We start from the raw sequence: 56374 nt of genomic DNA, 5'->3' as shown, positions 1-56374 counted from the left end.
CGATCGCCCGCTCCAGCAGTGCCACGCCGGCCTTGAGCGCCATTCTCGACTCGCCGTTCATATCGCCTCCTTGAAGGTGGAGACCCCGACGCGGGCGGAAAATCATCGGCTCGGGGGTGACTTCTTCGGCCCTCGTCGCGGGGAGGCGGCGCGTCGTACGCTCAGACGGCCCCGGGGCTCCGGCCCTCTGCCGGTGGCGGAACCTCCAGCGGTCGTGCGGAGTAAGTACGGGCGAGGAGGTGCGATGAGACGGATGGTGGCGCCACTGCTGGTGCTGGGTGCGGCGGTTGCCGGGTGTGGCGCCGGTGGCGAGCAGCCTGCGGCGCGGACGCCCTCGGCGGCCGACAAGGGCACGCTTGCGAGCCCCGGTTCGGTCACGAGTCCGCGCTCGTCCGCCGGCCCTGGTCGCGTCGTCGCCGGGGCCGGGTGCAACGGGACGCCGGTGTTCCTGGGGCAAGGGTTCCCCGAGGTGCGGGGCACGGCGAAGGGAGCTGAGTTGTGGGGACTGCTGTTCGCCAAGGGGCCGCCGCCGCTCCCCCGTGGCGCGGAAGTCAAGATCGTGTGGCGGATGACCGGCGAGGGCCCGCTGCAGGTCAAGGCCGAGCTGCCGGACGGCACGCGGGCCAGGCTCGCGTGGGGTCCTGAGCAGCATGACGGCTCGAGCTGGCGGCGGCCCGGCCAGGAGTGGGGCACGGGGTTCGTCTTCCCGAAGCCCGGCTGCTGGAAGATCGAGCTGACCCGCACACGCGGCTCAGGCCACGCCTGGCTGCTCGTCCGTTAGCGGCCTGCGAAGGGTACCGGCTGCTCGGCCGTCAGCGGCCCGCGACGGGCACCGGCTGCTCGGCCGTCAGCGGCCCGCGAGGGCGCGGTCCACGAAGGCGGTGACGTCGTCCAGGACCTCGTCCTTGTTGACCTCGTTGAACACCTCGTGCCTGGCACCCGGGTAGATCCGCTCGGTCAGGTCGGTCCCCCGCACGGCGTCGATCCCGCCCCTGCTGGGCCCGAGCGGCACGAGCTGGTCGTCCTCCCCGTGCACCCACAACGTGGGCAGCGCCCCGAACGTGCCGCCCTTGGCGATCGCCGTCAGCGTCGTGGCGAACGCCTCCAGCGTGGCGCGCTTGAACGGCCCGTGCCACACCAGCGGGTCAGCGGCGTACGCCGCTCCCACCGCCGGGTCGCGGGACAGGGTGGCCGGATCGATGGGGATGTCGGGGATCTCCTCCAGGGCAAGCAGCGCGGGGAGCACCTCCCACTCGCCGATCACCGGGCCGGACAACACGAGCGCGGCCAGGCCCGTGCCGTACCGCTGGGCGTAGCGGGCGGCGATCATGCCGCCCATCGAGTGGCCGATCGCCACGACGGGTACGCCGGGGTGGTCCGCCCTGGCGCGCTCCTCGACCGCGTGCACGTCGGTGACCACGTCCTCGAAGTCCTCGATCAGCACCCGGTCGCCCTCCGACCTGCCGTGGCCGACGTGGTCGAGCCCGTAGACGGCGGCGCCGTGCCGGACGAGCCGGTCGGCCACGTGCTCATAGCGGCCGATGTGCTCGCCGTAGCCGTGGATCAGGATGACCACATAGCGGGGCTCGTCGTTGGGCCATTCGCGGACCGTGTTGAGTCCTCGGACGCCGGTGAAGGTGTGCTCTCGCGACTCGGCCATACTCACTGATCACCTGCCGTGTGGATGCCCCGCTCTTCAGTGCAGGGAGGAAACGCGGAAGGGTGGGCCATTTTCGTCTCCCGTTTGTCGGTGGCGGTCGGTAATCTTCTGGTCATGTCCCGTTACCGGCTGCAGCCCACCCCTGCTCAGGAGGCGGCGCTGGCCGAGCATTGCGGGCACGCTCGATTCGTGTGGAATTTGGCGGTTGAGCAGCATGGGCATTGGCGGCCGGGCCGTCAGAGCGTGCCCGGGTTCGCCGAACAGTGCCGCCAACTGACCGAAGCACGGGCGGAGTTCGCCTGGTTGCGCGCGGGATCGATCATCGTCCAGCAACAGGCCCTGAAGGACTTCGCCCAGGCGATGGCGAACTTCTTCGCCGGCACCCACCGCAAGCCGACATGGCGCAAGCGAAGGCGGAGCGAAGGGTTTCGCATCGTTGGCAAGCGGGGCCGGCATTGGGATGTGCGCCGCCTCTCCCACAACGTCGGCGAGGTGAAGATTCCCAAGGTGGGATGGGTGCGGTTCCGTTGGTCCCGCGCTGTTCCCGACGGCGTGAAGTCGTTTCGCATCACCCGGGACGCCTCCGGCCGCTGGCACGTGGCATTCGCCGCCATCCCCAGCCCGATCCCAGCACCTGGCACGGGCGCGGCGGTGGGGGTGGACCGCGGCGTGGCCGTCAGCGCGGCACTGTCCACTGGTGAGATGCTGAACGCTCCAACGCTGCGGCAAACGGAGAAGAGACGTCTGTCGCGGCTGCTGCGCAAACTGGCCAGGGCCACACGCGGATCGAAACGTCGGGCCAGGATCAAGCGGGCCATCGCCCACCTGAGGGCGCGGGAGACGGACCGGTGCAAGGACTGGGTGGAGAAGACCTCCACCGATCTGGCCCGCCGTTTCGATCTGATCGCCGTGGAAGACTTGAAGATCAGAGACATGACGCGGTCGGCGAAGGGCACCCGTGCCGAGCCCGGGCGCAACGTCCGGCAAAAGGCCGGCCTCAACCGAGTCATTCTCGCTTCTGGCTGGGGCCGGCTCGTTGAACGCCTGGAGCACAAGGCCCCAGGCCGGGCGGTGAAAGTCAGCCCCGCGCACACGAGTCAGCGGTGCTCGGCGTGCGGGATCGTGGATCGGGAGGCGCGCGAGAGCCAAGCCGTCTTCCGCTGCCGGTCCTGCGGATACGCCGACAACGCCGATGTGAACGCGGCTCGCAACATCGAACACGCGGCAGGGCATGCCGTGTCTGCGCGGGAAGGGCCACGGGTTGCCGGGCCGGTGCACCGCGAACCTCAACCTGTCTTCCTCTCAGCTTGAGTGGGTGGGTTGGAATCCCCCTCATTTACGAGGGGGAGGATGTCAATCCTCGATCGAGATGTCGGCGAGCCTACGTCGACCGCTCGCCACCGACAACCGGCATACGCTGAAGGCTGTGATGATCCCGTTGCCGATGAGGGAGATCGCGCCCGGAGCGGTGCACCTGCCCGGCTGGCTCGCGCTGGAGGAGCAGCAACGCCTGGTCCGGGCCTGCCGCGCATGGGCCAGGGGCCCGGTGCCGATGCGGCACACGGTGCTGCCCGGAGGCGGTGTCATGTCCGTGCAGACGGTGTGCGTGGGCTGGCACTGGCAGCCGTACCGCTACACCCGCCTGGCCCACGACGTCAACGGACGCAAGGTGGCCGACTTCCCCGACTGGCTCGGCGAGCTCGGCCGGCGGGCCGTTGCCGACGCCTACGGCCGGCCCGGCGACGACTACGCGCCCGACACCGCGTTGATCAACTTCTACGACGGCCAGGCCAAGATGGGCATGCATCAGGACAAGGACGAGAAGTCCGACGAGCCGGTGGTGTCGCTCAGCATCGGCGACACCTGCCTGTTCCGCTTCGGCAACACCGAGACGCGCGGCAAGCCGTACACGGACGTGGAGCTGGCCTCAGGCGACCTGTTCGTGTTCGGCGGCCCGTCGCGCCTGGCCTACCACGGCGTGCCCAAGGTCTATCCGGGGACGGGCGACCCGGCCACCGGTCTCGCCTCCGGCCGGCTCAACATCACGATGCGGGTCACCGGCCTCCGGTGACAAAGTCGAAGTCGTCGTCGGAGAGCGTGCGCCGCAGGATCCGCAGCACCTTGGCGGCGTCGTCGTCCGGCCCCTCCATGTAGAAGGGCTTGCCGTCGCGCCCGAAGGTGATCGACGAGCCGCCCTCCCACTTGCCCAGCGCGTCGGACGCCGGCCCGAAGTCCTCGTGCGGCTCGAACCCGAGCGTGCGGGCGTAGTCCACGGACCCGTACACCAGGTGCCTGGCCAGCTCGATCGGCACCTCCTGCCAGCCGGCGTATTCGCCGAAGAAGAACTCGCGGAAGCGCCGCAGCTCGCGGTCGTCCATCACGTCGGGGCCCATGGCGCTCTTCACGCCCAGGCAGAAGACGTCGGCCAGGTAGCCGCAGACCGTCACCCGGTCCCAGGTGTGCCGCCGGGCCACCAGCACGCTCACCAGGCCTTCCGTGCCCGCCTCCGGCGCCTCGTCGGCCCACCCGCGTGCCGGGTCCACGCCGAGCCCGGCGCTCCAGCCGACGTTGATCCAGCAGCCGACCACCTCGGGCTCGCCGGTTTCCGTCGTCTCCGCGGCGATCTCCCGTACCAGCGGCGCCACGACGGACGGCGGCACCTTGAGGGCGCGGGCGATCTCCTTCGGGGAGCGGCCCTGGGCGCGCAGCTCGCGTACCTGCTTCTTCAATTCCGCTGTGTCCACCGGGGCAGCCTAACGGCGGCGGGCGGCGAGCCACCACCGGCCCTCATTCGGACAGGCGGCGGGCGAGCCAGGCCAGGGCGAGCGGGTACCGGTATTCGATGGCGCCGTGCCCGGCGTCGAAGAGCTCGAAATACACCCGCTCGTCCGGTACGCCGGCCGCCTCGAGTGCCCGGCGGAACGCGACCGCGCCGAAGTCCAGGAAGTACTCGTCCTTGTTGCCGGCATCCACCCAGATGGCCCGCATCGACCGCAGTGCCGCGGCGTACTTCGGCTCGCGGGCCATCACGACGGGATCGTGGTCCAGCCAGCGCCGCCACACCTCCGGCACGAGCGCGCCGATGTCGTCGAACGGCAGGTGCACGGCGCCGTCCTCGTCGGCCGAGTACGCGGCCGCGTAGGCGTACATCTCCAGCAGCTCCAGGTCGCCCTCCTTGGTGCCGGCGAGCCGGCTGCGGAAGTCGGCGAGGAACTTGACGTACGAGCCGTCGTACATGTCCCGCAGCCTGCGCGCCAGTTCGGGGAACGACCGCTGCGCGCTGACCTCGAACAACGCGTCTCCGGCATGCGTGGCGAGGGCGCCGAAGACGTCCGGCGCCAGCATGGCGGTCACCATGGCGCCGTACCCGCCGCTCGACTTGCCGGTGACCGCGCGATGATCGCGGTCGGCGATCGTGCGGTAGTGGGTGTCCACCCACGGCACGACCTCGTCGCGCAGGTAGGAGTGGTAGCGGCCGGTGGCGGGCGAGTCCAGGTATTGGCTGCCGCCGAGCGCGGTCCACGCGTCCACGTACACGACGATCACCGGCGGCGCCTCGCCGTTCGCGAACACGGCGTCGGCCAGCTCCGGGTACGGCTGGCGGAAGGGCGCCCGGTTCAGCCACATCGTGACGTGGCCGGTGTAGCCGAGCAGCACGTAGACGGTCGGGTAGCGGCGCTCGGGCGCGTCATCGTAGCCGGGCGGCACGTAAACGAGCAGCGGCCGCTCGTGCGGGTCGCCCAGAGGGTTGTCACGCAGCAGGGCGCTGTCGATCACGTGGTGGTCGAGACGGCCGGCCAGATCGGCGGACCAGGGCAGCATGGGATTTCCCTCCAGGGCTCAGCCGACGGACGAGGTCACCGTGTCCACCCCGGTCTGGGTGACGGCGCGTCCGGAAACCAGGACGAGTGCGAGGTTACGCAGGTCGGCGATGCGGTCGAGCGGGTCGCCGCGCACCGCGATGAGGTCGGCTCGTTTGCCTGCCTCCAGGGTGCCGGTCACCGCGCCGACCCCGCAGGCGTCGGCGGCCCGGACGGTGGCCATCTCGACGATCTCCGCGTTGCCGAACCCGGCGTGCGCGAACACCTCCAGGCCGGCGACGTACGCGTCGGTGGGGTTGGGCACGTCCGCCGCGGCGAACCCGGAGTCGGTGCCCGCGATGAGGCGCACCCCGGCCGCCCGCATGGCGACGACCCCGTCCAGCCAGGCGTCGAACATCTCGGAGCCGAAGGTGTCGCGTAATCGCCAGAACACGCCGTGCACGGTGGGGCAGACGTACGTGCCGCTGGCCGCGACAACGTCGGCCAGCTCGGCGTCGTAGCGGTGGCCGGCGGCGGTCAGGAACGTGCAGTGCTCGATGGTGGCGACGCCCGCCTCGACCGAGCTGCGGATCGCGGCGTGCGCGTGGGCGTGGGCGGCGACGCCCTTGCCGCGTGTGGCGGCCTCCTCCACGACGGCGCGGATCTGCTCGGTGCTGTATTGGCGCACCCAGCTCGGCGGCGCGCCAGGCGTCATCTGGCCGCCCGAGACCATCACCTTCAGGCAGTCGGCGCCGGCGCGGAGGTTCTCCCTGGCGACGCGGCGGATGGCGGGTTCGTCGTCGGCCTCGCCGCCCATGTACCAGCAGTGGCCGCCGGTGATCGTGATCGGCCTGGTCGCGGCCAGGAGGTGCGGGCCGACGGCCAGGCCCTCCTCGATCGCGTCACGCAACGCCAGGTCGAGGAAGCCGCGGCCGCCGAGGTCGCGGGCCGTGGTGACACCCGCGGAGACGAGCTTGCGCGCGTTCTCGGCCATGCGGAGCAGCAGGTGGTGGTCGCTCTCGGCGCTGCGCCGCGCCACCGGGTCGACCTTGGCGTCGAACCCGAGGTGCACGTGCGCGTCGATCAGGCCTGGCAGGACGGTGTGGCCGGGCAGGTCGAGCACCTCGCCGGCGTCGCCGGCACTGCCGCGCGGCCCCACGGAGACGATCTCGGTGCCGTCCACGGCGACCTCGCCGCCCTGGATCACCTCCCCGGGACGCCCCGTCAGCACCCTGTCGGCGCGAATGATCCGCATGCACCCCAGCCTGCCACACGGGCCCCTGTCCGCTATGGGGCTTAAGGGCGCGGGAAGGGGATCGTAAGGGCGGCCCGGCACTTTGGAAGCGTCGACATTCCAGTTCTACGAGGGACGGCAGCGATGAGCCAGACCGCCGACTATGCCTTCACCCGCGTGTTCGACGCGCCGCTCGGCCTGGTGTGGGCCGCGTGGACCGAGCCGGAGCGCTTCTCCCAATGGTTCGGGCCCCGGATGATGGCCACGCCGGTCGGCCGGCTGACCCTGGACGCGTGGCCCGGCGGGGTCTGGCGGGCCACGTTGATGGGCGACGAGGGGTTCGAGGTGACGGTGGACGGCACCTACCGCGAGGTGCGCAAGCCCGTGCGGCTGGTGTTCACGACCGGCGATCCGGACGAGCCGGGCGACGGGCCCGCGTCGGTGGTGACGATCGACTTCGCGGACGTGGACGGCAAGACCGAGATGCGCTTCCACCAGCACGGCGTGAACGTCGAGCTGACCGGCTGGATGGAGTTCTTCGACCGCCTGGCCGAGCACCTCACAGCAGCTTCGGAGCGTCCTCCAGCTTGAGGGCGGCGCCTTCGGCGTACGCGGCCGCGAACGCCTCCTCGCCGAGCGCGTCACGCGCCTGGGCAGCGATCCGCTCGATCTCCGACAGTTCCCAGGGCCCCGCGGGCGTCTGGTGGTGTTCCCTGGCCGCGGCCGCCAGCCCGAGCAGCCTGGCGGCCTTCTCGGTCGCCCCCGAGGCGGAGGCCGCGCCTTCGACAACGGACGTGGCCCCCCTTGGGTCGCCGAGCCGCTGCGCGGCCTCCAGCGCTTCCGCCTGCAGCGCCAGGGCCTTCGCGTTGTCACCGCGCATCTCCGCGATGTGGCCGAGTTCGGTGAGCGCGTCCGACAGGTACATGGCCGGGCCGCGCCGTGCGCCTTCCAGCAGGCGCAGCCAGATCGTCTCAGCCTCGTCCAGCCGGCCCGTCCGGCGCAGGGTGATGGCCAGGCCCATCTCCGCCTGGATCTCCCCGTCCTTGTAGCCCTGGTCGGCGGCCAGTTTCCTGGCCCGTTCGCAGAGCTCGACGGCGCGGTCGTACTCGCCGCTCTCCATCGCGACCCAGCCGAGCCAGGCGGTGTGCGTGGCGACCTGGGGCCACAGGCCGAGGTCCTCCGCCATCCGCAGTCCCTCGCCGAACAGCCGGTTGGCACGCTCGGCGTCGTAGGCCATCTCGGCCACCGACGCCAGCCACTCCGTCGCCCGCAGCAGGCCCCAATGGTCGCCGAGCTCGGTGAACAGCCGGGCGCTCTCCCCTGCGAGCCGCTCCAGCGCTTCGACGTCCCGCCGCGTGAACGCGTCCATCGCCTGCCTGGCCAGTGCGGCGGCCACGCCCCACGTGTCGCCGACGGCCCGGAACGTGGCCAGCGCCCGGCTGGTCAGCTCCTGTCCCGTCGGCATGTCGGGGACGTGCATGGCGAGGAACAGCCCGGCTCTGGCCCGCTGGCCGGGGTCGGCGACGGCTTCCAGCGCGGGCCCCCACTCGACGTGCTCGCCGAGCGTGAGCGCGAACCCGGCGTGCCAGGCCGCCGCCCTGGCCCTGGCCGGGGTGGGGTCGCCGGGGACGGACAGGGCCGCGGCCAGCGACCGTCTGCCCTCGGCCAGCCTGCCGCGCAGGAACCAGTACCAGGTCAGCGCGTTCGCCAGCCTGGCCGCGCCGTCGCCGTCCGCGTGGGCGATCGCCGTGTCGAGCGCGGTACGCATGTTGGCGGCCTCGGCGTCCAGGCGCAGCAGCCAGTCCCGCTGCTCATGCCCGTACAACTTCGGCTCGGCCTGTTCGGCGAGCGCCAGGTAGTGGCGCAGGTGCGCGAGGCGTACCCGGTCGAGCTCGCCCGCGTCGGCCAACCGGGCGAGACAGTACGCCGACACCGACTCCAGCAGCCGGTATCTGACCCCCGCCGGGGTGTCCACCACGACCACGAGCGAACGGTCGACGAGCCTGGCCAGCAGGTCGAGCACGTCGAGCCCCGGCTCCCCGCAGACGGACTCGGCCGCCTCCAGCGTGCACCCCTCGGCGTGCGCCGCCAGGCGGCGCAGGACGCGGCGCTCCTCGTCGGACAGCAGCTCCCAGCTCCAGTCGATCACCGCGGTCAGCGTCTGCTGGCGGGCCGGGGCGCCACGCTGTCCGGAGGCCAGCAGCCGGAACCTGTCGTCCAGCCTGGCCACCACGCCGTGCACGCCGAGCGCGCGCACCCGGGTCGCGGCCAGCTCCAGAGCCAGCGGGATGCCGTCCAGGCGCCGGCACAACTGGGCGACGGCCTGCGCGTTGCCGGCATCGAGCGCGAAGCCGCGGGCGGCGGCCGCGGCGCGGGTCACGAACAGCCTGACGGCCTCCGAACGCGCCATGACCGTCAGGTCGGCACTGGCGGGCACGTCGAGCGGCGGCACGCTCCACAACACCTCGCCGTCCACGGCGAGCGGCTCCCTGCTGGTGGCCAGGATCCGCAGGCCCGGGCAGGCCCGCAGGAGCGACTCGGCCAGCTCGGCGACCTGCTCGACCACGTGCTCGCAGTTGTCGAGGACGAGCAGCATGCGGCGCTGCCTGAGCGCGCCGACGAGCTGCCCCGCCACGTCGGCCGCGTCGGCGCCTTCCCTGATGTCCAGAGCCGTCATGACCGCCTCCGCCGGGGTGCGCGAGGCCTGCTCCAGCCCCGCCTGAACCCCCTGGTCGAGCTCGACCAGCCAGGCGCCGTCCGCGAACCCGTCCAGCAGCCGGTTCGCCGCCTCCAGCGCGAGCCGGGTCTTGCCGACCCCGCCGCTGCCGGTGAGCGTCACCAGCCGTTCGTCCCCGACCAGCGCGCACACCTCGGCCAGGGCATCGTCCCTGCCGATCAGCTTGCTGAGAGCGGCGGGCAGGTTCGTCAGCGGCCGGTCGGCAGGCACGCTCAGCGACGGGTCCTGCCCGAGTATCGCCTGGTGGAGGGCGACCACGTCGGGACCGGGGTCGAGGCCGAGCTCGTCGGCCAGCCGCTCGCGCAGCTCGCCGTAGCTGGCCAGCGCCTCGCTCTGGCGCCCCGCACGGTAGAGCGCCCGCATGTGCACGGCACGCAGCCGCTCCCTCAGCGGATGGCGGGCCACCAGGTCACCGAGCTCCCCCACGAGCAGCCCGTGCTCGCCGAGCTCCAGCCGTGCCTCGGCGTGCTGCTCCAGTGCCGACAGCCGCTGCTCCTCCAGCCGGACGATGGCCGACCTGGTGTATTCCTCGTCGGCGAAGTCGGCGTACGCCGGTCCCCGCCACAGGTCCAGCGCCTCACCCAGCAGCCTGGCCTTCGTCCGCGGGCTGTCGGCGGCCTCGGCCTGCGTCAGCAGATGCGCGAAGCGCTCGGCGTCCAGGGCGCCGGGGTCGGGGCGCAGCAGGTAGCCGGGGGCGCGGGAGACCACGAGGTTCTTGCCCCCGGGCTCGGCGTCCTCGAGCGCCTTGCGCAGCTGCGAGACGCGTACCTGCAGCGCGCCCGCCGGGTTGCCCGGCGGCTCCTCGCCCCACAGGTCTTCGACCAGCCGGTCCACGGACACCGGATGGCCTTCGTGGACGAGCAGGTCGACGAGCAGTGCCCGGACCTTGAGTCCGGGGATCGTGACGACCTCACCGGCGTCGGTCCACACACCCAGCGGGCCCAGCACCCCAAAACGCATGCTCGTCACCTTATGTGCGGCCGTAAGCCTGCGAAAAGAACATCGGAAGGCCCGTCGAGCACGGTGGAGGCAACTGAAAGGGGAACGAGATGACCATCGACGTCCGCGCCGGGCGCAAGGAATGGGCCGGCCTCGCGGTCCTGGCCTCCGTGGCTCTGCTGCTCTCCATCGACTTGAGCGTGCTCTACCTGGGGCTCCCGCACCTCAGCGCCGGCCTGGGCGCCACCGCCTCGCAACAACTCTGGATCCTGGACATCTATTCGTTCATGCTCGCCGGCTTCCTCGTCACCATGGGCACGCTGGGCGACAGGATCGGCCGGCGCAGGCTCCTGATGATCGGGGCGGTGGCGTTCGGGGCGTCCTCCGTGCCGGCCGCGTACTCGGTGAGCGCCGAGATGCTCATCGCCGCCCGGGCGCTGCTCGGCATCGCCGGGGCGACGCTGCTGCCGTCGTCGCTGGCGCTGATCAGGAACATGTTCAGGGACGGCAAGCAGATGGGGACCGCGATCGGGCTCTGGTACGGCTGCTTCACGCTGGGCATGACGGTCGGCCCGCTGGTGGGCGGGCTGCTGCTGGAGCACTTCTGGTGGGGCTCGGTGTTCCTGATGGGGGTGCCGTTCATGGTGCTGGTGCTGGTGGCGGGCCGGACGCTGCTGCCGGAGTACCGCGACCCGAACGCCGGCCGCATGGACCTGGCCAGCGTCGCCGTGTCGCTGGCGACGATCCTGCCGGTCGTGTACGGGCTCAAGGAGGTCGCCAGGAGCGGCTGGCAGCCGGCGGCCGCGGCGGCGATCGCCGCCGGAGCGGCGTTCGGCGTGATGTTCGTCCGCCGCCAGCGCCGTCTCGCGGACCCGCTGCTCGACCTGCGCCTGTTCGCCAACCGCCCGTTCGCCGCCACGCTCGGGATCATGTTGCTCGGCGGCGTCGTCATGGCCGGCACGACGTTGATGACCACCCAGTACCTGCAGACCGTGCAGGCGTTGTCCCCGCTGGAGGCAGGGTTGTGGCTGGTGCCGCAGAACATAGCCATGATCGCGGCACTGGCGCTCGCCCCGGCGATCGCGCGCCGCGTCGGCGCCGCGTACGTGATGGCGGCCGGGCTGGCGGTGGGCGCCGTGGGGTTGTTCCTGCACACGCAGGTGCCGAGCGTCAGGGGTGTCGGGCTGCTCGTGACCGGTCTCGTCCTGGCCTCCGCCGGCATCGCGCTGCCGATGGGCGTGGGCAGCGGCGTGATGATGACGGCCGCGCCCCCGGAGAAGGCCGGGTCGGCGGCGTCGTTGTCGGAGACGAGCGGCGAGTTCGGCGTCGCGGTGGGCGTGGCGGCCATGGGCAGCCTGGGCACTGCCGTCTACCGGGGCGAGCTCCCCGAACGGCTGCCGGTGGAGGCGGCCCGCGAGAGCATCACCGCCGCGGTGACCGCCGCGAGGGACCTGCCGGACGTGCTCGACCTGGCTCGTGCCGCCTTCACCACCGGGCTCAACACGGTGGCCGCGGTCGGCGCGATCATCTTCCTCGGCCTGGCCGCCGTCACGATCGCCGTCCTGCGACGGCACGACGCCGCGGCCTGACCCCTTGGCGCGAGGCGGCACGCCGCCGCAAGAGGCGTCGCGGCTCAGTCACCACGCGCCGAGGGCGGCGCCTTCCTCGCCGACCCCCGGTAGAGGTCGGCGTCGTAGCGACGGTCGTTGTCGTCCAGCTTCGCCGTCGCCGCCGCCATCAGGTCCACGCCCAGCACATCGGCCAGCCGCACCAGGTAAAGCGTCACATCGCCCAGCTCCGTACGCATCCTGGCGAGCGTCTCGGGATCCGGGCTCCGCGACTCGTCGGCGGTGAGCCACTGGAACTCCGCCGCCAGCTCCCCCACCTCACCCGCCAGCGCCATCACGAGGTTCTTGGGCGTGTGGAACTGCTCCCAGTCCCTGACCCGGGCGAACTCGCGCAGGCGTGCGGCAAGGTGCTCCAGCTCCGTCGTCACGTCGCGACCCTACCGACCCGCACCGGCCTCGACCGCCTGGCCACTCCCGCCGCGAGCGGGTTCAACCACAAGATCGACGCACCCCGCACCGTGTACGCTTCCGCGCGTGTCCGAATTATCCGTACCCGGCTACGAGATCAAGGGCGTGCTCGGGCAGGGCGGCTTCGGCGTCGTGTACGTGGCTCTGCAATCCGCGGTAGGCCGCGAGGTCGCGCTCAAGGTGGACAACCGGGTCCTGCTGTCCGACCGCGACCGGCGCCGGTTCCTCCGCGAGGTCACGGCGGCCGGCTCGCTGTCCGGCCACCCCCATGTCGTTCCCGTCTACGACGCGGGCCTGCTGCCCGACGGGCGGCCGTACATGGTGCTGGAGATGTGCCCCGGCGGCTCATTGGCCGGCCGCAGGCTGACCCCGGCCGAGGCCCGCGACGTGGGCGTGCGCATCGCCGACGCCCTGTCCGCCGCGCACGCGCAAGGCGTCCTGCACCGCGACGTCAAGCCCGGCAACATCCTCGTCAACCGGTACGGCCAGGCGGCCCTGTCGGACTTCGGCCTGGCCACGATGCCGGCCTCCGGCCCCGAGGCGTCCGTGACCCGCGAGTCGCTGACTCCGTCCTACGCGCCGCCCGAGGCCTTCGAGCTGGCCGAGCCGAGCCCGGCCGGCGACGTGTACGCCCTGGCGGCCACCGTGTACGCCCTGCTGTCCGGCCGCCCGCCCCGCTTCCCGGAGAGCGGGGTGCCGAACCTGGCCATGATCCTGGCCCTGCACCGCCTTCCGGTCCCCGACATCCCGGGTGTGCCTGCCGAACTCACCGCCGTGCTGCGCCAGGCCCTGGCCAGCGACCCCCGCCAACGTACTCCCAGCGCCGCCGCCCTCCGCGACGCGCTGGCCGCCGTCCCGCTGGGCCCGCACGCCGCCGTGCCGTTCACGCCCTCCGTACCATCTCCCGACGACCGGCCGATGCCCCCACAGGCACCAAGGGTCGTGCAGGGGTCGGGGATCGTGCGGGAGCCGGGGGTCGCACAGGCTCCACTGGTCGCCCAGACGCCGCTGGCCGCGCACCAGCCCACCAACCCGCCACCGGGCAGCCAGCCGGACACCCGGCCACCCGCACCCCATGGCATCAACAAGGCCCTGGTCGCGATCATCGCCGCCCTGACCCTGGTCATCGTGGTAGGTGGCGGAGCAGTCATCTACACGCAGATCGTCCAGCAGCCGGAAGGGACCCAGCAGGCCCAGCCCAGCAGCACGGCGACCACGCAAAAGACCAAGAAGCCCGCGCAAGAGCCGGCCGGCGTCTTCACCGGCCTGGACACGTACACGGAGAACTGCCCGGCCGCCAACGTGCGCGGCGCCGGCGCGGCTTGCGTACGGGAGTCGGAGTGCTGGGGCGGCATGGTCATCATCGTGGGCGACACGAAGGCCAGGCGGCTCGGCTGCGAGGAGACACACTCATGGGAGACCTTCGCTGTCGCCCCCATCCCCAAGGACGCCGAGACCTACGTGCAGCAGGACCTCGCCAAACATCCGACGGTGAAGCGCGTCTGCAGCCGCACGGTGCTCCTGGCCAGCCGGGTCGGCGCCGCCAAGGCCATCGCAGCCGGCAGGTGGGAGGCCGACGTCATGCCACCGTCCCAGGCCCAGTTCGACGACGGGGTGCGCTTCTACCGCTGCATCGGCAGCGTGACCGGCCAGGAGCCGCGCAGGTCCTTCTTCCACTGACGGAGAGTCGCGCGGCCTGACTATTCGCGCCAGCCCGCCCGGGCGAGGATCTCGTCGATCATCGGCCTCTTGGCCTCGGCGTAGTAGTTGACGTCGCGCCACTCCCGTTGGGCCAATTGCCGCTTGGTCGCGGCATAGAGCTCCCGGTCCGCCTCGCTGGCCCGAAGCCGGTCCCGGAAGACGAGGTACCGCCGTACTTCGACATGATCAGGCGGATAACAGTGCAGGTTCACCGGCTCGCCGGGCTCACCGGTGCGCAGGCAGCGGTGCTCCGGCTCACGCACACGCACGGCATGACCCGCCGCCTGGAGATCAGGCAGGTACGCCGGCTCGTCATCCGGATCGTCGATGCCGACGACGATGTCGATGATCGGCTTCGCAGCGAGACCGGGCACCGAGGTCGAGCCGATGTGCTCGACCAGCCGTGCGCGATCGCCCAGGACCCCCCGCAGCTCGGCGGCACGGCGTTCGAAACGTGCCGGCCAGGCGGGGTCGTAGTCGACGATGGTCACCTTCACGGGACGCAGTCCCTGCACCAGCACGGCGGAGAGCTTGGCGTCATCGAGCGGGTCAGGCATTTTCTACTTATACCTGGCGGTGCTCTCGCGGACGATCAGTTCGGTGGCCAGTTCGACCCGCTTGGTCTCCGGGACCTCGCCCCGCCCCATCGCCAGCACCGTGCGGGTGGCCAGCGCAGCCATCTCCTGCAGCGGCTGGCGCACCGTGGTCAGCGGTGGCCAGGCCGACTTGGCCAAGGGCAGGTCGTCGAAGCCGACCACGCTCAAATCCTCGGGCACGCGCAGGCCCCGCTGCCTGGCCGCCTCGAAGACGCCGAAGGCCATCAGGTCGCTGCCGGCGAAGATGGCCGTCGGCGGGTCGGGCAGGGACAGCAGGGCGTGGCCCTCGTCGTGGCCGGAGTCCACCAGGAACGTTCCGCGTCTCACCAGTTCGGGAGCGAGGGGTTCACCCGCCGTTTCCAACGCCGCCCGGTAGCCGTCGATGCGGGCCTGGCTGCAGAGCATGTCAGAGGGGCCGCTGATCATGCCGATTCTGCGGTGGCCCAGCTCCAGGAGATGACGGGTCGCGGCCAGACCGCCGTTCCAGTTCGTCGCCCCCACGGAGACCACGCCCGGGGCGGGCTCGCCTTCCGGGTCCACCACCGCGAACGGCAGCGAGCGGGCGCTCAGCTGGGCCTGGATGCCGGTGGACAGGCGGGAGGCGACGATCACCACGCCGTCGGTCCTGCGGGCGGCCAGCCGCTCCAGCCAGTCGCGTCCCGGACCCGCGTGGGTGTGCAGGACCGAGATGACCACGCTGGCGCCGGCCTCGTGGGCGGCGCTCTCCGCGCCGCGCACGATCTCCATGGCCCAGGGTGACTCGATCTCGGCGAAGACCAAGTCGACCAGGCCGGCAGGGGTGTCGTCCTGGCTGACGCGGCGCTGGTAGCCGTGCTCCTGGAGCAGTCGTTCGACCCTGTGGCGGGTCGCCGGAGCGACCTCCGGGCGCCCGTTGATGACCTTCGAGACCGTGGGGATGGAGACCCCCGCCTCTTCCGCGATCAGTGCGATCGTGACCCGCCTCTTCGCTGACACGATCGGGAGTGTATCCGAAAGTTTCGGTTTGGCGTCGCTCGGGCCCACAGTATTGACGCTTTACGTGGCGTTTACTTAAGCTCCCGTCAAAGAAATTATCGGGGGGTTCACGAAACTTTCGCCACTCACTGAGAAGGGACCCCTATGAAACGCAGTTTGGTGTTGATCGCGACCGCTGTGCTCGCGGCCGGCTGTGGCGGTGGAGGCGGCGAAAACGCGACCCAGGGTCAGGGCGGCGGATCGCCGGCGAAAGTCACGCTCGAGTGGTGGCACCTGTCGACCAGCGAGCCGCTCAAGTCCTTGTGGGCGCAGCGGGCCAAGGAGTTCGAGGCCAAGAACCCGAACGTCACCATCAAGGCCACCGTTCTGGAGAACGACGCCTACAAGGCCAAGCTCACCACGATCACCCAGTCGGGCAAGGCGCCGGACATCTTCGCGACGTGGGGCGGCGGCGTGCTGAAGCAGCAGATCGACGCCGGCCTGGTCAAGGACATCACCAGCGACGTCGCCGACGTCCTGCCGAACTTCACGCCCGCGGCGCTGAGCGCGTACCAGCTCGACGGCAAGACATACGGACTGCCCACGGACATCGGGATGGTGGGTTTCTGGTACAACAAGAAACTTTTTGAGAAGGCGGGCATCACCCAGCCGCCGGCCACCTGGTCGGCGTTCCTCGAGGATGTCAAGAAGCTCAAGGCGGCGGGCGTCACCCCGATCGCCCTGGCCGGCAAGGAGAAGTGGCCCGGGCACTACTACTGGGCCTACCTCGCCATGCGTATCGCCGGTCTCGACGCGCTCAAGCAGGCCGCGGTGGACAAGGACTTCACCAAGCCCGACTTCATCGCCGCGGGACAGCAGGTCAAGGCGCTGGCGGACCTGCAGCCGTTCCAGAAGGGCTTCCTCGGCGCGGCCTACTCGACCCCTGACGGTCAGTCGGCCACGGTGAGCAACGGCAAGGCCGCCATGGAGCTGATGGGCCAGTGGGCGCCGGCCGTTCAGAAGGACTCCGGCAAGGGCCTCGGCGACGACCTCGGCTTCTTCCCCTTCCCCGCCGTCGAGGGCGGTAAGGGTGCGGCCACGGACGCGTTCGGCGGGGGCGGCGGCCTGGCCGTGGGGACGGATGCCCCGAAGGAGGCCGTGGAGTTCGTGAAGTTCATGACCGAGATGGGCAACCACTCCAAGGCCGTGGAGGCCGGCGGCGTGCTGCCGGTGCTCAAGGGCGAGGAGAGCGCGGTCAAGGACCCGAACCTCAAGCAGGTGGCGACCATGCTGGCGAGCGCCGGCGGCTACCAGCTCTACCTCGACCAGGCGTACCCGCCGGCCGTCGGCCAGCAGGTCAACGACAGCGTCGCCGAACTGATCGCCGGCACCAAGACGCCGGAGGAAGTCGGTGCTGACATCACCGAAGTGGCCAAGAGCGAAGAATGACGACACTCACCCGAGGGCCGGAAGCGGTTAAGTTTCCGGCCCCCGCCCCTGCCGTCAAGAAACGCGGCAGGTGGCTGACGATCACCCTGTTCCTGCTGCCCGCGCTCGTGTTGTTCCTCCTGCTGGTGGTGGCCCCGATCCTGGTGGCCGTCTATTCCAGCGCGTTCCGGTGGAACGGGTTCGGCGGGCTGCCGACCAACTTCATCGGCTTCGACAACTTCACCCGGTTGTTCGGCACCGAAATCTTCGCTCAGGACCTGTGGCACCTGCTGGTGCTGGTGCTGTTCTCGGTGTGCGTTCAGCTGCCGTTCTCGCTCGCCATCGCGATGCTGCTGAACCAGCGCATCCGCGGGCGCGCGTTGTACCGGGTGGTGTTCTTCGCGCCGTACGTGCTCTCCGAAGTGATCACAGGCGTGCTGTTCTCGCTGATCCTCTCGCCCGAGTCCGGCATGGCGAACCAGCTGCTGTCGGTCTTCGGGATCGAGTCGGAATGGCTGGCCGACCCCGACACCGTGATGCCGTCGCTGTTCCTGGTCATGACGTGGAAGTACTTCGGCTTCCACATGATGATCTACCTGGCCGGCCGGCAGAACATCCCCAATGAGCTCATCGAGGCCGCCCAGATCGACGGCGCGAGCAGTTGGAGGACGTTCCGGCACATCACGCTGCCCCTGCTCGGGCCGACGATCAGGATCAGCATCTTCCTGTCCGTCATCTACACCATCCAGCTGTTCGACCTGGTGTGGATCCTCACCGGGGGCGGGCCTTCGCACTCGTCCGAGACGATGGCCGTGACCATGATGGAGTACGGCTTCAAACGCTCCCAGGTCGGCTACGCCAGCGCGATCAGCGTCGTGATGTTCGTGCTCAGCCTCGTCTTCGCCCTCATCTACCAGCGTTTCGTCATGCGCCGCGATCTCGAGGGCGCCACCACCAACATGGGAGGCCGCCGGTGATCCATCGGAAGAAGGCCCCCGCCAGGACCAACACGCTGCCCCTGCACGCGATCGCGTGGGTCGTGGGCGCGTTCATCCTCATCCCGGTGATCTACGCGTTCCTCGGCGGGTTCAAGGCCAACAGCGAGTTGTCCGGCAACCCGTTCGGGCTGCCGGAGACGTGGGTGACCGCCAACTACACCGACGTGCTCGGGTCGGGCTCGTTCTGGCTGCAGATGTGGAACAGCACGTTCATCGCGGTCGTGACGACCGTGCTGACGGTCGCGCTGGCGGCGCTGGCGGGATTCATCTTCGCCAGGTACGCCTTCCGCGGCAGGGAGCTGCTGTTCACCGTGTTCACGGCAGGGCTGATGTTCCCGTTCGCGGTGGCCATCCTGCCGATCTTCGTGCTGCTGCGCACGTTCGGGCTGCTGGACAACCCGCTCGGCGTCATCCTGACGCAGGCGGCGTTCGGCCTGCCGCTGACGATCATCATCCTGCGCGGTTTCTTCCGGAGCATCCCGGGCGAGATCGAGGAGGCGGCCATCATCGACGGCTGCACCCCGTTCGGGTTCTTCTGGCGGATCCTGTTGCCCATGGCCCGGCCCGCCATCGCCACCGTCTCGGTGCTGGCCATCGTGGGCAGCTGGAACAACTTCATGCTGCCGCTGGTGGTCTTCAGCGAGGAGGCCAGCTGGACACTCCCGCTCGGGATCCAGCAGTTCCAGGGCCAGTACGCCTCCGACACCGCCCGCATCCTCGCCTACCTCGTCCTGGCCATGGTTCCGGCGCTCGGGTTCTACGCCCTCGCCGAACGTCACCTGGTCGGCGGGATCACCGCCGGCGCCACGAAGGGATGACCTCTTTACATGCTTCACGTATCCGGATCCCATCTCGTCACGGACGACAACACGCCGGTACGGCTTCGCGGGGTGGGCCTCGGGGGCTGGATGAACATGGAGAACTTCATCACCGGCTACCCGGCCAACGAGAGCTCGATGCGGCAGGCCGTCCGCGGCGTCCTCGGTGAGGAGCGGGCGGAGTTGTTCTTCGACCGGCTGCTGACGTCGTTCTTCACCGAGCAGGACGCGGCGCTGCTGGCCGAGCTGGGCATGAACTGCGTGCGCATCCCGGTGAACTACCACCACTGGGAGGCCGACGACCGGCCCTTCGAGATCGACCCGCGCGGCTTCCGCCACCTGGACCGGGTGATCGGCCTGCTCGGCGCGCACGGCATCTACAGCGTGATCGACCTGCACGCGCTGCCCGGCTCGCAGAACCAGCATTGGCACTCCGACAACCCGACGCACGTGGCCGCGTTCTGGCAGCACCGCCACTTCCAGGACCGGGCGGTGCACCTGTGGGAGGCGCTCGCCGACCACTACCGCGACAATCACTGGGTAGCCGGCTACAACCCGGTCAACGAGCCCGGTGACGTGTCCGGCAAGGTGATCGGCCCCTTCTATGACCGCCTGGTGAAGGCCATCCGGACCGCGGACCCGCGCCACATCCTGTTCCTGGACGGCAACACGTACGCCACCGATTTCTCGATATTTCGGGAGATGTACGAGAACACGGTGTTCGTCACACACGACTATGCGCTGGCCGGGTTCGCCCACGGCGGCCCCTACCCCGGCTACACGCGCGGCGAGTGGTGCGACAAGGCGGAGCTGGAGAAGACCTTCGCCAAGCGGTCCCGCTTCCAGCGCGAGACCGGCACGCCGCTCTGGGTCGGCGAGTTCGGGCCCGTCTACACCGGGGACCCGGAGGTGGACGCGCAGCGGCTCCAGATCCTGCGTGACCAGCTGGAGATCTACGACGGCCAGGACGTGGGGTGGTCGTTGTGGACGTACAAGGACGTGGGGTTGCAGGGACTGGTGCACGCCTCCGGGCCGTACCTGCACCGGTTCGGCGGCTTCATCGCCAAGAAACAGCGGCTCGGCGCGGATCGCTGGGGCTCCACCATGGAGGAGTCGTCGGACGTGCTCGCGCCGCTGCACCAGTTGATCGAGACAGAGTTCCCCGGCTGGGATCCGTACCCGTGGGGCGCTCGCTACCAGAGCGACGACCTGATCAGGCACATCCTGATCGCCCAGGCGCTGCTGCCCGAGTACGCCGAGCTTTTCCGGGGCCTCGGCGACGACGAGCTGATCGCCTTGGCGGACTCGTTCCTGCTGGAGCAGTGTGTACGCCGCGAGCCGCTGCTCGAACTCCTGGCCGACAACCTGGCACGGTGACGAGGCCCACACCGTCACGCCTATCGCTTTCGGGCGCCTTCTGAGAGTAAGCTTCGGCTGCCCTAATTAAGGTAAGCCTTACCTCAGTGATCTGGGAGTGACGGTGTTCGCCAGTTACCTCATAGGACTGCGCGAAGGACTCGAGGCGACGCTCGTCGTCTCGGTCCTCGTCGCTTTCCTCGTCAAGAGCGACCGCAAGGACAAACTCCCCCAGGTCTGGGCGGGCGTCGGCGTGGCCGTCGCGCTGTCCGTCGCGTTCGGGGCGCTGCTGACGTTCACGGCGGCCCGTCTCGAGTACACCGGGCAGGAGCTCTTCGAGGCGATCGCCTCACTGCTGGCCGTCGTGTTCGTCACCTGGATGATCTTCTGGATGCGGCGGGCCGCCCGCGCGCTCTCCGGTGAGCTGCGGGGCAAGCTCTCCGAGGCGCTCCAGGTGGGCTCGTTCGCCGTGGTCGTCATGGCGTTCCTGGCCGTCGCCAGGGAGGGGCTGGAGACCGCGCTGCTGTTCTTCGCGGCCGCCCAGGGCGCCACCACGACGGTGGAGCCGCTGATCGGCATCACCCTCGGGGTGCTCACCTCGGTGCTCATCGGCTGGGGGCTCTACCGCAGCGCCATCAAGATCAACCTCACTCGCTTCTTCACCTGGACGGGGTTGCTGCTCATCCTGGTGGCCGCGGGCATTCTCAAGTACGGCGTGCACGACCTGCAGGAGGCCGGCGTGCTGCCGGGCCTGACCACGTACGCCTTCGACATCAGCGGCGTGCTTCCCGCCGATTCCTGGTACGGCGCCCTGCTGTCGGGCATTTTCAACATCACCCCACAGCCGAGCGTCGCCGAGGTCGTCGCCTGGGCCGCGTACCTCGTTCCCACCCTCTTCCTTTTCCTCCGACCGCAGCGGAGCAAGACCACCCCGGCGCCCGCGTCCTCCGCGGCCTGAACAGGAGCATCATGCGTACCGCCATCCATCTGACTTTCGGCGCGCTCGCCCTGGCCGGTCTGACCGCCTGCGGCTCGGGCGCCGCTCCCGCCCCCGCCTCGTCGTCCGGCCCTGCCGCGCCCGGGAAGATCGCCGTGGCCGCGAACGACACCGAATGCAAGGTCGCCGCGTCCGAGGTCGCGGCGGGCACCACGACCTTCGCGATCACCAACGGCGGCTCCAAGGTGACCGAGTTCTACGTGTACGCCCCCGGCGATCGGGTCATGGCCGAAGTCGAGAACATCGTGCCGGGGTTGACCAGGGAGCTTATCGCCGAGCTGCCCGCCGGGGCGTACGAGACGGCCTGCAAGCCCGGCATGGTCGGCAAGGGCATCCGCAACCCGCTCAAGGTGACCGGCGAGCACAAGAAGCTCACCGCGGACGCCAAGCTGGCCGAAGCCGTGGCCAGCTACAAGCGGTACGTCAAGTCGCAGACCGACACGTTGCTGGTCAAGACCCAGGAGTTCGTGGACGCGGTCAAGGCCGGCAAGATCGAGGAGGCCAAGGCGCTGTATCCGGTGTCGCGGACCTACTGGGAGCGCATCGAGCCCGTGGCGGAGATCTTCGGCGACCTCGACCCCGCCATCGACGGCCGCGAGGCCGACCTGGCCGAGGGCGACGAGTGGACCGGCTTCCACAAGATCGAGAAGGATCTGTGGATCCACAAGGACGTCAGCAAGTCCGGCCCGATGGCCGACAAGCTGATCGCCGACGTGAAGACCATCGTCGACAAGGCCAACGCCGCCGAGCTCACCCCGCTGCACCTGGCCAACGGCGCCAAGGAACTGCTGGACGAGGTGGCCACCGGGAAGATCACCGGCGAGGAGGACATCTGGTCGCACACCGACCTGTGGGACTTCGCGGCCAACCTCCAAGGTTCCAAGGCGGCCGTGCAGTCGCTGCGACCGGTGCTCGAGGAGCGGGCCCCGGACCTGGTCAAGACGCTGGATGAGAAGTTCGCGGCGGCGGAGGCGGCGCTCGAGGTGCACCGCAAGGGAGACGGCTGGCAGTTGCACAACGAGCTGTCCAAGGCCGAGCTGAAGTCGCTTTCGGACGCGATCAACGCGCTGGGCGAGCCGATCAGCAAGATCGCCCCGGTGGTCGCGAAGTAGCTGGAGGAAGGTCGCGATGTCGAAGGCGACGGAGCCCGAGCGCCCCGCAGGGGGCGCTGAGCCGAAGGCCACGGAGCCCGAGGCCGGAGAAGGGCGGCGGATGAGCCGCAGAGGGCTGTTCGGGCTGGGCGCGGCCGGGGCGGCGGTGGTGGGTGCCGGGGCGGTGGCGGCGCGGTCGCTGCTCGACGAGCCACCGGTCGCGCACGCCTCGTCCGCCTCCGACCCGTATCCCTTCTACGGTCAGCACCAGGCGGGCATTGTCACGCCTGCCCAGGACCGCCTGCATTTCGTGGCATTCGACGTCACCACGGAGAAGCGGGCCGAGCTGGTGGACCTGCTGCAGGAGTGGTCGGCCGCGGCGGCGCGGCTGACCCAGGGCAAGGAGGCAGGCTCGTACGGCGCGGTGGGCGGCGCCCCAGAGGCCGCCCCCGACGACACGGGCGAGGCGCTCGGCCTGCCGGCCTCGGGGCTGACACTGACGATCGGGTTCGGCCCGTCGCTCTTCGACGACCGATTCGGGCTGGCCGCCAAGCGGCCGGCCGCCCTCGCCGATCTGCCGAAGTTTCCTGGAGAACAGCTCATTCCCGAAATCTCCGGCGGGGACATCTGCGTGCAGGCCTGCGCCCACGACCCCCAGGTCGCCGTACATGCCATCCGCAACCTGGCCAGGATCGGCTTCGGCCGGGTCTCCGTACGGTGGTCGCAACTCGGCTTCGGCCGCACCTCCTCCACGTCACGTGCCCAGACCACGCCCCGCAACCTGATGGGCTTCAAGGACGGCACCAACAACCTGAAGCTGGAGGACGCCGATCTGCTGCGCGAGCAGCTGTGGGCGAACGCGCAGGACGGAAGCGCCTGGATGGCGGGCGGCACGTACATGGTCACCAGGAAGATCCGCATGATGATCGAGACGTGGGACCGCACGTCGCTCCTGGAGCAGGAGCAGATCATCGGCCGGGACAAGGGTGAAGGGGCGCCGCTGGGCAAGAAGCGCGAGTTCGACACGCTCGACTTCACGGCCAAGACCTCGGACGGGCAACCCGTCATCGCGGCGGACGCCCACGTGCGGCTGGCGCACCCGAGTTTCCACGGCAACGCGCACCTGCTGCGCCGCGGCTACAACTTCGTCGACGGCTCCGACGGGCTCGGGCGACTGGACGCGGGGTTGTTCTTCATCGCCTACCAGCGCGACCCGCGCAAGCAGTTCGTGTCGGTGCAGATGAGCCTGGCCAAGACCGATCCGCTCAACGAGTACATCAAGCACGTCAGCAGCGGGCTGTTCGCGGTCCCGCCTGGCGTTCGGGACGCGGGAGATTATTGGGGTCGTACGCTCTTTGACTAACACTGCAGGCGATCCGTGAGCGGGTTGGCAAGCGTGGCGTGTCGGCATACCTGGAGAGGGCGGCCCAACGCCAGCTCGAGCGGGACAACCTGTACGAGCTGATCGCAAACTTTGAAAAGGTCCACGGCCCGGCCGATCCGGACGCCGTGGCGGCCAAGCATGCTCGACTCACCGGCGACGCGCCTGCAGCGGGGGCCGCTGCGTGAGTGGTGCCCTGCGAGTGGAGCCGGTCACACAGACCCTCGCTCAGTCCGCTGCTGCACTGCTGCGATGTGCGGAGTTGCACGGTCACAAGTACGCCATCGATGCGATGCTCTGCGCGACCGCCCTACAGCATCCAGGCTTCGATCGAAACTGTATCGACCTCTTCCAGAACGTCGCACCGTCGAAGCCCTTGCCGATGCTCCAGTTCACGCCGTAACCCCCGTCCTCAGCGGTCACCTACCGGCCGCGCCGTTGATCGGTCTGCCGGGGGTGTCCGGTCCCAGCCCGAGCAGTTGTTTCCAGCCCTCGGCGGCCCGGCGGTCAGCGAACCGAACGCGCCAAGGATTCGGCCGGGGAACATCGTCGCCCCGGCCCGCCATCAATAATCCCCTTTCGGACGAGCTACTTCCGGACCATCTCCGGGGAAGGGTCCCTGCAGTTCGCGGGCGAGCTCTGGATCGCTCCAGATCACCGCAGTAGAGCGCCAGGAGGTCAACGACCGTGCGAACGGCAGCAACTCTCCGGTGTCCGCCCCCGCGATCAGATGGTTGAGGAGTTCACGCACACATCCATGACGCTCGGTGTCTGGCAGCCAGGTGAGCCAGGGGAGTTCCTCCGCCAGGACCTCCTCGGCGAGGTCACTGTTCCGGCGAGCCACGATGGCCAGCGCACGGGCGGCGATGCGCAGACTGGCTGCCCCTGCCTCGAATCGCTCAGCGCGCATCAAGATGATGTTCTCGTCATCGCGCCGTTCGAGGATGACGTCGGCGTGGTCCAGTGCGGGAAGCACCTCCGAAGGGCCTCTGAGAAACGTGCTGTACGGGAAGCTCTTCGTCGCCACAGAGTCGGCTTATCTGAAGTAGTTCAGATATCGCTACCAGGTACGTAAGGCAGCCTCTACAGCCCGAGTAGACCAGTACTCATCTCCGAGAGAACGCTGGGAAAAGCCGCTTGGCCGCCCACGCCGTCGTGGCGCTCGAACCGGTCCGTACGGTCCGGGAAGTGCATGCCAGTCAGGCCGCGCGTCACCTCCCGCTCAGAGCCATGCGCCGCTAGCGAATGCGCTGAACCGCGTGATACGGAGGAGCGGCAGACCCAACCTTTTGGCTCCTCTCCGGCGTCGGTAACGGGTGAGAGGAGTCGTCTTGGACCCCAATGACAGCTTCCGCGAGTTCGTCGCGGCCCATCAGCAGTCGCTGATGCGTACCGCGTACCTGCTCACCGGAGACGCCCACCTCGCCGAGGACCTGCTGCAGAGCGTGCTGCTCAAGGTGCTCGCGCGCTGGCCCAAGCTGACGCACGTCGGCAATCCGCAGGCGTACGCGCGCAAGGCGCTGGTGAACCAGTACATCTCGTGGCGGCGGCGCCTCGTCTCGGCCGAGTTGCCCAGCGCGGCGCCCCCGGAGGGGTCCTATTCGAACGAGGACTCCACGGTCGTCAGGCTGGCCGTACGGCAGGCGCTCGCGCAACTGCCGCCCCGGCAGCGGGCGGTCATCATCCTGCGCTTCTACGAGGATCTCACCGAGCACGAGACCGCCAAGCTGCTCAAGTGCTCGATCGGCACGGTGAAGAGCCAAACCCATCACGCGCTGGCCCGGCTGCGCACTCTCTCGCCGGCGTTCTCTGAACTGGAGGGACAGCGATGACCTGGCTGCGGAACGTCCTGGACGAGCTGGCCGACGAAACTCCTCAGGTGGACCTGGCGGAGCGGACGATCAGGATCCGGGAACGGCGGCGGCGTACCGCCGCCTGGGTCGTGGCCGCGGCCGCGGTCGTCGTCACCGCGCTCGGCGCGACGGCCGCCGTACGGGTGCTGCCGGCCGGTGAGCCCGTCCCGGCCGCCGATCCGGCGACCGTCAACGACCTGCCGGCGCGCGGGGTCGGGCCGCTGAGTCACGCGTACAAGACGTTCTGCCGTCCGCAGGACGGCAAGGTGCCGCCGGGGTGCGTGGACGGCGGTTGGCGGGTGGTCACGCGGGACGGCAAGACGTACCGGGTGGCGCAGGCGTTGCCGAGCCTCAGCCCGTACAGGGGGGCAGGGCTGCGGGACAGTCCTCTCGCGATCAGCCGGGACGGTCGGAAGATCGCCTACTACGGCGCCGCGCACCGAACCTTCGTCGTGCGCGATCTCGCCTCCGGTGCGGAGCAGGTGGCCCCGACGAGGGTGTCCGAGAATTGGCTCGGCAGCATTTCTCACCTGCTGCTGTCGGACGACGGGCGTTTCCTGGCGTTCGCCAAGAATCCGCCGCTGACGGACCCGGCCATGCTCATCGACCTGCAGGAACGGATGGTGCGGCCACTGCCGAACGGCTGGAACCCGATCGGCCTGTCGGCGGACGGCGGCACGATCACGCTGGCGCAGTACTCGCCCAAGAGCAGGTTGCAGACCCTGACCCGGCTGTGGACGACGTCCACGGCAGGTAACGGACGGACCGTCAACCTCCCGAAGCACTCCCTCGTCGGCCCGCTTTCTCCCAACGGGAAGGATCTCTTCGCGCTGAAGAGCGTCCGCGTTCCGGGCATGAACTGCGGGAGGAGCGGCGACGATCTCGTGCGATTGGACCCGGAGACCGGCAAGGTGCTCAGAACGGTCCCCATCAGCGGCCTCTCGATGACGAGCAACTTCGTCTATTTGCGTGGCTGGGTCAACTCCACGGAGATCACCGCTCTCGCCAGCCCCTTCAAGTGCGCCAATGAAGAGACTGCCGATGATCTTGTGGAGAGTCGGCTCGATCCGTCCTTTACCCCTTTCACGGCCTACGCGGTGAACGTGAAGACGGGCAAGGCCAGGAAGCTCGCCACCTACACCGCGCAGGACCACTTCTATCTCGTGATCCCCGGTTTCCCCGGCACCCTCTGATCAGGTCCTACCGGTGGCGGGCGCGGGAGGCGGCGGCGTGGGCGCGGTTGGCGCAGCGGGTGGAGCAGAACTGACGGCGGCCCGGGCGGCTGCGGTCGATGAAGGCGTCCTGGCACGGGTGTGCCGCGCACAGGCGCAGGCGCTCCCAGTCGCCTGAGGCGGCGAGATCGAGCAGGTCGGCGACGGACCGGACGGCGAGGCGTTCGGCCGGCGGAGCGCCTTCCGGCGCCGTGAGGCGGAGGTGCGGGACCCCGTCCGCGTCCAGCACGGCGGCCCGGACCGGGAGCTCGGCCGTCCACCGGGCCAGGGCGCGGGTCCGCTCGGGAGGGTCGCCGGTCAGGACGGCACGCAGCCGCTCCCGCACTCCCCGGACCGCGGCGAGATCGTCCGCGTCGATCTCGCCCTCCTCTCCCACTCCCAGTTCGCGGCAGAAGCGGCGCAGCTCGGACACGTCCGGCAACCGCTCGGGATCGTCCAGGTATTCGTCCCACGTGTTCGCGAGATCGATCGCCACGATCCCCGTCTCCGCGAACTGGCGCATCCACCCTCCTCTTGCTAGCGTCACGAGTATGAACATAATAACCCCTGACATAGATCTCGTCGTCCTCGACGCGCCCTCCAATCTCGGCCTGCGCCCGCCCGCCCCCGGCACCGTCCCCGGCTGCTACAAAGCCCCCTGGGCACTGCGGAACGCCGGCCTGGTCGGGCGGCTCGGCGCGACCGACGCGGGCGCGGTGGTGCCGCCCCGCTACGTGGCCACGTGGAAGCCGGGCGACGGCGTGCGTAACGGGCCCGCGATCGCCGCCTATGCGCGCACGCTGTCCGACCGGCTGGCCCGGATCAGCGGGTTCCCCGTGCTGCTCGGCGGGGACTGCTCGATCCTCCTCGGCCCCGCTCTCACGCTGCGCAGACGCGGACGGTACGGGCTGGCGTACGTGGACGCGCACGCCGACTTCCGGCACCTGGGCAACTCCCCGCACGTGGGCTCGGCGGCAGGCGAGGACCTCGCCCTGGTGACCGGGCGTGGCGACGACTACCTCACCGACATCGACGGGTTGCGGCCGTACGTGCGGGACGAGGACGTGATCGTGCTCGGGGTGCGGGACGAGGAGGACGTGCGCGACATCGCCGAGAGCGGGATCGCCTACCAGCCGGGCAGCGGCATCGACCTCGACAGGGCCAGGGAGGTGCTGGTGCGGGACGAGCTCGATGGGTTCTGGATCCACGTGGACGTTGACGTCATGGACCCGTCCGTGTTGCCCGCCGTCGACTCCCCCACCCCGGGCGGGCTCGACGCCGCTCAGCTCACCGACCTGTTGAGCGGCCTGGTCGCCCTTCCGGGCGCCGCCGGGCTGGAGGTGACGATCCTCGACCCGGACCTGGACGAGGACGGCAGCCAGGCCGCGTTGCTGGCGGACCTTCTGGTGTCGGCCCTCACCTAGGGCATCACGTAGGGCGTCGTGTTGGTCTGGCCGGCCTCATTGGTGAGGGTTATCGGCGTGAACGGGCTCGTCGGCACGTACGGCGCCCAGGCGGACTCGAGCCGGCCGTGCCGCCCGTGCCACTCCTGTTCGATGACCTGCGGGCCGAAACGAAGAGTGCCGCCGCGGAGGTTGTAGCCCTCGACGACGACCCCCGGCCGCCCGTTCCTCTCCTTCACCGCCGCGTTGACGATGATCGGCTGCTGCCACTCACGCACGATGTCGTCGGCCAGCGAAGGCGTGTCGTAGCGGGCCTGGCAGGTGAAGAAGGGCTCCCAGCCGTAGGAGATGATCTTCTGCGCGTCCGTGCCCACCGCCATGACCTGCCGGTCCAGCCGGCTCTTGGAAGGACGCCCGCGTAGCGGCAGCGGCTCCACCCGCCCGCACTCGCCGGCCACCTGCGTGGGCTCGAAGCCCTCGACGTTCACCCACAGCTCCACACCCGGCGGCACCCGCCGCGCCGCCGCCGCGATGTAGTCCCGCGTGGACCCGTAATACGCCTGCCCGTAGCTCACGTCACCGACGACGGGCACCAGCCGCGCATCGACCCGCGAGTCCCGCTCGTTGATCGCGTAGACCGGTACCTTCCCGGTGCCCCGCCCGTCCTGCACGGCGATGGCCATGGGCAGGCCCGCCCGCGTGCCGGCGATGTCCGCCATCCCGGCCTCCACCTGGTCCGGCGGGAATCCGCGTCCGCGACGCGCGTCGATGTAGGGGCTGACCAGGATCTTCTTGCCGGGCAACGTGGCGGCGACGACCGCGTGCTGGGCGGCGTACAGCGAGATGATCGGGTCCTTGACGGAACGCTTCCGCATGGCGAGCTCGAACGACTGGTAGACCCCGGCGAAGGCCGCGCCGAGCCGGTCCCGGTAGTCCGCGAGCACCCGCTCGGTGAAGGCGTTCAGCGCGTCCAGGTGGGCCAGGTCCGGCTCCCACGGCTTGCTCGCCAGCTGAGGCGCGGCGGGCAGCCCGGGATAGACCGCCATCCCGTGCGCCGCCGCCTCCGTCATCAGGTTGCCGAGCCCGTCGCCATCCGTGGCGACGATCACTACGTCATGGACACGAGCGTCGCAGGACGTCGCCAGCGACACCCGGTAGAAGATCCGGCCGTCGCTCTCGATCCGCCGGTCCAGGCCGGGGCAGCGCAGCAGGCCCGGCCCGAACTCCTCGCTGGTGACGTACGTGTAGACGTGCCGCACCCCCGGCACGTCGGCGCACGGCCGCCCGTCCACGACGCAGCCGGGCTCGGAACCCACACTGAACCGCGGCCCGAACGTGACGAGCGTGTCCCCGCCGATCGCGTGGATCGCCTCGACCATCCGCCGCGTGACGCAGGGATCGGCCCGCGGGATGACCCAGTAGCCGGTGACCGCGTACGGCGCCACCACCCGCGTGTCGCGCGGCGGGCACTCCCCCGGCGGCTCCTCGGCAGAATCGGACGGCACGACAAGGCCCACCACGAAGGCGATCGCCACGACCACCCACAGGATCCGGTGCACCCACGCCCCTTCCGCGCGTCCGCCCCCAAGCCTACGCAGTCTGACCCCGGCTGCGACCCGTGCATGTTGAACACGGAAAATGGCGGATAGGGGGGAACCATCGTGCACATTGATCTCGGCGGGAAGACCGCACTCGTCACCGGATCGACTCAAGGAATCGGAGCGGCCATCGCCAGCGGGCTGGCGGAGGCCGGAGCCCGCGTCGGCATCAACGGCCGGACCGAGGCAACCGTGGCGATGGCCATGGAACTCATGGACGGCGACCTGGTGGCGGCGCCCGGGGACGTGTCCACCGACGAGGGGTGTCAACAGGTCCTGCACGCGCTGCCGCAGGTCGACATCCTGGTCAACAACCTCGGCATCTTCGGCGCCAAGCCGCCGCTGGAGATCACCGACGACGAGTGGCGGCGCTATTTCGAGGTGAACGTGCTGGCCGCGGTCCGGCTGACCCGCGCGTACCTGCCGGGCATGAGGGAACGGGGCTGGGGACGGATCCAGTACATCGCCAGTGACTCGGCCGTCGTCATCCCGGCCGAGATGATCCACTACGGCATGTCCAAGACGGCGTTGCTGGCCGTGTCCAGGGGGTTCGCGAAGGAGGCGGCGGGCAGCGGGGTGACGGTCAACTCCCTGATCGCCGGGCCGACGCACACGGGCGGCGTGGAGACCTTCGTGTACCAGCTCGTCGGCAAGGACCTGCCGTGGGAGGAGGCGCAGCGGGCGTTCATGCGCGAGTATCGGCCCCAGTCGCTGCTCCAGCGGCTCATCGAGCCCGAGGAGATCGCGAACATGGTCGTCTACCTCAGCTCGCCCCTCGCCTCGGCCACCACGGGAGCGGCCGTACGGGTGGACGGCGGGTACGTGGACTCCATCCTTCCGTAGCCGTCCCCCAGCCGTCCTGATCGGGATATCCCTATCTCGCCGTGTTCTGATTATCCCCGGTCAGTCGCCTTGACCAGGGCGGATACCGCCTCGGCGATAGCCTCATCCATTCACCGTTATCTCGACGTCAAAACGTGATTTGCACCAAGTTTCAGATGATGTTAGATGGTGTTAGGGAGAGAGGACCGGGGAACGTGACGCTGATTCTCGATGGCGTCTCCGTACGGCAACGCGGGGAGACCTGGCTCGACGACATCCATCTGGAATTATCCAACGGAATGACCACCCTCGTCGGTCCCATGACCGCGGGGAAGACGACGTTGATGCGCGTCGCAGCCGGATTACAGACCCCCGATTCCGGCCGGGTCGTGGTGCACGGAAAAGATGTCACCGGCATTTCCGTGCGGAAAAGGTCGGTCGCATTCGTCTATCAGCAATTCATTAACTATCCGTCGCTGGCGGTCTACGAGAACATCGCCTCCCCGCTCCGCCTGGACCCCCGATTCCGCAGCAAGAGCGAAATCGACCGGCGCGTTCGCGAGGTGGCCGAGCTCATGGGCATCGCCGGCCTGCTCGACCGCCGGCCCGCCGAGTTGTCGGGCGGCCAGCAGCAGCGCACCGCCATCGCCCGCGCGCTCGCGCGGCCCGTGGACGTGCTGCTCCTCGACGAGCCCCTCGCCAACCTGGACTTCAAGCTCCGCGAGCAGTTGCGTGCCGATCTCAAGACCATGTTCGCCGACGCGCCGGGCGTGGTCCTCTACTCCACGGCCGACCCCAACGAGGCGCTGACGTTCGCCGCGCCGACCGTGGTGCTGGGCGAAGGCAGGGTGCAGCACGTCGGGGACGTCGCGGAGATGTACGCCCACCCGCCCACGCTGGCCGTGGCCGCGACGCTCAGCGATCCCCCGCTCAACCTGCTGCCCGGCGTGGTCCGCGAGGGCCGCATCGAGGTGCTCGGCACGTCCTTCCCCGCGCCCCGCGCGCACGCCACCGGCCACGACGTCATGCTCGGCATCCGCCCCCACCAGGTGCGGATCGCCCGCGAGGGGCCCGGCGCGCTGGAGTTGCCCGCCGAGATCAGGCTCGCCGAGGTGACGGGCAGCGCGACGTTCCTGCACCTGCTGCTGCAGGGGGACCGTCACCTGGTCGCCCACCTGCCGGGCACCCAGCTGTTCACCCCCGGGGAGACCACGGTCGCGTACGTGGACCCCACGCATGTCTTCGTCTTCGACGAGGCCGGCGGGCGCCTGCTGGCCACCAGCGCCGCGGACCTCGGAGGCGTGCATGGCTGACATTCGCCTGGAGGGCGTGGGGCACAGTTACGACGGCGGCACGACGTGGGCGCTGAAGCCGATGACGTGGACGTGGCGCACCTCGCGGGCGTACGCGTTGCTGGGCCCGAGCGGCTGCGGCAAGACGACGCTCCTGAACATCATCTCCGGCCTGATCACGCCGACGGTGGGGCGGATCTTCTTCGACGACCGCGACGTCACCGACGTGCCGACGGCGGGCCGCAACATCGCGCAGGTCTTCCAGTTCCCGGTCCTGTACGAGGAGATGTCCGTTTACGACAACCTCGCCTTCCCGCTCCGCAACCGGAAATATCCGAAGAACGAGATCGACCAGCGGGTCCGCCAGGTCTCGCAGCTGCTCGGCCTGGACCACCTCCTGCGCCGCAGGTCACGCCGGCTGGACCCGGGCCGGCAGCAGATCGTCAGCCTGGGTCGCGGGCTGGTGCGTTCCCAGGTGGCGGCCGTGTTGCTGGACGAGCCGCTGACGGTGGTGGACCCGGCGCTGAAGTGGACGCTGCGCAGCAAGCTCAAGGAGATCCACCGCGACACCGGGCACACGCTGATCTACGTCACGCACGACCAGACCGAGGCGCTGACGTTCGCCGACGAGGTGGTGGTGCTCAATGACGGGGCGATCATGCAGGCCGGCGAGCCGGCCGAGTTGTTCCTGTCTCCGTCGCACGAGTTCGTCGGGCACTTCATCGGCTCGCCCGGCATGAACATGGTGCCCGGGGAGATCGTCGGCGACGTCGTACGCGTGGGGCAGGCGGCCGTGGGCTCGGTGGCGAACGATCTGCCGCCGGGGCCGGTGCGTATCGGGGTGCGGCCCGAGTTCGTGCAGATCACCCATGCGTCGCCCGGAGTCGCCGCCCAGGTGACCGGGATCGACCGCATGGGCGCGTACGACCTGGTGCACACCCGGGTCGGTGAGCACCCCGTCATCGCCAGGACCGAGGCGGGGTCCGGCTACCAGCCGGACGTGGAGGCGTTCCTGCGCTTCCCGCCGGACCGCACGTTCCTGTTCCGCGACCAGGTCAGGTGCGGTTTCCTCGCGCCGCTCGACGGAAGGAGCGCCACGTGACCGCGGGCAGCCAGGTGAGCGGTGAGGTCGTCACGGCGGCGCCGGCCGAGCCGCAGGAGACCCGCGCGGACCTGAAGCGCAAGGACAACCGGGCGTGGTGGCTGGTGTTGCCGGTCGTCGTCTCGGTGGCGTTCACGGCGATCATCCCGCTGATGACCGTGGTCAACTTCTCGGTCCAGGACGTCTTCAGCCCCAGCGACCGGGTGTTCGTCGGCCTGGACTGGTTCTACGAGGCCGTGCGGCGCCCCGAGAACCGCGAGGCGTTCGTCAGGACGCTGCTGTTCTCGGCGCAGGTGCTGCTGGTGGAGATCCCGCTCGGGGTGGCGATCGCGGTGGCGATGCCGCGCCGCGGGTTCTGGGTGTCGGCGGCGCTGGTGCTGGTCGCGTTGCCGCTGCTCATCCCGTGGAACGTGGTGGGCACGATCTGGCAGATCTTCGCCCGCGCCGACATCGGGCTCGGCGGCTGGACGATCAACAACGTGCTCGGCATCGGCTTCAACTACACCCTCGACTCCACCGACGCCTGGATCACGATCCTCGTCATGGACGTGTGGCACTGGACGCCGCTGGTGGCGCTGCTGGCGTACGCGGGGCTGCGGTCGATCCCGGAGCCGTACTTCCAGGCCGCGCAGATCGACGGGGCGTCGGGGTGGGCGACGTTCCGGCACATCCAGCTTCCGAGGCTGCGCGGGGTGCTGACGATCGCGATCCTGCTCAGGTTCATGGACAGCTTCATGATCTACACCGAACCGTTCGTGGTGACGGGCGGCGGGCCCGGCAACGCGACCTCGTTCCTCAGCATCCTGCTGTCGAAGATGGCCGTCGGGCAGTTCGACGTGGGGCCCGCGGGCGCGTTCTCGCTGATCTACTTCTTGATCGTGCAGGTCCTCTGCTACGTCTTCTTCACCGTGCTGACCAGGTCGGGGAGGTGAGGGCGATGGCCAGGACCACCGGACGCCGGCTCCCGTGGGCACGCACGGTCTTCTGGCTGTACGTGGCCACGCTCATGTTGCCGCTGCTGTGGATGTTCGGCATGTCGATCCGGCCGAACGAGGACATCCTCGGCAGCTTCGCGCTCATCCCGCAGCGCGTGACCTTCGACAACTACGTCACGTTCTTCACGGACGTGTCGTGGTATTCGAGTTATCTGAACTCCATCATCTACACGTCGCTGAACGCGGTGATGTCGCTCATCGTGGCCTTGCCCGCGGCGTACGCGTTCTCGCGTTTCCGTTTCGCCGGCGACAAGCACCTGTTCTTCTGGCTGCTGACGAATCGCATGGCGCCGCCCGCCGTCTTCCTGCTGCCGTTTTTTCAGATTTATCAGAGCGTCGGGCTCTTCGACACCCACCTCGGGGTCGCCATCGCGCACATGCTCTTCAACGTCCCGCTCGCCGTGTGGATCCTCGAGGGATTCATGTCGGGAATCCCCCGGGAAATCGACGAGACCGCGGCCATCGACGGCTATTCACTTCCGCGTTTCTTCGTTCGCATATTCCTGCCGATGATCCGCTCCGCGATCGGCGTGACGTTGTTCTTCTGCTTCATGTTCAGCTGGGTCGAGCTGCTGATCGCCAGGACCATCACCTCGGTCGACGCGAAACCCATTGCCGCGACGATGACGCGGACGGTGAGCGCGGCCGGCGTGGACTGGGCGCTGCTGGCCACGGCGGGAGTGCTCACGATCGTCCCCGGCGCGATCGTCATTTGGTTCGTGCGTAATTACATTGCTAAGGGCTTCGCCCTGGGAAGGGTCTAGCGAATGCTCGAGTGGATGGTGTGGACCCTGCCGACGGCTTTGGTGTTCGCCGGGCTCGCCCTGCTGCTCGTCGTCATGGCGGTCTGGGCCCACGTCTCCCCTCCCGTGGCCAGGCGAGGTTTCCTGCGCATCGAGACCGATCGAGGCGATCGGCTGTACATCGGCCTGATCAGCGCCGGGGTCGTACTGGTCGGCTGGATGGCCGTCACCGACCTGTCCATGTGGATCGCGCTGGGCTGCGCGCTGCTCGTGGTGGTCGTGATCGGGATATGGGGCTGACAGAAGGGAAGCCATGCGGTCAACTACCACCTGCTGAAGCTGGAGGTTTGCTCTCACGGTCCCGTCTGGCTGAAGGGAGGCCGGTAGCGTGCGGCTGGTTGACAGCAGCCCAGCCTGCAACGCCGCGTACGGCGACGTTGCAGGCCGCGATGTGATCGGCGTGCCCAGCGAGGCCACAGCCGGTGCAGAGGAACCGACCCCGGGCGGGCCGATTCGCTCTGCTGACGCACCCCGGCCCGGCGAACTGCGCGCGCGCCGGGTAGTAGGCGAGCCCGTGCAGCTCCAGCACCGTGAAGACGCGTTGCTGCCAGGCCAGCCGGGAGACGAAGGTGGCCGCCTCGTTGCACACCCGCACCGCCGCGGTCAGAGCGTCGGCCTGACCTGGAGCGGGTGTAAGCCGGAGTTGCACGACGGACGGCAGGCCCTTCCGCTTAGCGGCAGAGCGGCGGACCGCCATGAGCACCTTGTGTCACTCCATTCTCACCGTCGGCAACATTACCGTCTGTTACTGAGGTTTTCCATACTGTTTTCGAAAGGAGGGGTGGCGCTCACCCGGTCCTGAAAGACCGGTTCCGGCGCCACAAATCAGATGAGGCATCGGGCAGGCAGGTCCGCGGCCGCTGGTCTGGCGGCGTTCGTTCTGGTGGTGGCCGGCTGTGCGCAGAGCGCGGAGCGGCCGTCCAGCGATTTCAAGGAGGCGGATGGGAAGGCGGCGGCACAACGCTGGGTGTCGGAGGAGTTCACGCCCAGCACGCTGTCCAAGGACGACCAACTCGCGGAGATGGACTGGTTCATCAAGGCCGCGGCGCCGTACCGGGGCATGCAGATCAATGTGGTCTCCGAGACGATCACCACCCACGAGTACGAGTCGCGGCAGCTCGCCAAGGCGTTCGCCGAGATCACCGGGATCAAGATCAAGCACGACCTCATCCAGGAGGGTGACGTCGTCGAGAAACTCCAGACCCAGATCCAGGGCGACCAGAACATCTACGACGCCTACGTCAACGACTCCGACCTCATCGGCACCCACTCGCGCGGCGACTACGTGGTCCCGCTGTCGGATTACATGGCCGGCGAGGGCAAGAACGTCACCTCGCCCACCCTGGACCTGAACGACTTCATCGGCATCAGCTTCACCACCGGCCCGGACAAGAAGCTCTACCAGCTGCCCGACCAGCAGTTCGCGAACCTCTACTGGTTCCGCTACGACTGGTTCACCGACCCGGAGATCAAGAAGCAGTTCAAGGACGCCTACGGGTACGACCTGGGCGTGCCGGTCAACTGGGCGGCTTATGAGGACATCGCCGACTTCTTCACCAACAAGGTCAACGGCAACGGGACCATCGACGGCAAGAAGACCTACGGCCACATGGACTACGGCAGGAAGGACCCGTCACTGGGCTGGCGCTTCACCGACGCCTGGCTGTCCATGGCCGGCAACGGCGACCCCGGCATCCCCAACGGCCTGCCGGTGGACGACTGGGGCATCAGGGTCGAGAACTGCCGCCCGGTCGGCTCGTCGGTCACCCGCGGCGGCGACACCAACGGCCCCGCGTCGGTCTACGCGCTCACCAAGTACGTGGACTGGCTGAAGAAGTACGCCCCCAAGGAAGCCGCCGGCATGAACTTCAGCGAGGCCGGTCCGGTGCCCGCGCAGGGCAACATCGCCCAGCAGATCTTCTGGTACACGTCGTTCACGGCCGACATGACCAAGGAAGGGCTGCCGGTCGTCAACAGCGACGGCACGCCCAAGTGGCGCATCGCGCCGAGCCCGCACGGGGCGTACTGGAAGGACGGCCACAAGCTCGGCTACCAGGACGCCGGCTCGTGGACGCTGCTGAAGAACACCCCGCAGGACCGCAGGGCGGCGGCCTGGCTGTATGCGCAGTTCGTCACGTCGAAGACGGTGTCGCTGAAGAAGTCGATCGTCGGCCTGACGTTCATCAGGGATTCCGATGTCAAGAGCGAGTACTTCGCCCAGAACTCCAAGAAGTACGGCGGCCTGATCGAGTTCTACAACTCCCCGGCCCGCAAGCAGTGGACGCCGACCGGGACGAACGTGCCGGACTATCCCAAGCTCGCCCAGCTCTGGTGGCAGAACGTGGCCACCGCCGTGACCGGCGAGACCACGCCGCAGCAGTCGATGGACAACCTGGCCAAGCAGCAGGACGACATCCTGTCCCGGCTGGAGCGGCGCGGCTACGGCGGTGACTGCGCGCCCAAGCTGAACCCGGAGCAGCCGGCCCAGTACTGGCTCGACCAGCCGGGCGCGCCCGCACCCAAGCTGGCCGACGAGCGCGGCAAGCCGGCCACGCTGGACTACGACAAGCTCATCGCGCAGTGGAAGGCGGGCGACTAGGGAACCAAAAGAGCTGCCGCCGCCCGTGACAGGCCGGGCGGCGGCAGGTCATCGGAGGTGGCGGGCCAGCCAGTCGAAGGCCTGCTCCTGCATGGGCACGTCGAAGCTGTGCGGCACGTCGGCGAACACCGCCTCATAGGCGCCGCCGTCCCCGTACCGGTCGCTGATCAGGGCGTGGGCGCGGTGCATGCCCGCTTCGGGGAACAGCTCGTCGCGCATGGCGTACTGGACCATGAGCGGCAGGGGCGCTCGGGCGGCCACCAGGTCGGGCCAGTCGCCGAGGCGCGGCAGGCCCGGTGGGTACAACATCCAGGTGTGCTTGGCCACGTGCCCGCCGAGCATGTCCCGGTACGAGGAGACCATCGCCGCGACGACGACCGCCCTGATGCCCGGGTCGAAGGCGCCGAGCAGCGCGGCACGCAGTCCGCCGCCCGACAGCCCGGCGCACCCGACCGGGCCCACGTCGGGCCGGGAGCGCAGGTAGGCGGCCGCGGCCAGGTCCTCGCCCGCCACCACGCCGGCGAACGACGTGCCGAGCACCGCGCAGTGCTTGGCGACGACGTGCTCGTGCTGCTTGGCGGCCGCGTCGTAACGGTCGGCCTCGCTCAGCGTCCCGGGCTCGATGTCGAGCGGGAAGCGGCGGCTGCCCCAGGAGAGCACGTCGTGCGCCAGCACGGCGAACCCGCGGCGGGCCAGCTCGTTGGCGAAGGCACGGCCGCCGTAGATGTCCTTCCGGAGCCGCGCCACCTCGGGTGAAGGAGCCTCGGGACCATCGGCGATCTTCTCTTTGCCTGCCCACTTCATCCCGGCGTGGCAGTGCAGCGCCACCACGCCCGGCAGCGGCCCGGCCGCCTCCCGGGGACGCAGCAGGAAGGCGTGCGTCCGCGGCCCGAATCCGACGGACCAGGACAGCTCCTCGCCGGCCAGGTCGCCGTCGGTCCAGGTCCGCTCCACCCGCACGTCGGCCGCGCGCAGGTCCAGCACGCCGAGGGCGTCCCGGGCCGCCGCCCGCAGCTCCGGCCCCGCGGAGGGGTAGATCCCCAGCTGCGCGGCGGCGATCCCGGCCAACTCGCCGAACACGGCCCCTGCCAGGTCAGCCGACACGGGTCCCGTCGTCCACCAAGCGCACGGGCGTGCCGGTCTGCGCCGCCATGGTGGCCGCGACGCCCGTCAGGACGCTTCGGATGCCGTCGCGGTAGCCGGCCTGCCGGGCCAGCGGGTCGTCACCGGGACCGCGGAAGACGTCGTTGAGCAGCAGCTTGTCGCCGCCGCCGTGCCCACCTGCCCCTGTCTCGATGGGGACCTCCTCCGGCCTGCTCCAGTGCCGGTGCAGCGTGAGCCGCTCCCAGGATCCAGCCGCGTGCTCCTTGGAGGACGCGCTCGGGTCGATGGCGGCGTGCGGCGGCGTCCATTCCCGCTCGACCACGTCCAGCTCCAGCCGCCCGGCCGTGCCGTTGAAGGCCACCCGGTAACCCTCCCAGGGGGCGTGCGCGTGCAGGGAGTAGGTCAGGATCGCCCGGTTGTCGTAACGCACCAGGACGGACATGTTGTCGTCGATGTCCACGCCCTCGCCGAAGACGTCCTGGTCCCGGATGTAGCCGTCCTCGTGCTCGGCGTCCAGATAGAGCCGCTTGAGCCGGGGGTCGGCGGAGATGTCCAGGATGAAGGGGTCGGTGCCCAGCCCGGGAGCGCCCTGCCCTCGCTCGGGGCGCTCCTCCAGGCCGCGCTTCTTGGCGTTCTCGGCGCCGTAGAAGCGCAGGTCGGTCTGGGCGAAGACGAGCTCGGGGGCCGCCCCGAGCCACCAGTTGACCAGGTCGAAGTGGTGGGTGGACTTGTGCACGAGCAGCCCGCCCGAGCTGGCCCGGTTGCGGTGCCAGCGGCGGAAGTAGTCGGCGCCGTGGATGGTGTCGAGCGTCCACTCGAAGTGCACGGACGTCACCTCGCCGATGGCGCCCTCCATCAGCAGCCGGCGCACGGCCGAGTTACGCGGCGAGTACCGGTAGTTGAAGGTGACGATCAGCTTGCCGGTGCTGCGCTCGGCCGCCGCGGCGATGGCCGCGCACCCCTCGGCGTCCACGGTGAGCGGCTTCTCCACAATGACGTCACGGCCGGCGTCGAGCGCCGCGCACACGTAGCGAGCGTGCGTGGCGTCGACTGTCGTGACAATGACCGCGTCGGCGAGCTCGAGCACCTTGTCGAACTCCGCGGGGGCGAAGCACGGCACCTCCTGGCCGATCCGCTCGACGTAATAGTCCATGCGGGTCCGGTTGGTGTCGCACAGGGCGACGATGGTGCCGGCGTCACGCCACTCCCCGAGCAGCGCGTCGACGTACATCTGCGCGCGGTGCCCGAGCCCGACGAACGCGTACTTCATGACTCTCCTTTTAGCCTGCGATCGAGGCGTTGGCCTCGGTGATGAACTTCTGAACGGCGTCGTCAGGGGTCATCCGGCCGAACATGACCTCCTCGGAGTAACGCGTGAGGATGTCTTCCATGGCGCTGGAGCCCTTCGGCGGCGCGGCCGGCGGGTCGGACAGCTCGCTCTTGATCTTGTCGAGGAACTCGAGCGTCTTCTTGTCCGCGTCCGGCAGCTTGTCCTTGACCGCCGCCAGCACCTTGGAGCTGGCCGGCAGACCGCGGTCGCTGAGGATGATCTGGCCCGCCTCCGGGTCGTTGATCATGAAGTCGATGAACTTCGCCGCCTCGGCCGCGTGCTCCGACTTGGAAGAGGCCGAGTAGAACATCGCCGGCTGCAGGAACATGCCGCCGGTCGTGGCGCCCTCCGCCTTCGGCATCCGCAGCAGGTCCAGCTGCTGCCCCGACGCCTTGGAGGCCGCGCCGAGCTGGTTGCTCCACCACATGCCCATCGCGCCGGTGTTGGTGCCCAGGAGCGACTGGTCGATGCTGGTCGCGCCGATCTCGGTGCTCTTGGCGGCGTCGGGGGCGCCCTTGGTCTTGATCAGGTTCTGCATGATGGCCCACCAGTCCTTGATCGTCTGGGGGGACATGCCGATCTTGTTGCCGTTGTAGAAGGGCTCGCCCTTCTGCGCGGCATAGATCTGGAGGTACGCCGGGTTCCAGCTCAGCTGCGTTCCGGTGACCTTGCCGCCGGAGCCGGAGGAGATCTTGGAGGCCAGGTCGACGTACTCCTCCCAGGTCCACTTGGTGTCGTCGGGCAGCTTCGCGCCGCTGCTCTCGACCAGGCCCGGGTTGACCATCAGGGAGAAGGCGTTGACGCCGGTGGGGATGGCGTACTGCTTGCCGTCGATGGCGCCGGTGCCCAGCACCTTGGCGTCGATGTCGGCGGTGTTGACCTTGCTGGCCAGGTCGGCCAGCGTGCCGCGGTCGGCGTACTCGCGCAGGCCGCGGATCTCAATGGTGATGACGTCGGGCGCGTCGTTGCCGGCGACCTTCGTGGACAGCGTCTCGTAGTAGCTCGCCCAGTCCGAGAACTCGCCCTGGACGTCGATGTTCGGGTTCTTGGCCTCGAACTTCTTGATGGCCTCTTCGGTCATCTTCTGCCGCGCGTCGCTGCCCCAGTAGGAGAAGCGCAGCACAGTCTTACCGCCGGCACCTTCGCCGCCGCTGCCGCTGCCGCTGCCGCAGGCCGCGGTGACCGCCAGCACAGCGGTGGCCAGCAGCGCCGCCGACCACATGTTCTTGCCAGAGCTCACGGCTCTACCTCCTAGGGGGATTATCGAGTTGGGGGGTGTTCATTTTGGAGGCGTACTACTTCAGGCCCGTGGTGGCGACACCACGGATCAGGTACTTCTGACCGGCCAGGAAGAAGCCGAAGATCGGCCCCAGCGCGATGATCGACATAGCGAACATGGGTCCCCATGACGAGTCGCTGCTGGCGTCGAGGAACGTGCGCAGTGCCACCGGAACGGTGAAGTTGTCCGGGTTGTTGAGGTACAGCAGCTGGCTGAGGAAGTCGTTCCACGTCCAGATGAAGGTGAAGATCGCGGTCGTCGCCAGAGCCGGCATGCAGAGCGGCATGACGACCCTGATGAAGATGCGCCAGTAGCCCGCTCCGTCGATCTCGGCTGCCTCGTCGAGCTCCCTCGGCAGGGTACGGATGAACTGGACCATCAGGAAGACGAAGAACGCGTCCGTCGCCAGCACCTTGGGCATGACCAGCGGCCAGATCGTGTTGATCAGATCGAGCTCGGAGAACATGATGTACTGCGGCACGATCACCACGTGGTGCGGCAACATGATCGTGCCCAACATGATCGCGAACCAGAACTTCTTCAGCGGGAAGTTCAGCCGGGCGAAGGCGTAGGCGGCCAGCGAGCAGGCCACCAGGTTCGCCACCACCGACAGGGCCGTGACCACCGCCGAGTTCCACAGGTAGTAGCCGAAGGGATGCTTCAGCGCGTACCAGCCCTGGGTGTAGTTCTCCAAGGTGACCTGGCTCGGCCACAGCCCGGGCTCCCGGAAGATGAGCTCTTCCGGCTTGAGGGAGCTGGAGATCATCCAGAGCAGCGGATAGAGCATGACCAGGCCGAAGCCGATCAGCAGCGTGTGCTTGACCAGCCGGCCGCCCTTGAGCGGCCGGAACAGGACCGGGATCGGCCTACTTGGTGTCGCCATAGAAGACCCAATACTTGGAAGCGAGGAAGTTCACCGCGGTCAAGCCGGCGATGATGAGCAGCAGGACCCAGGCCATCGCTGCGGCGTAGCCCATTTCGTAGCTCTTGAACCCCTTGAGGTAGAGGTAGAGCGTGTAGAAGAGCGTCGAGTCGGCCGGGCCTCCCTTGCCGCCGCTCACGATGAAGGCCTGCGTGAACGACTGGAAGGACTTGATGACCTCCAGCACCAGGTTGAAGAAGATGATCGGCGTCAGCAGCGGAATCGTGATCGACTTGAACTGCCGCCACACCCCCGCGCCGTCCACCGCGGCCGCCTCGTAGTAGCTGCTGGGGATCTGCCGCAAGCCGGCGAGGAAGATGATCATCGGCGCGCCGAAGGTCCATACGTGAAGCAGGATCAGCGTCCCCAGCGCGGTGTCGGGGTCGCCCACCCAGCCGGGGCCCTGGATGCCGAAGATCGAGAGCACGGCGTTGACCAGGCCCTCCGCACCGAAGACCTTCCGCCACAGAATCGCGATGGCGACGCTGCCGCCCAGCAGTGAGGGCAGGTAGAAGATCGAGCGGTAGATCGACAGGCCGCGCAGCCCTCGATCGAGCACCAGGGCCAGCGCGAGCGCGAAGGCCAGTTGCAACGGGACCGAGACGACCACGTAGATCGTGGTCACCTTCAGCGAGGACAGGAACCTCGGGTCCTCGGTGAACATCGTGATGTAGTTGTCGAATCCGACCCACTTCGCCTCCTCCAGGAGGCTGTAGTCGGTGAAGGAGAGGTAGAGGGAGGCGAAGATCGGGCCGATCGTGATGACGAGCAGGCCGACGAACCAGGGCGCCAAGAACAGATAGGCGGCCCGCGCCTCTCGGCGGGAACGTTTTGTGGAGCGGTGACCGCCGCGTGCGGGCTGGGTCGCCGCTCCCCGGGGCTTCACCGCCACCGAAACGTCAGTCATCACACGGACCTTCCGGCGATATGTGAATGGATAGCGCTTTCCTATAGCCGCCGGGAAAGTTACGTCAACCCTTTGCAGACGTTACATAGCCGTTACCGATATATCGCCACGGCGTTTTCCCAGGTGACAGACTTGCCCGCTAGAGAAGTCAGATGAATTCGGGTCTCGGATAGTACAACCGGTTGCAGCAGGCGGGCTATCGTGGCGCTGCGGTGGAGTCCCTGATGACCAGGCGCGTCTCCAGCGATGTGGTGGCGCTCACCTCCTGGATGAGCAGGTCCACCGCGAGCCGCCCGGCAGCCGCCGTGGGCATGGCCACCGTGGTGAGCTTGGGCCGGTTGAGCCGCCCTGGCACGATGTCGTCGATCCCCACGACGCTGACGTCCTCAGGAACGCTCAGTCCGAGCTCGCAGAGCCCCTCGATGAGACCGATCGCCACCAGGTCGTTGTAGGCGAGCACGCCGGTCACCTCGGCGTCCCGCACCCGCTTGGCGATGGCGAATCCGCCGCGCTCGGTCGGCGGGTTGGGGCCGATCACGACGAGCTCGATGCCGGCCACCTGCTCGGCGGCCGTCCGGATCTCCGCGCTCGTCCACGAGCCGGCCGGCCCCGACACCAGCGCCACGCGACGGTGCCCGAGCCCGGCGAGGTGCTCGACCGCGAGCTTGGCCCCGTGGCCGACGTCCATCAGCACGGTGGCGGCGCCGCGCAGCCGCCGGTTGATCACCACGAACGGCACCCGCTCGGCCAGCCGCTCGAGCACCTTGTTGGAGGAACGGGGGCTGCACAACACCAGGCCGTCCACCTGTTTGGAGAAGGCCTGCACCAGCTCCTCCTCGGCGGCCGGCTCCTCATCGGTGTCGGCCACGAACAGGTGGTAGTCACGCTGCCGCGCGGCGGCGTGAGCCGCCTTGATCAAGGGAGGGAAGAACGGGTTGGCGATGTCGGCCACGATCAACCCGAGGTTGTGCGTGCGGCCGGTCGTGAGCGCCCGCGCCGCCCGGTTCGGACGGTATCCCAGCTCCTCGGCCACCGTCAGCACCCTGGTGCGGGTGGCGGCGTTCACCATGTGCGGCGCGGAGAACGTCCGCGACACGGTGGACACGTGCACGCCGGACGCCCGGGCCACATCACGAATCGTCACTGTCACAATCGCACACCCTAACGCAACCGCTTGCAGGGACCTTGGCTACGATGAAAGCGCTTGCCGGTGTACCCCATACCGAAACCCGCCGGGAACCCCCAGGTGGCGCTAGGGGAATGAAATCACCTCTTGACGCCCCGGGTCCGGTGACACAAAGGTTTAGTGCAACTGTTTGCAGTCTTGAAGGAGCCCCTCACGGTGAGCAGAGTCCTCGTCACCGGAAGCGCAGGACGCCTCGGCCGCAGCGTGGTCAGCACGCTCGCGGCGGCCGGGCACGAGGTCATCGGCGTGGACAGCGCCCCAGGCACGCCAGTGGAGGCCGCGGCCACCCTACCTGCCGACCTCACGGACACGGGAGAGGCGTTCGAAGTGATCGCCAGATTCCGCCCGGAGTCGGTGATCCATTTGGCCGCCATCGCCACGCCGTTCAGCCGGCCTGAGTCGGTGATCTACCGGGTGAACACGCAGCTGGCGTTCAACGTCTGTGAGGCGTCGGTGGCCCTGGGGGTCCGGAACGTCGTGGTGGCCAGCAGTCCGACCGTGATCGGGTACGGCGCGCCAGGCGGATGGGCGCCGGCGTACCTGCCGATCGACGAAGACCACCCGGTGCGGCCGTGGAACGCCTACAACCTGTCCAAGGTGGCGGCCGAGCAGACCATGAAGGCGTTCGCCGAGGCCGGGACGACGAAGCTGGCCGCGATCAGGCCGTGTTTCGTCATCCCTCCGGAGGAGTGGGCGGGCGCGCCCACGCAGTCCGGGCACACCGTCAACGAGCGGCTGGACCGGCCGGACCTGGGCGGCGTGTCGCTGTTCAACTATGTCGACGCCCGGGACGCCTCGGAAATGGTGGGCGTGCTGATCGAGGCGCTGCCCGAGCTGCCGAACGGCGAGGTGTTCTTCGTCGGCGCCGCGGACGCGCTGGCCAGGAAACCGCTGGCCGAGCTGCTCCCCCAGGTCATCCCGGGCACGGAGCCGTTCGCGGCGGGCCTCACCGGGACCTCCCCGGCCTTCTCGACCAGCAAGGCGGAGCGGCTTCTCGGCTGGCAGGCGAAGCGTTGTTGGCGTACCGAACTCAAGGAATCTCTATGAACCTCAGTGGTGTGCTGTTCTTTCCCGTGACGCCGTTCGCCGCCGATGGCACTCTCGCCGAGCAGGTGCTGGCCGAGCACATCCGGCAGGGTATGGAGCATGGTCCCGGCGGGGTGTTCGTGGCCTGCGGCACCGGTGAGTTCTCCGCATTGTCCGAGGCGGAGCACGCCCGTGCGGTGCGGGTGGCGGCCGAGGACGTGGGCGGGCGCGTGCCGCTGTTCGCGGGGGCGGGCGGGCCGCTCGGCGCGGCGTTGGCCCAGGCGCGGGCCGCGCGGGAGGCCGGGGCCGACGGGTTGCTGCTCATGCCGCCTTACCTGGCGCAGGGGCCCGGGCACGGGTTCAAGGCGTACGTGGAGGCGGTGGCCGCGGAGCTGCCGGTGATCGTCTACCAGCGCGGCACGGTGGTGCTGGAGCCGGACGCGGCAGTGGAGCTGGCCGGGATCCCCGGGGTGATCGGGCTCAAGGACGGCCTCGGCGACATCGACAGGATGCAGCGGACCGTGCTGGCGATCCGGGAGACGTACCCGGACTTCCTGTTCTTCAACGGGCTGCCGACGGCCGAGCTGACCATGCCCGCCTACCGGGGCATCGGCGTGGAGCTTTACTCCAGCGCGGTGTTCGCGTTCGCGCCGGAGATCGCGCTGGCGTACCTGAACGGTGACGAGCGCTTGCTGACGGAGTTCTACGCCCCGCTCGTGCGGCTGCGCGGCAAGGTCCCCGGCTACCCGGTCTCCCTGGTCAAGGCCGGGGTACGGCTGCGCGGCCTGGACGTGGGCGCGGTCCGCCCGCCGCTGGTGGACGTGACGCCCGAGCACCTGCAGGAGCTGGAGACGCTGATCAAGACGGGGCTGGAGCTGGCGACCTCATGACCATCGCGGACCTGCGCACCGAACTGCGTACCGCTCCGCTGCCCCGGCCGTGGGGCGCGGACGTGCCCGCCAACCACGTGATCGTCACGCACGTCACACTGAAGGACGGGCGCACCGGTACGGGGTTCTCGTGGACGCCGCAGATCGGCGCGCACGCCGTGCGGGCGCTGCTCGACCACGACCTGCGGGAGGCGCTGATCGGGCTGCCCGCGCACCCCGAGACCGTGTGGGACCGGCTCTGGCGGCACCTGCGCGAGGCGGGACCCGGCGGGATCACCACGATCGCGCTGGCCGGGATCGACCTGGCGCTGTGGGATCTGCGCTGCGGCGACGCGGGCCTGGCCGACGTGCTGGGCCGGCGGCGCGACGAGGTCCCGGTGTACGGCAGCGGCGTCAACCTGCACTACTCGCTGGAGGAGCTCCTCGAGCAGGTCAGGCGGTGGACGGCGGCCGGGCACCAGGGCGTCAAGATCAAGGTGGGCCGTCCCGACCTGGCCGAGGACGTGGCGCGGGTGGCCGCGGTCCGCGAGGTGCTCGGGCCTGACCGGCTGCTGATGATCGACGCCAACCAGCGCTGGGACCTGCACCGGGCCCGGCGGGCTCTGGCCGCGCTGCGCGAGTTCGACCTGCACTGGATCGAGGAGCCGCTGCCGGCCGACGACGTGGCCGCGCACGTGGAGCTGCGCCGCTCCATCGACGTGCCGGTCGCGGTGGGCGAGAACGTCTACACGACGTACGGCTTCCGCGACCTGCTGACGGCCGGCGCCTGCGACGTCGTGCAGCCGAACGTGGTGCGGGTCGGCGGCATCACGCCGTTCCTGCGGATCGTGGAGCTGGCCAGGACGTTCGACGTGCCCGTCTACCCGCACCTGCTGCCGGACGTGTCCGGGCAGCTGGCGCTGGCGCTGCCACTGCCGATCATGGCGGAGGACGTGGAGGACGCGTCGTTCGCCGCGCTCGGGCTGCTGGCGGAGCCGTATCCCGTGATCGTGTCGGACGGCGTGCTGCGGGTGGGCGAGCACGCGGGGCTGGGGCTGAGGTGGGCATGATGAGGGTCGTTCTGGCGGGGGCCAACGGGCACGGGCAGCACCATCTCCGCAACCTGCGCAGGCTCGGCCACCAGGGGCTGGTCGAGCTGGCCGGGATCTGCGACGTGCGGCCCGTGGAGGTCGACTTCGGCTCGCCCCTGCAGTCGCCCGATCTGGGGGCGCTGATCGAGAAGACCGGCGCGGAGATCACGATCATCTGCACGCCCATCCACACACACGCCGACCTCGCGGTGACCGCCCTGCACGCGGGCTCCCACGTGCTGCTGGAGAAGCCGCCCGCCCCCAGTCCTGCGGAACAGCGGCGGATCGCCGCCGCCGTGGCGGAGACGGGGCGGGTCTGCCAGGTCGGGTTCCAGTCGCTCGGGTCGGCGGCCGTTCCCGCGATGCGTGAGCTGATCGCGAGCGGCGCTCTCGGGCAGGTGCGCGGCATCGGCGGGGCCGGTGCTTGGGAACGCCATTCGTCCTACTTCACCCGCTCGGCCTGGGCGGGCAAGCGCCGCCTGAACGGCGTCGACGTGGTGGACGGCGCGCTGACCAACCCGTTCGCGCACGCCGTGGCGACCGCCCTGGCGCTGGTGGACGGGTCGATCACGGAGATCGAGACCGAGCTCTTCCACGCCCACCCGATCGAGTCGGACGACACGTCGTGCGTGCGGATCCGGATGGACGACGGTCTCGTGATCACGGTCGCGGTGACGTTGTGCGCACCCGAGCGGCACGAGCCGTACCTGGTCGTGCACGGCGACCAGGGCCGCGCCACCCTTGTCTACACCCAGGACCAGCTCAGGATCGAGCACGCGGACGGGTCGGTCACGACGACCGTGTACGAGCGCACCGACCTGCTGGAGAACCTCATCGACCACGTCCGCACGGGCGCGGACCTGCTGGTGCCGCTCGCGCGGACCGAGACGTTCACGCAGGTGCTCGACGCGGTGCGGCTGGCGCCCGAGCCGCTGCCGATCCCCGAGCGGCACCAGATCGTCGAGCGGGACCCCGGCTCGGGGGAGGTCACGTACCGGTTCCTGCCCGGCGTCGCGGACCTGACGGCGCGCAGCGCGGACGAGCTGGCCCTCTACTCGGAGCTGGACGCGCCGTGGACGAAGGTGCGGCTCCTGGTCTCCGGCACGCCGGTGGCCGACTACGAGCTGGAGCCCGACCTCCCCGCCACGGACTCGCCGCGCCCGTACCTGCACGGGGTGCGGACGCTGGGCGGCGTCGAGGTCACCCAGGTCCGGCCCGAGGACCATGTGCACCATCTCGGGGTCGGCGTGGCGATCTCCGACCTGGGCGGGGCGAACTTCTGGGGCGGCCGCACCTACGTCAAGGACCAGGGACCGGCCTGGCTCGGCGATCACGGCAGTCAGCGGCACCGGGCGTTCTCGCGGCTCGACGACGACGGTTTCGTCGAGGAGCTGGAGTGGATCGGCCCGGATGGGCGGCTCATGGCACGTGAGGAGCGGACGGTGGTCGCGCGGCCGGTCGGCGAGGCGTGGGCTCTGGACTTCACGTTCACGCTCACCAACCTCACCGGCGCGCCCGTGGAGATCAACAGTTCCGCCACCAAGGGCCGGGTGGGCGCGGGTTACGGCGGCTTCTTCTGGCGTGCGCCCGGGACCTCCACCGCCTGGACGACTCTGCCCGGGGACGAGCAGGCCGTGCACGGCAGCCGGGACCGGTGGATCGCCATGTCCGGGACGGACCCGGAAGGGCGGGACTGGACTCTGGTGTTCGTCCAGGACGACGGCGACGCCTGGTTCGTGCGGGTCGAGGAGTATCCGGGCGTCGGCCAGGCGTTGGCGTGGGACCGGCCGCTGGTCGTCGAGGACACGCTGACCAGGCGGGTCGTCACGATCGTCGCGGACGGGCGGCTCGACCACTCCCAGGCCGCCGAACTGGCCGCCCAGGTTTAACCCGCGGTTTCCTGGCGGTTCGGCGGGCGGTGGCTAGGGTGCGGTGCTCGTGAGGGAGCGGAGCGAGCGAACCATTAGACACAGCAGTAGCACTGCTGCTCACAGGCCCGCCGAAGGTGGGCCTGTGAGCAGCACCACCGTTACCGCAGTGCCTGTCACCGTCACCGCCAGGGACCCGTTCTTCGACAACGCCAAATACCTGGCCATCGTGCTCGTCGTGTGCGGGCACCTCATCGAGGACCAGCGGGACGCGCCCATCGCGCATGCGCTCTACTTCTACGTGTACGTCTTCCACATGCCGCTGTTCATCGTGCTCACCGGCTATCTGTCGCGGAAGTTCACGTTCGGGGCGGGCAAGGCCCGCAAGTTGATCTCCACGCTGGCGGTGCCGTACCTGGTCTTCGAGCTGGCGTACTCGCTGCCCCGGCTGGTTCTCTACGGGAAGTTCGAGCTGAGTCTGCTGGAGCCGTACTACCTGACCTGGTTCCTGATGTCGTTGTTCCTGTGGCGGCTGTCCACGCCGGTGTGGCAGCAGCTCAGGTGGCCGCTGCTGGTGGCCCTCGTGTTGTCGCTGGTGACCGGGATGAGCAAGCTGCCGGACGAGTTGTCCATGAACCGCACGTTCGGGCTGCTGCCCTTCTACGTGCTGGGGCTGATGCTGAAGCCAGAGCACTTCCAGTGGCTGCGCAGGCCGTACATGAGGCTGGCCGGGGCCTGCGTGCTGGGCTTGGGGCTGGCGACGGCGCTGCTCGTGCACGAGGCCGTGCCGACGGAGTGGATCAGGTGGCGGCTGTCGAACACGGAGATCGGCGTGGACGATCTCACCGGGACGGCCATCAGGCTGGGGCTGCTGGTGGCGGGGGCGGTGCTGGTGGCGGCGTTCCTGGCGGTGACGCCGGCCCGGCGCACGTGGTTCAGCGGGCTGGGCGCGACCACCATGTACGCGTACCTCCTGCACGGTTTCGTCGTCAAGGTCGCCGAGCGGTTCGACCTGGGCCTTCCGCTGTCGATCGGGCTCGGCCTGGTCGCGGCCACCGTGCTGTGCACGCCGCCGGTTCGCAAGCTCTTCCACTGGGCGGTCGAGCCGCGCATGTCCTGGGTCTTCACTCCGCTGCGCAAACCCAGCTAGGAGAGTACTTTCGGTGAAATGGCCATCGATTTCACCCTCGCTCCCGAACACGAGGAGATCCGCCGGCGGGTCCGCACCTTCATCCATGGCACGGTCGTCCCCGCGCTGGAGGAGGTGAAGGAGGACGACCGCGAGACCTACCTGCGGACCCTCGTCCGGCTGCGCTCACAGGCGAAGGCCGAGGGACTGTGGTTGCCGCACATGCCGAAGGAGTGGGGCGGCATGGGGCTGGGGCACGTGGAGCTGGCCATGGTGCAGTCGGAGGCGGCCAAGACCCGCGTCGGCCCGTGGGTGCTGAACTGCATGGCCCCCGACGAGGGCAACATGCACACGCTGCTGCACTGGGCGACGGACGAGCAGAAGGAGAAGTATCTGCGCCCGCTGCTGGAGGGCACGCAGATGTCCTGCTTCGCGATGACCGAGCCCGAGGTGGCCGGCTCCGACCCCACCCTGATCCGCACCGAAGCCGTGCGGGACGGCGACGAATGGCTGATCAACGGCCACAAATGGTTCATCTCCAATGCCCGGCGCGCCAACTTCGCCATCCTCATCGCCAGGACCGAGCCGGACGTTCCCGAGGGCTCGCGCGGCGCCACCACCGCGTTCCTGGTGGACCTGCCCAGCCCGGGCTGGAACGACGTACGCGAGGTCGAGACCATGCACGGCTCGACCGGCCACAGCGAGATCCTGATCGAGGACCTGCGCGTGCCGGACGACCAGATCCTCGGCGGGCGGGGCAACGGCCACCGCCTGGGCCAGTACCGCCTCGGCCCGGCCAGGCTCGCGCACTGCATGCGATGGATCTCGCAGGCGGAGACCGCGCTGGACATGATGGTGGACCGCGCGCTCAACCGCTTCAGCCACGGTTCGCTGCTGGCCGAGAAGCAGGGCATCCAGTGGATGATCGCCGACTCGACCATGGAGTTGTACCAGTGCAAGCTGATGGTGCTGCACGCCGCCTCCAAGATCGACAAGGGTGAGGACTTCCGTACCGAAGTGTCGATGGCCAAACATTTCGTGGCGAACAGCCTCAACCGGATCGTGGACCGGGCGATCCAGGTGCACGGGGCGCTGGGATATTCGACGGACACACCGCTGGCGAGCATGTTCCAGCACGCTCGCTGGGCACGCTTCGCCGACGGGGCCGACGAGATCCACCAGATGCGCATCGCCGAGCGCACGATCGCCGCGTACCAGGCGACCGGCTCCACGAACGCCGCCACGGGCGGGCTGCCCCTGTAGCCGAGGCCATCAGCTACCTCGAAGAGAGGCAGGCGAGGGGCACAGTCGCCATCTCGGTCTGAACCGGCGGCTCGGGCTCGAGGTAGCGGTGCAACACCGGTCGCCACCGGTTGGCCCGGCGGTCGCGGAGGGCGGCGACGGCGAGGCAGTATTTGCTCACGCTCACCGGCCGCACCCCCATCCCCCGCAACACCCGATCGACCGTCGCCTTTCCGTCCGCGGACTTCGACTCCAGCAGGACCAGGTCCCGGTAGGCGGGCACGAGCCGCCCCGCACCGCGGCAGACCAGGCCGGTGTCGCAGGTGAGCCGGGCCTTTCCTGCCCGGTCGACCAGGGTCACCCTCTTGTAGTCGGTGGACAGGACCGGGACCAGCGGGCGCGGCATGGTCAGGCGGAGCTCACGCACCAGCGTGTCGCTCACGAAGTCCAGCGCTTCCGCGGTGAGCGCGTGCGCCGGCGCGTCGTCATAGGGGATGCGGTGTTTGTCGGTGCTGCCGCGCGCCCCGCTGAGCTTGAGCTCCAGCCATCGGCCGCCCCCGTCCAGGTACGTCCGCGTCCGGAGCTTGAACCGGCGGCGCCGGTCCTGGCGATGCTGCCGGAACGTGAGCAGGTCCGGCGTGTCGAAGTACGTCGAGGTGTAGCGGAACTGCCGCCGCCCGCCGATCCGCAACACCCCGAACTGGTCACCCAGCTCGGCGGCAAGCCTGACCATGGTCGCGGCCGGCACGATGTACTTGGAGTCCACCCGGCTCATCAGCTCCGGCACGTCCTCGAGCTCGATCGGCGCCGCCCCCGCGGCGACCCCGGCGAGCACCACGTCCGCGTTCACCGCACGCTCGCCTTCATGTCCGGCACCACGTAGCGCACGTCCACGACGGTCACGTCTCGTACGTAGTCCACCTGCGTGACCATGGCCTGCAGCACCCGGGCCCGCAGCCGGCTCTCCAGGTCGGCTTTGAGCAGCTCCGGATCCGCGTGCACGACGTCCAGCGTCACGAGCTGCTGGCGGGTGCGGCCGAGCAGCCCGCGGTGGTCGGCGACGTACATCACCGCGAGCAGCACCCCGTTCAGGGTGAGAGCCGTCAGCGGCATCGCCGCCGCGATCCCGTTGACCAGTCCCAGCACGATCGCGACGAAGTAATAGGCGATCTCCTGCTGGGTGATCTCGCTGGAGCGCAGCCGGATGATCGACAACAGCCCGAACAACCCGAATCCGACGGCGATGTCGACCCGCTGGACCAGCAGCAGCGACACCACCGCGAAGATGCCCACGTTCAGCGCGACGTAGGCGAAAAGCAGATCGCGCCTGTGGTGGCGCCTGTAGTAGATGCCGTAGGCGAGCAAAACGATCGCCACGAGGTCCATCGCCAGTCCGGTGAACACGGTCGTTCCTCCTTTTGTCCTGTTGATGAACATCCTGGAGGAGTGCGGTGAAGCGAGCGTGAGGCGATGATTAGGCGACTCTCATGCGGTATCCGGTGCCGCGCACGGTCTCGATCCGGTCCGCACCGATCTTGCGGCGCAGGTACCGGACGTACACGTCGACGACGTTCGAACCCGGGTCGAAGTCGAACCCCCACACGTGGCTCAGCAGCTGTTCCCGGGTCAGCACCTGGTCAGGGTGCCGGCAGAAGATCTCCGCCAGCGCGAACTCCCGGGTGGACAGGTCTACCGCCCGATCCCCGACATAAGCACGCCTGGTCCGCAGATCCAGCGACAAATCCGACACGCGGAGCACGGTGACCTCGGGCGTACGGTCCGCCCGCAACCGCAGCCGTACCCGGGCCAGCAGCTCCTCGAAGGCGAAGGGCTTGGCGATGTAGTCGTCCGCGCCGCCCTCCAGCCCCGCCACGGTGTCGGTCACGCTGTCGCGCGCGGTCAGGATGATCACCGGGATGGTCACCTTGGACTCCCGCAACCGCCGCAACACCGTGAAGCCATCGCTCAGCGGCAACCCGATGTCCAGGATGAGCAGGTCGAACCCGCCCGCGCAGGCCAGGTCGTACGCCGCGAGCCCGTCCCCCACCACGGCGGTCACGAACCCGTTGGCCCGCAGCCCCTTCTCCACGAAGGAGGCGATCCTGGCCTCGTCCTCGGCAATCAGAATGCGGTTCACCGGACCTCCCACAGCGGGATGGAAATGACAAAGCAGGCGCCGCCGCCCGGGGACTCGGTCACCTGCACCAGGCCCCCATGGGCCTCGGCGATCGATCTGACGATGGCCAGGCCGAGTCCGGCCCCGTCGTGGGCACCGGTGCGGCCCGCTCCGCGGGCGAACCGGCTGAAGATGCGCTCCCGATCCGCGAGCGCCACCCCGGGGCCGCTGTCGCGTACCCACAGGTCGACCCGGCCGTCCCGGACGGCCGATCCGACGGCGATCAGGTCGCCGTCCTTCGTGTGCCGGAAAGCGTTGGCCGCCAGCTGCATGAGCGCCTGGGTGAGCCGCTGGCGGTCGGCCGGCACGCGGGCCTCGGCCACCTCGTCCACCCGCCACTTCCGCTCGCCGAGTGCCCGCGCCTTGGCCACCACGCTGACCGTGAGGTCGGCCAGCTCGACGGTGTCCAGGGACAGGAACCCCGGCTGCTCGGACTTGGCCAGCGTGAGGAGGTCGTCGACGATGCGGTTCATCCGTTCCAGCTCGTCGGTGACCAGGGCGAGCGTCTCGGCGCGGTCGGCCGGGTCGTCGCCCATGAGCTCCAGGTGGCCGCGGATGACCGTGATCGGCGTACGCAGCTCGTGCCCGGCGTCGTCCAGGAAGTTCCGCTGCACCAAGAAGGCACGTTCCAGCCGGTCGAGCATGTGGTTGAAGGTGCCGGCGAGCGCGGCCACGTCATCGTCCCCCGGCACGTCCAGCCGGCGGGTCAGGTCGGAGGAGTCGCTGATCTGCTCGGCCGTCTGGCTGACCAGCCGGACCGGCGCGAGCACCCGCCCGGCCACGAACCATCCGGCCGCCCCCGCCAACGCCATCGCGGCCAGCGCGGAGAGCCCGAGCACCCGCACCGCCTCCACGATCTCATTACGGTGCATGTCGTAGAAGATCGCCACCACGAAGTGGGCGGGGCGTGGGTCGGCGGTCATCTTGACCGGGATGACCGCGTATCGGACTCTTCCCCCGTCGGTTTCGACATCGCCGCTGACCGTCCTGGTGGCCGTGGCCAGCCGCGCCACCAGCTCGCCGTCAGTGTCGAGGCGCACAGGCGGCGGGATCGCGGTGACCCTGTGGGGCTGGCCGTCGACGATGCTGAAGAACGTCTCGTAACGGTCCGGCGAGTTGATCGCGAGGTACCCCTCGAGCAGGACCTCGACGTCCGTGACGGAACGGTTGTTGTCCCCGTACTTCCGCAGCTTCTCGACCTCGTTCTCGAGCTCGTGCTCCACCCGGCTGTCGAAGCCGGTCTGCAGGAAAGTCCAGGTCGCGAAGATCGAGACTGACAGGGCGAGGCCGACGACGGCGAGCATCCAGCCCACGATCCGGGCACGGGCGCTCACTCGCATGCGGCTTTCCCATCAGTCGTCGTCGTCATCGTCTCCGCCGTCATCATCGTCGTCGTCATCATCACCGACACCGCCGGGCCTGGGGGACGGCGGTTTGACCGGCTCGGCCTTGGTCTTGCGCGGGGTGGGCCGCTTGCTCTCGGTCTTCTGGGGCGTACCGGCCGCGTCGCCCGACTGGCTCCGGTCAGGCGACGGGGACTGACTTCGATCAGGCGAGGCCGCGGCCGAGGCCGAAGGGGACGGCGAGACCACGACGGGTTCGCCCAGATCAGACCCTCGATCGGCGGCATTGACCAGGCCCACCGACAGGAACCCGGCCACCGCTACACCCAGCCCGAACAGCATCACCATTGCCCGCTGTTTCATGCTGTCGACCTTGACACCCTTCGAGGAGACCACGCTGAAGCCCAGATGAGAAACCTCTCATCTGATCACACCTCCCCGCACCTGGCCTCCCACTCCGGTGCCGTGGCCTCTCGCGCCGCTCAGGCGCCCCCGGACGCGCCTGGCCTCTCGCGCCGTTCAGGCGCCCTCGGACGGGCGTGGCCTCTCGCGCCGTTCAGGCGCCCTCGGACGGGCGTGGCCTCTAGCGCCGTTCAGGCGCTCTCGACGCGTTAGAATGATGTTCTGCATACCGACCGGTCGGTTCAGGAGGAGCAGCGATGCAGGTGCGGGACAAGGTCGTCGTGGTCACGGGCGCGGCGGGCGGGATCGGCCGGGCGCTGGCCCTGCGGTTCGCCGCGGAGGGCGCGGCCGGGGTGGTGGTCGCCGACCTCGACGAGGCGGGCGCCAACGCGGTGGCCAAGGAGATCGGCGAGCGAGCGGTGCCCGTACGGGTGGACGTGGCGTCGGAGGCGGACGTCGCCGCCCTGGTGGACACCCCGTTCGGCCCCGTCGACCTGTTCTGCTCCAACGCCGGCATCATCGGCGGCCACGGCCTGGACGCCCCCGACCAGGAGTGGAGCAGCCTGTACGCGGTCAACGTCCTGGCCCACGTGTACGCCGCCCGCGCCGCCGTGCCCTCCATGATCGCCCGCGGCGGCGGCTACCTCCTCAACACCTGCTCCGCGGCCGGCCTGGTGAGCTGCCCCGGCGACGCCCCGTACGCGGTCACGAAGGCGGCGGCGATCGCGTTCGCCGAGTGGGTCGCCATGCACTACGCCTCCCGGGGGATCAAGGTCAGCGTGTTGTGCCCGCAGGGCGTGCGGACGGCCATGTACGAGCGCGGCCAGGAGGAGGACCACCTGACCGCCCGCGCGGTAGGCGCGTCGGGCACGATCCTCGACCCGGCCGACGTGGCCACCGCGGTCGTCGAGGGCTTGGCGGCCGAGCGGTTCCACATCTTCCCGCATCCGGAGGTGGCGGAGTTCGCCCGCCGCAAGGCGGAGGATCCGGACCGATGGCTGGCCGGGATGTCGCGCTTCATCGACTCCCTGACGCAGGCATGAACGCAGGCATGAACGCCGGCACGGTCGCGGCCCGCCGGGCCTGGCGTCGCCTG

General features: G+C 69.4%; 55 protein-coding genes (2 of these 55 only partly in view). 32 read left to right on the top strand and 23 right to left on the bottom strand.

Features of this window, described 5'->3' with window-relative positions; translation table 11 throughout:
• Positions 1 to 61, bottom strand: partial view of a TIGR03086 family metal-binding protein gene (locus tag EDD27_RS52455; RefSeq protein WP_206642050.1) — the beginning only. Its footprint begins 548 nt before the window's first position; only the first 61 of its 609 coding nucleotides appear in the window; the start codon lies at positions 59 to 61; its stop codon lies off the left edge, out of view.
• 183 nt (positions 62 to 244) lie between these two features.
• On the opposite strand from EDD27_RS52455, the gene EDD27_RS52450 reads away from it, so the two are divergent.
• Positions 245 to 781, top strand: a complete 537-nt coding sequence (locus EDD27_RS52450; protein WP_127940139.1) for a hypothetical protein — start codon at positions 245 to 247, stop codon at positions 779 to 781.
• A gap of 66 nt (positions 782 to 847) precedes the next feature.
• Here the strand turns inward: EDD27_RS52450 and EDD27_RS52445 are convergent, their stop codons facing one another.
• The gene (locus EDD27_RS52445; RefSeq protein WP_127940138.1) at positions 848 to 1660 is read right to left on the bottom strand and encodes an alpha/beta hydrolase; all 813 of its coding nucleotides are present in this window, start codon (positions 1658 to 1660) and stop codon (positions 848 to 850) included.
• Positions 1661 to 1774: 114 nt separating this feature from the next.
• On the opposite strand from EDD27_RS52445, the gene EDD27_RS52440 reads away from it, so the two are divergent.
• Positions 1775 to 2971, top strand: coding sequence for an RNA-guided endonuclease InsQ/TnpB family protein (locus EDD27_RS52440; RefSeq protein ID WP_127940137.1), 1197 nt, complete (start codon positions 1775 to 1777; stop codon positions 2969 to 2971).
• Between the two features lie 106 nt (positions 2972 to 3077).
• A complete protein-coding gene (locus tag EDD27_RS52435) occupies positions 3078 to 3731 on the top strand; it encodes an alpha-ketoglutarate-dependent dioxygenase AlkB family protein (RefSeq protein WP_479680946.1) in 654 nt (217 codons plus the stop codon).
• Here the strand turns inward: EDD27_RS52435 and EDD27_RS52430 are convergent.
• Genes EDD27_RS52430 through EDD27_RS52420 form a run of 3 tightly spaced genes read right to left on the bottom strand, consistent with a single transcriptional unit; the run spans position 3715 to position 6715 of the window.
• Positions 3715 to 4404, bottom strand: coding sequence for a helix-turn-helix domain-containing protein (locus EDD27_RS52430; RefSeq protein ID WP_241564722.1), 690 nt, complete (start codon positions 4402 to 4404; stop codon positions 3715 to 3717). The genes EDD27_RS52435 and EDD27_RS52430 overlap by 17 nt on opposite strands.
• A 43-nt stretch (positions 4405 to 4447) precedes the next feature.
• A complete protein-coding gene (locus EDD27_RS52425; RefSeq protein WP_127940136.1) occupies positions 4448 to 5482 on the bottom strand; it encodes an alpha/beta hydrolase in 1035 nt (344 codons plus the stop codon).
• A gap of 18 nt (positions 5483 to 5500) precedes the next feature.
• Entirely contained in the window at positions 5501 to 6715 is a 1215-nt protein-coding gene (locus EDD27_RS52420) for an amidohydrolase family protein (protein ID WP_127940135.1), read from the bottom strand.
• 123 nt (positions 6716 to 6838) lie between these two features.
• Here EDD27_RS52420 and EDD27_RS52415 point away from each other — a divergent pair, with 123 nt between their 5' ends.
• Positions 6839 to 7285 carry an SRPBCC family protein gene (locus tag EDD27_RS52415; protein WP_127940134.1) on the top strand — a complete coding sequence of 149 codons (447 nt, stop codon included), beginning with the start codon at positions 6839 to 6841 and terminating at the stop codon, positions 7283 to 7285.
• Here EDD27_RS52415 and EDD27_RS52410 read toward each other — a convergent pair.
• Complete coding sequence (locus EDD27_RS52410; RefSeq protein ID WP_127940133.1) at positions 7254 to 10391, bottom strand: AfsR/SARP family transcriptional regulator; 3138 nt, start codon at positions 10389 to 10391, stop codon at positions 7254 to 7256. The two genes, EDD27_RS52415 and EDD27_RS52410, sit on opposite strands and share 32 nt — an antisense overlap.
• A gap of 89 nt (positions 10392 to 10480) precedes the next feature.
• On the opposite strand from EDD27_RS52410, the gene EDD27_RS52405 reads away from it, so the two are divergent.
• A complete protein-coding gene (locus tag EDD27_RS52405) occupies positions 10481 to 11959 on the top strand; it encodes an MFS transporter (RefSeq protein WP_127940132.1) in 1479 nt (492 codons plus the stop codon).
• Between the two features lie 44 nt (positions 11960 to 12003).
• Here the strand turns inward: EDD27_RS52405 and EDD27_RS52400 are convergent, their stop codons facing one another.
• Complete coding sequence (locus tag EDD27_RS52400) at positions 12004 to 12366, bottom strand: nucleotide pyrophosphohydrolase (protein WP_127940131.1); 363 nt, start codon at positions 12364 to 12366, stop codon at positions 12004 to 12006.
• A 106-nt stretch (positions 12367 to 12472) separates the two neighbouring features.
• Between EDD27_RS52400 and EDD27_RS52395 the strand changes: the two genes are divergently transcribed.
• Entirely contained in the window at positions 12473 to 14086 is a 1614-nt protein-coding gene (locus EDD27_RS52395; RefSeq protein WP_127940130.1) for a serine/threonine-protein kinase, read from the top strand.
• A 20-nt stretch (positions 14087 to 14106) separates the two neighbouring features.
• Here EDD27_RS52395 and EDD27_RS52390 read toward each other — a convergent pair whose 3' ends face one another.
• Both EDD27_RS52390 and EDD27_RS52385 read right to left on the bottom strand, forming a co-directional pair.
• The gene (locus EDD27_RS52390) at positions 14107 to 14664 is read right to left on the bottom strand and encodes a GrpB family protein (protein WP_127940129.1); all 558 of its coding nucleotides are present in this window, start codon (positions 14662 to 14664) and stop codon (positions 14107 to 14109) included.
• A 3-nt stretch (positions 14665 to 14667) separates the two neighbouring features.
• Entirely contained in the window at positions 14668 to 15678 is a 1011-nt protein-coding gene (locus EDD27_RS52385) for a LacI family DNA-binding transcriptional regulator (RefSeq protein ID WP_127940128.1), read from the bottom strand.
• A gap of 144 nt (positions 15679 to 15822) precedes the next feature.
• On the opposite strand from EDD27_RS52385, the gene EDD27_RS52380 reads away from it, so the two are divergent.
• From EDD27_RS52380 to EDD27_RS52345, 8 genes are all read left to right on the top strand, one after another.
• Positions 15823 to 17106, top strand: coding sequence for an extracellular solute-binding protein (locus EDD27_RS52380; RefSeq protein ID WP_127940127.1), 1284 nt, complete (start codon positions 15823 to 15825; stop codon positions 17104 to 17106).
• Positions 17103 to 18062 (top strand): carbohydrate ABC transporter permease, encoded by a 960-nt coding sequence (locus EDD27_RS52375; protein WP_127940126.1) that lies wholly within the window; start codon positions 17103 to 17105, stop codon positions 18060 to 18062. Before EDD27_RS52380 ends, EDD27_RS52375 begins: the two co-directional genes overlap by 4 nt.
• Positions 18059 to 18901 carry a carbohydrate ABC transporter permease gene (locus tag EDD27_RS52370; RefSeq protein ID WP_206642049.1) on the top strand — a complete coding sequence of 281 codons (843 nt, stop codon included), beginning with the start codon at positions 18059 to 18061 and terminating at the stop codon, positions 18899 to 18901. Before EDD27_RS52375 ends, EDD27_RS52370 begins: the two co-directional genes overlap by 4 nt.
• A 9-nt stretch (positions 18902 to 18910) precedes the next feature.
• Positions 18911 to 20278 (top strand): glycoside hydrolase family 5 protein, encoded by a 1368-nt coding sequence (locus EDD27_RS52365; protein ID WP_127940125.1) that lies wholly within the window; start codon positions 18911 to 18913, stop codon positions 20276 to 20278.
• Positions 20279 to 20381: 103 nt separating this feature from the next.
• Entirely contained in the window at positions 20382 to 21215 is an 834-nt protein-coding gene (efeU, locus tag EDD27_RS52360; RefSeq protein WP_127940124.1) for an iron uptake transporter permease EfeU, read from the top strand.
• A gap of 11 nt (positions 21216 to 21226) precedes the next feature.
• Complete coding sequence (gene efeO / locus EDD27_RS52355) at positions 21227 to 22366, top strand: iron uptake system protein EfeO (protein ID WP_127940123.1); 1140 nt, start codon at positions 21227 to 21229, stop codon at positions 22364 to 22366.
• A 16-nt stretch (positions 22367 to 22382) separates the two neighbouring features.
• Positions 22383 to 23708 (top strand): iron uptake transporter deferrochelatase/peroxidase subunit, encoded by a 1326-nt coding sequence (gene efeB, locus EDD27_RS52350; protein WP_127940122.1) that lies wholly within the window; start codon positions 22383 to 22385, stop codon positions 23706 to 23708.
• A 38-nt stretch (positions 23709 to 23746) separates the two neighbouring features.
• Positions 23747 to 23914: a hypothetical protein gene (locus EDD27_RS52345; protein WP_241564721.1), complete on the top strand. Its 168-nt coding sequence runs from the start codon at positions 23747 to 23749 to the stop codon at positions 23912 to 23914.
• 377 nt (positions 23915 to 24291) lie between these two features.
• Here the strand turns inward: EDD27_RS52345 and EDD27_RS52335 are convergent, their stop codons facing one another.
• Positions 24292 to 24753, bottom strand: a complete 462-nt coding sequence (locus tag EDD27_RS52335) for a hypothetical protein (RefSeq protein WP_127940120.1) — start codon at positions 24751 to 24753, stop codon at positions 24292 to 24294.
• Between the two features lie 304 nt (positions 24754 to 25057).
• Between EDD27_RS52335 and EDD27_RS52330 the strand changes: the two genes are divergently transcribed.
• Positions 25058 to 25558 (top strand): SigE family RNA polymerase sigma factor, encoded by a 501-nt coding sequence (locus EDD27_RS52330; RefSeq protein WP_127940119.1) that lies wholly within the window; start codon positions 25058 to 25060, stop codon positions 25556 to 25558.
• Positions 25555 to 26772, top strand: a complete 1218-nt coding sequence (locus EDD27_RS52325) for a hypothetical protein (RefSeq protein WP_127940118.1) — start codon at positions 25555 to 25557, stop codon at positions 26770 to 26772. The genes EDD27_RS52330 and EDD27_RS52325 overlap by 4 nt, the downstream gene beginning before the upstream one ends.
• Before the next feature lie 7 nt (positions 26773 to 26779).
• Here EDD27_RS52325 and EDD27_RS52320 read toward each other — a convergent pair whose 3' ends face one another.
• Positions 26780 to 27313 carry a CGNR zinc finger domain-containing protein gene (locus EDD27_RS52320; protein WP_164904165.1) on the bottom strand — a complete coding sequence of 178 codons (534 nt, stop codon included), beginning with the start codon at positions 27311 to 27313 and terminating at the stop codon, positions 26780 to 26782.
• 28 nt (positions 27314 to 27341) lie between these two features.
• Here EDD27_RS52320 and EDD27_RS52315 point away from each other — a divergent pair, with 28 nt between their 5' ends.
• The gene (locus tag EDD27_RS52315; RefSeq protein ID WP_127940116.1) at positions 27342 to 28214 is read left to right on the top strand and encodes an arginase family protein; all 873 of its coding nucleotides are present in this window, start codon (positions 27342 to 27344) and stop codon (positions 28212 to 28214) included.
• Here the strand turns inward: EDD27_RS52315 and EDD27_RS52310 are convergent.
• Positions 28211 to 29752, bottom strand: coding sequence for a DUF4434 domain-containing protein (locus EDD27_RS52310; RefSeq protein WP_127940115.1), 1542 nt, complete (start codon positions 29750 to 29752; stop codon positions 28211 to 28213). The two genes, EDD27_RS52315 and EDD27_RS52310, sit on opposite strands and share 4 nt — an antisense overlap.
• Positions 29753 to 29854: 102 nt before the next feature.
• On the opposite strand from EDD27_RS52310, the gene EDD27_RS52305 reads away from it, so the two are divergent.
• The 7 genes from EDD27_RS52305 to EDD27_RS52275 all read left to right on the top strand — a co-directional run bounded on the left by EDD27_RS52305 (position 29855) and on the right by EDD27_RS52275 (position 37404).
• Positions 29855 to 30634, top strand: coding sequence for an SDR family NAD(P)-dependent oxidoreductase (locus EDD27_RS52305; protein WP_127940114.1), 780 nt, complete (start codon positions 29855 to 29857; stop codon positions 30632 to 30634).
• 194 nt (positions 30635 to 30828) lie between these two features.
• Complete coding sequence (locus EDD27_RS52300; protein WP_206642047.1) at positions 30829 to 31926, top strand: ABC transporter ATP-binding protein; 1098 nt, start codon at positions 30829 to 30831, stop codon at positions 31924 to 31926.
• The gene (locus EDD27_RS52295) at positions 31919 to 33007 is read left to right on the top strand and encodes an ABC transporter ATP-binding protein (RefSeq protein ID WP_127940112.1); all 1089 of its coding nucleotides are present in this window, start codon (positions 31919 to 31921) and stop codon (positions 33005 to 33007) included. Before EDD27_RS52300 ends, EDD27_RS52295 begins: the two co-directional genes overlap by 8 nt.
• Entirely contained in the window at positions 33004 to 33939 is a 936-nt protein-coding gene (locus tag EDD27_RS52290) for a carbohydrate ABC transporter permease (protein WP_206642046.1), read from the top strand. The genes EDD27_RS52295 and EDD27_RS52290 overlap by 4 nt, the downstream gene beginning before the upstream one ends.
• Positions 33940 to 33944: 5 nt before the next feature.
• Positions 33945 to 34766: a carbohydrate ABC transporter permease gene (locus EDD27_RS52285; protein WP_127940111.1), complete on the top strand. Its 822-nt coding sequence runs from the start codon at positions 33945 to 33947 to the stop codon at positions 34764 to 34766.
• Positions 34767 to 34769: 3 nt separating this feature from the next.
• Positions 34770 to 35045: a DUF2160 domain-containing protein gene (locus tag EDD27_RS52280; RefSeq protein WP_127940110.1), complete on the top strand. Its 276-nt coding sequence runs from the start codon at positions 34770 to 34772 to the stop codon at positions 35043 to 35045.
• A gap of 589 nt (positions 35046 to 35634) precedes the next feature.
• Positions 35635 to 37404 carry an ABC transporter substrate-binding protein gene (locus EDD27_RS52275; protein WP_127940109.1) on the top strand — a complete coding sequence of 590 codons (1770 nt, stop codon included), beginning with the start codon at positions 35635 to 35637 and terminating at the stop codon, positions 37402 to 37404.
• A gap of 48 nt (positions 37405 to 37452) precedes the next feature.
• Here the strand turns inward: EDD27_RS52275 and EDD27_RS52270 are convergent, their stop codons facing one another.
• From EDD27_RS52270 to EDD27_RS52245, 6 genes are all read right to left on the bottom strand, one after another.
• Complete coding sequence (locus EDD27_RS52270; protein ID WP_127940108.1) at positions 37453 to 38508, bottom strand: alpha/beta hydrolase family protein; 1056 nt, start codon at positions 38506 to 38508, stop codon at positions 37453 to 37455.
• Positions 38498 to 39778, bottom strand: coding sequence for a Gfo/Idh/MocA family protein (locus EDD27_RS52265; RefSeq protein WP_127940107.1), 1281 nt, complete (start codon positions 39776 to 39778; stop codon positions 38498 to 38500). Before EDD27_RS52265 ends, EDD27_RS52270 begins: the two co-directional genes overlap by 11 nt.
• Before the next feature lie 10 nt (positions 39779 to 39788).
• Entirely contained in the window at positions 39789 to 41078 is a 1290-nt protein-coding gene (locus EDD27_RS52260; RefSeq protein ID WP_127940106.1) for an extracellular solute-binding protein, read from the bottom strand.
• Positions 41079 to 41133: 55 nt separating this feature from the next.
• A complete protein-coding gene (locus EDD27_RS52255; protein WP_127940105.1) occupies positions 41134 to 42000 on the bottom strand; it encodes a carbohydrate ABC transporter permease in 867 nt (288 codons plus the stop codon).
• Positions 41984 to 42946: a carbohydrate ABC transporter permease gene (locus EDD27_RS52250; protein WP_127940104.1), complete on the bottom strand. Its 963-nt coding sequence runs from the start codon at positions 42944 to 42946 to the stop codon at positions 41984 to 41986. Before EDD27_RS52250 ends, EDD27_RS52255 begins: the two co-directional genes overlap by 17 nt.
• Before the next feature lie 196 nt (positions 42947 to 43142).
• A complete protein-coding gene (locus EDD27_RS52245) occupies positions 43143 to 44096 on the bottom strand; it encodes a LacI family DNA-binding transcriptional regulator (protein ID WP_127940103.1) in 954 nt (317 codons plus the stop codon).
• Positions 44097 to 44288: 192 nt separating this feature from the next.
• Here EDD27_RS52245 and EDD27_RS52240 point away from each other — a divergent pair, with 192 nt between their 5' ends.
• The 6 genes from EDD27_RS52240 (at position 44289) to EDD27_RS52215 (ending at position 51378) form a co-directional block, all read left to right on the top strand.
• Positions 44289 to 45179, top strand: a complete 891-nt coding sequence (locus EDD27_RS52240) for an NAD-dependent epimerase/dehydratase family protein (RefSeq protein ID WP_127940102.1) — start codon at positions 44289 to 44291, stop codon at positions 45177 to 45179.
• Complete coding sequence (locus EDD27_RS52235) at positions 45176 to 46048, top strand: 5-dehydro-4-deoxyglucarate dehydratase (RefSeq protein ID WP_127940101.1); 873 nt, start codon at positions 45176 to 45178, stop codon at positions 46046 to 46048. The genes EDD27_RS52240 and EDD27_RS52235 overlap by 4 nt, the downstream gene beginning before the upstream one ends.
• The gene (locus tag EDD27_RS52230) at positions 46045 to 47097 is read left to right on the top strand and encodes a mandelate racemase/muconate lactonizing enzyme family protein (protein WP_127940100.1); all 1053 of its coding nucleotides are present in this window, start codon (positions 46045 to 46047) and stop codon (positions 47095 to 47097) included. The genes EDD27_RS52235 and EDD27_RS52230 overlap by 4 nt, the downstream gene beginning before the upstream one ends.
• A complete protein-coding gene (locus EDD27_RS58500) occupies positions 47094 to 49007 on the top strand; it encodes a DUF6807 family protein (RefSeq protein WP_127940099.1) in 1914 nt (637 codons plus the stop codon). Before EDD27_RS52230 ends, EDD27_RS58500 begins: the two co-directional genes overlap by 4 nt.
• A 124-nt stretch (positions 49008 to 49131) precedes the next feature.
• Positions 49132 to 50136, top strand: coding sequence for an acyltransferase family protein (locus tag EDD27_RS52220; protein WP_127940098.1), 1005 nt, complete (start codon positions 49132 to 49134; stop codon positions 50134 to 50136).
• A gap of 18 nt (positions 50137 to 50154) precedes the next feature.
• Positions 50155 to 51378, top strand: coding sequence for an acyl-CoA dehydrogenase family protein (locus EDD27_RS52215; RefSeq protein WP_127940097.1), 1224 nt, complete (start codon positions 50155 to 50157; stop codon positions 51376 to 51378).
• A gap of 13 nt (positions 51379 to 51391) precedes the next feature.
• Here the strand turns inward: EDD27_RS52215 and EDD27_RS52210 are convergent, their stop codons facing one another.
• From EDD27_RS52210 to EDD27_RS52190, 5 genes are read right to left on the bottom strand one after another with little or no spacing between them, the layout of a single operon-like run.
• Positions 51392 to 52207: a polyphosphate polymerase domain-containing protein gene (locus EDD27_RS52210; protein WP_127940096.1), complete on the bottom strand. Its 816-nt coding sequence runs from the start codon at positions 52205 to 52207 to the stop codon at positions 51392 to 51394.
• Positions 52204 to 52794: a DUF4956 domain-containing protein gene (locus tag EDD27_RS52205; protein WP_127940095.1), complete on the bottom strand. Its 591-nt coding sequence runs from the start codon at positions 52792 to 52794 to the stop codon at positions 52204 to 52206. The genes EDD27_RS52210 and EDD27_RS52205 overlap by 4 nt, the downstream gene beginning before the upstream one ends.
• 37 nt (positions 52795 to 52831) lie before the next feature.
• Positions 52832 to 53494 carry a response regulator transcription factor gene (locus EDD27_RS52200; RefSeq protein ID WP_127940094.1) on the bottom strand — a complete coding sequence of 221 codons (663 nt, stop codon included), beginning with the start codon at positions 53492 to 53494 and terminating at the stop codon, positions 52832 to 52834.
• Positions 53491 to 54873: a sensor histidine kinase gene (locus EDD27_RS52195; RefSeq protein ID WP_206642045.1), complete on the bottom strand. Its 1383-nt coding sequence runs from the start codon at positions 54871 to 54873 to the stop codon at positions 53491 to 53493. The genes EDD27_RS52200 and EDD27_RS52195 overlap by 4 nt, the downstream gene beginning before the upstream one ends.
• 12 nt (positions 54874 to 54885) lie before the next feature.
• On the bottom strand, positions 54886 to 55239 hold the full coding sequence (locus tag EDD27_RS52190; protein WP_127940093.1) for a hypothetical protein: 354 nt from the start codon (positions 55237 to 55239) through the stop codon (positions 54886 to 54888).
• A 296-nt stretch (positions 55240 to 55535) separates the two neighbouring features.
• Between EDD27_RS52190 and EDD27_RS52185 the strand changes: the two genes are divergently transcribed.
• Together EDD27_RS52185 and EDD27_RS52180 are read left to right on the top strand one after the other, a co-directional pair.
• The gene (locus tag EDD27_RS52185; RefSeq protein WP_127940092.1) at positions 55536 to 56321 is read left to right on the top strand and encodes an SDR family oxidoreductase; all 786 of its coding nucleotides are present in this window, start codon (positions 55536 to 55538) and stop codon (positions 56319 to 56321) included.
• 8 nt (positions 56322 to 56329) lie between these two features.
• Positions 56330 to 56374 carry the start of an SCO6745 family protein gene (locus EDD27_RS52180; protein ID WP_127940091.1) on the top strand. The gene runs 792 nt beyond the window's last position, so 45 of the gene's 837 nt are visible here — the first part of the coding sequence; its start codon is at positions 56330 to 56332; its stop codon lies off the right edge, out of view.

Source organism: Nonomuraea polychroma (assembly GCF_004011505.1).
In the GTDB taxonomy this organism is placed as follows: domain Bacteria; phylum Actinomycetota; class Actinomycetes; order Streptosporangiales; family Streptosporangiaceae; genus Nonomuraea; species Nonomuraea polychroma.
The sequence above is the reverse complement of the archived record's forward strand: the minus strand, read 5'-3'. Positions and strand labels throughout refer to the sequence as shown.

What these genes read in the sequence shown, in the direction of transcription:
- EDD27_RS52450 (WP_127940139.1), top strand. Translation starts at nt 245, where the DNA reads ATGAGACGGATGGTGGCGCCACTGCTGGTGCTGGGTGCGGCGGTTGCC.
- EDD27_RS52445 (WP_127940138.1), bottom strand. Translation starts at nt 1,660, where the DNA reads ATGGCCGAGTCGCGAGAGCACACCTTCACCGGCGTCCGAGGACTCAAC.
- EDD27_RS52440 (WP_127940137.1), top strand. Translation starts at nt 1,775, where the DNA reads ATGTCCCGTTACCGGCTGCAGCCCACCCCTGCTCAGGAGGCGGCGCTG.
- EDD27_RS52425 (WP_127940136.1), bottom strand. Translation starts at nt 5,482, where the DNA reads ATGCTGCCCTGGTCCGCCGATCTGGCCGGCCGTCTCGACCACCACGTG.
- EDD27_RS52420 (WP_127940135.1), bottom strand. Translation starts at nt 6,715, where the DNA reads ATGCGGATCATTCGCGCCGACAGGGTGCTGACGGGGCGTCCCGGGGAG.
- EDD27_RS52415 (WP_127940134.1), top strand. Translation starts at nt 6,839, where the DNA reads ATGAGCCAGACCGCCGACTATGCCTTCACCCGCGTGTTCGACGCGCCG.
- EDD27_RS52410 (WP_127940133.1), bottom strand. Translation starts at nt 10,391, where the DNA reads ATGCGTTTTGGGGTGCTGGGCCCGCTGGGTGTGTGGACCGACGCCGGT.
- EDD27_RS52405 (WP_127940132.1), top strand. Translation starts at nt 10,481, where the DNA reads ATGACCATCGACGTCCGCGCCGGGCGCAAGGAATGGGCCGGCCTCGCG.
- EDD27_RS52390 (WP_127940129.1), bottom strand. Translation starts at nt 14,664, where the DNA reads ATGCCTGACCCGCTCGATGACGCCAAGCTCTCCGCCGTGCTGGTGCAG.
- EDD27_RS52380 (WP_127940127.1), top strand. Translation starts at nt 15,823, where the DNA reads ATGAAACGCAGTTTGGTGTTGATCGCGACCGCTGTGCTCGCGGCCGGC.
- EDD27_RS52375 (WP_127940126.1), top strand. Translation starts at nt 17,103, where the DNA reads ATGACGACACTCACCCGAGGGCCGGAAGCGGTTAAGTTTCCGGCCCCC.
- EDD27_RS52365 (WP_127940125.1), top strand. Translation starts at nt 18,911, where the DNA reads ATGCTTCACGTATCCGGATCCCATCTCGTCACGGACGACAACACGCCG.
- efeO (WP_127940123.1), top strand. Translation starts at nt 21,227, where the DNA reads ATGCGTACCGCCATCCATCTGACTTTCGGCGCGCTCGCCCTGGCCGGT.
- efeB (WP_127940122.1), top strand. Translation starts at nt 22,383, where the DNA reads ATGTCGAAGGCGACGGAGCCCGAGCGCCCCGCAGGGGGCGCTGAGCCG.
- EDD27_RS52325 (WP_127940118.1), top strand. Translation starts at nt 25,555, where the DNA reads ATGACCTGGCTGCGGAACGTCCTGGACGAGCTGGCCGACGAAACTCCT.
- EDD27_RS52320 (WP_164904165.1), bottom strand. Translation starts at nt 27,313, where the DNA reads ATGCGCCAGTTCGCGGAGACGGGGATCGTGGCGATCGATCTCGCGAAC.
- EDD27_RS52315 (WP_127940116.1), top strand. Translation starts at nt 27,342, where the DNA reads ATGAACATAATAACCCCTGACATAGATCTCGTCGTCCTCGACGCGCCC.
- EDD27_RS52295 (WP_127940112.1), top strand. Translation starts at nt 31,919, where the DNA reads ATGGCTGACATTCGCCTGGAGGGCGTGGGGCACAGTTACGACGGCGGC.
- EDD27_RS52285 (WP_127940111.1), top strand. Translation starts at nt 33,945, where the DNA reads ATGGCCAGGACCACCGGACGCCGGCTCCCGTGGGCACGCACGGTCTTC.
- EDD27_RS52280 (WP_127940110.1), top strand. Translation starts at nt 34,770, where the DNA reads ATGCTCGAGTGGATGGTGTGGACCCTGCCGACGGCTTTGGTGTTCGCC.
- EDD27_RS52275 (WP_127940109.1), top strand. Translation starts at nt 35,635, where the DNA reads ATGAGGCATCGGGCAGGCAGGTCCGCGGCCGCTGGTCTGGCGGCGTTC.
- EDD27_RS52265 (WP_127940107.1), bottom strand. Translation starts at nt 39,778, where the DNA reads ATGAAGTACGCGTTCGTCGGGCTCGGGCACCGCGCGCAGATGTACGTC.
- EDD27_RS52255 (WP_127940105.1), bottom strand. Translation starts at nt 42,000, where the DNA reads ATGGCGACACCAAGTAGGCCGATCCCGGTCCTGTTCCGGCCGCTCAAG.
- EDD27_RS52250 (WP_127940104.1), bottom strand. Translation starts at nt 42,946, where the DNA reads ATGACTGACGTTTCGGTGGCGGTGAAGCCCCGGGGAGCGGCGACCCAG.
- EDD27_RS52235 (WP_127940101.1), top strand. Translation starts at nt 45,176, where the DNA reads ATGAACCTCAGTGGTGTGCTGTTCTTTCCCGTGACGCCGTTCGCCGCC.
- EDD27_RS52230 (WP_127940100.1), top strand. Translation starts at nt 46,045, where the DNA reads ATGACCATCGCGGACCTGCGCACCGAACTGCGTACCGCTCCGCTGCCC.
- EDD27_RS58500 (WP_127940099.1), top strand. Translation starts at nt 47,094, where the DNA reads ATGATGAGGGTCGTTCTGGCGGGGGCCAACGGGCACGGGCAGCACCAT.
- EDD27_RS52215 (WP_127940097.1), top strand. Translation starts at nt 50,155, where the DNA reads ATGGCCATCGATTTCACCCTCGCTCCCGAACACGAGGAGATCCGCCGG.
- EDD27_RS52205 (WP_127940095.1), bottom strand. Translation starts at nt 52,794, where the DNA reads ATGTTCATCAACAGGACAAAAGGAGGAACGACCGTGTTCACCGGACTG.
- EDD27_RS52195 (WP_206642045.1), bottom strand. Translation starts at nt 54,873, where the DNA reads ATGCGAGTGAGCGCCCGTGCCCGGATCGTGGGCTGGATGCTCGCCGTC.
- EDD27_RS52190 (WP_127940093.1), bottom strand. Translation starts at nt 55,239, where the DNA reads ATGAAACAGCGGGCAATGGTGATGCTGTTCGGGCTGGGTGTAGCGGTG.
- EDD27_RS52185 (WP_127940092.1), top strand. Translation starts at nt 55,536, where the DNA reads ATGCAGGTGCGGGACAAGGTCGTCGTGGTCACGGGCGCGGCGGGCGGG.